This window comes from Rhizobium oryzihabitans (genome assembly GCF_010669145.1).
GTDB lineage: Bacteria > Pseudomonadota > Alphaproteobacteria > Rhizobiales > Rhizobiaceae > Agrobacterium > Agrobacterium oryzihabitans.
Genome location: NZ_CP048635.1, coordinates 1,430,172 through 1,487,842, shown reverse-complemented (window position 1 = coordinate 1,487,842; position 57,671 = coordinate 1,430,172). Strand labels below are relative to the sequence as shown.

Below are 57,671 nucleotides of genomic sequence, written 5' to 3'. Positions count from 1 at the left end.
CCTCCAGTATGTGGCGGACGACAGCGGACGGATCGTTGATCAGCTTCTTCATTCTTCTCTCCCGAAAGACGCTTCAGTTTGCGAGCGCGAGGATAGAGTGCTGATCGGCCGTGTCAAAGGCGTGAATGGGTCTCGCCCGGACATAATTCAAAACGAATTCAGTCCCTGGTGCACCCTTCTCTTTCGCCGAGGTCATAGATGCGTCCGGTGAGCCAGGCGGGCCAGTCCCGTTCAAAGAAGGATTTCCGGCTTTCATCAAAGACGCGGTTGGGGCGCGTCGATATCACCATGCCCTCATCTTTGAGCCTGACGATGATCTGCTCGTTACGATGGTCGTCTTTCTCCCTGCGAAAGCGGAATTCCTGCAGCGGGCCTGTGGTAACGTTCGGAACCAGCTCACCGTCAGCATCGCAGATCGCGCGTGCGCCCCGGCTGCCGCCGCCGTTGCGAATGAAGTGATCCAACGCCGCAAGCACTGCCTCGGAAGCAACCGCCATTTGTTGCCACTGAACGGCGCGAACGGCCTCTGCTGCCCGTCCGTAAGCGATCCCGTTCGAACGGATCGTCACATTGAGCGAACGCGCCTCGGCAAGCGCCTGCGAAACGCTTTCGGCATCGCATATCATCCCCGCTCTATCGCTCATGCGGGACTGGATTTCGGTGCGGATGTCCCTGGCGGACAGGCGACTATCCTCCTTCAGAATGGCGAGAAGGTCGTTTAGCCCCGCTAACGCCACCGCTTCAATATGTGCCGATGACGAGGATTTCGCACGACGGCTTGCGCCGATGTGTTCGGCCACGCGTGTGCCGAACACCTGCCCGGCATTCAGTGCTGCTCCGCCCGGTCGTGTCACGCCATGCGTACCTGCGGCCTCGCCGACGGAGTAGCACCCCGCCAGATTGGTCCGCCCCCAGGTATCGACCATGATGCCGCCGTTCATGTGCTGGTTGTTCACCGCAAATTCCAGCGGCTCGCTGGCGATGTCGATCTTGTAACGCCGGTAGAGTTCGATCGCGAGCGGATTCATATGCCGCAGCCGGTCGATCGGCTGTTCCTTCATCGCGCCGGCATTTTCGATGTAGCCGCTGACATCGGGGTCGAGGCGATTAAGGCTGAAAGGAAGATCGCCGGTAACTGCCAGCGGATTGCGATTGAAGTCCATGAAGACCCGTCGTCCGGCCGCCGACTCACGGAAGATCGCGAGATCAACCAGACTTGAACCGAAATCGAGCATGCGGGTCGAATGGAAGGGCCATTGATAGCCTTTTCGGAAAATGTTGGAGGCCATTTCCTGCGTATTGCGATAATAGTTCGCCAGAAAATGATGCTCGCTGCCTTCGGCATCCAGTGAATATATGTGGGGAATGGCCTGAACATAGGTTCCCGACAGGTTCCAGGGAAATCCCTCCCGCCGCGTACCAATGCCGAACTGGCTTTCCGTCAAGTTGACGAGGTCTATTCCTGCTTCCAGCGCAAGCCCCAGCGAGCCGAAACAGCCATTCGGATAGACGCTGTCGCGATAAAGCTCGCCCGGTCCTCCGGCTGCAAGCACAATCACCGGACAAACGAAGAGAGCAATCCCGAACGGATTGGTGTCGCTGCGCTCATGGGGCTGCATGGCGAGGACGCCGACGACCCGCCGTTCGTCGCTCAGACCTTCCGTCAGTATTTTAACGACGGTTGTATGATTGTGAAATGGGATGTCCAGGCGGATCGCTTCATCCGCGAGAACCTTGACCATCAGTCGCGATGTCCTCGGACCGCAGCTGGTCGCGCGGCCGACTTCGTCGTGGTCGGTCTGATATCGCAGCGTCCCGCCCAGCGGGTCCTGCGGCAGGGGCAGCCCGAGGAATTGCAGGGAGGCCATCATGCGCGTAGATCCGACCGCCTCGACATAGGCGGTGTCCTCGTCCATCGCACCGCCGCTGCGGATGGCGCGCGCCATTGCCTTGAAGTTGTCGCCCTGATCGGCCGTGTTCGCGGTGTGGAGGGTTTGTTTGTCCGATCCGGAACAGGCGGATGTCCCGCCCCACGCGCTCTGGCTGAGGATGACGACATCATCGCCGCGCCGCTTCATTTCCACTGCGGCCCGCAGCCCGGCGGCACCGGAGCCGACAACGACGCAGCCGGCCCGATGAACCGGAATATCGATGCCGCCGAGCGCGATCATCTCCATGGGGCCGGGCGCATTCGGCAAACGCGGCATATTCACATCCGTGAGCGCGTCAAGAATATGCTGCGGGACGGTCGCGTCCATGAGCGTTGTACTCCTCGTAAATTGCCTTGCAGGCTTCGTCGCGAATTCGCCTGATCCGCGAAATGACTACCGAACCTGCGCGCGCGCCCTTGGACGCGTTTCATTGCGTTCGTGCGAGAAAATCGCGGGCGCAAGGGGGCCAAGTCCTCTTATCAGGTCCGCCCCCTTCTCCCCGACCATGATCGTCGGCGCATTGGTGTTGCATGAGGGAACGCGTGGCATGACGGAGGAATCGCAGACCCGCAGCCCTTCGAGACCATGTACCTTGAGATCGAGGCCAACGACGGATTCCGGCCCGTTGCCCATCTTGCAGGTGCCGACGGGATGGTGATCGGTCTTGGCATTCGCGCAGCCGTAATCGAAAAGCTCGTCATCCGTCATGACCTTGGGACCCGGAAGACGTTCCGCCAGAATATAGGGCTTCAACGCCGCCTGCTGGAATATCTCGCGGGCGATCTTGAGGCCTTCCAGCGACATCTTCCGGTCATGGGGATCGGACCAGTAATTGGGGTCGATCAACGGCGCGGCGGCCGGATCGGAGGATGAAAGCCGCACGGTTCCACGCGATCTGGGGTGAAGATAGGCGGAGTTCAGCGTGACCCCGGCATTTTTCAGCCGCTCCACACCCGCCTCGATACCCGACCCCAATCCCAGATGGAACTGGATATCCGGCGAGCGCGCATCCGGGTCCGCATACCAGAAACCGCCTGTTTCAAACAGCGAGGAGGCGACCGGGCCGGTGCGGAACAGAACATATTCAAGCCCCGCCCATATCGTCCGGTGAAGCCTGGCGACGCCATCATAGGTATGGTCGCCGGTGCACTCGGCAATCACGAAAAGATCGAGATGATCCTGAAGATTCGAACCGACGCCGGGCAGGTCATGCAGCACCTTTACGCCTACGGATGTCAGATGATCCGCCGGGCCGATACCCGATTGCTGCAGAAGCTTGGGCGAACCGATGGCGCCGGAAGAGACGAGGACTTCCCGTTCGGCGTGGATGATCTCCACGCCGGACTTTCCGACCACCTCAACGCCCGTGGCGCGTTTTCCTTCCAGCACGATGCGGGAAACGCGGGCACCAAGTTTGACCGTAAGGTTCTTGCGATGCCGGATCGGGTTGAGATAGGCGAGTGATGCCGACGACCGGCGGCGATTGCGCTGCGTGAGCTGATAGAAGCCGACACCGGCCTGCTGCCGTCCGTTGAAATCGTGATTATAGGGAATGCCGAGTTCCTGGCCCGCCCTGATATAGGCATCGCAGATGGGTAGGGCCGAAACCGGCATGGAGACCCCAAGCGGCCCACCATAGGAATGATAGTCGTCGGCAAAACGCTGATTGTCTTCCGCCCGTTTGTAATAAGGCAGGATATCGCGATAGCTCCAGCCATCGCAGCCATCCTCGGAGACCCATGTGTCGTAATCGGCCGCATTGCCGCGCGTATAGAGCTGGGCATTGATCGATGAGCCGCCGCCCAGAACCTTGGCCTGGGTGTAACGCAACACCCTGCCCTTCATGTGCTTTTGCGGCACCGTCTCCCAGCCCCAGCTCGCCACGCCTTTTGTCATCTTGGCAAAACCGGCCGGCATGTGGAAAAGCGGGTTCCAGTCTCCCCGCCGGCTTCGAGCAGCAGGACGTTGACATCGGGGTCTTCGCTCAAACGGTTGGCGAGCACACATCCAGCGGGGCCGGCACCGGTGATGATATAGTCGAAACGCATCGAACTATCCTGTTACACTAGAGGGATCTGATGGCCGCCGCCGGCATAAAGCGACATCGCGGTCATGACATGCGAGGGTGTCGGGGGCTTCAGCCTCATGGAGCGAGATCCTCCGTCGATATATGGTGGGCAACTCTCAGCGCCTGGCTCGCAATGGTGAGCGCCGGATTGACGGCGGCGGAGGTCGGCAGAAAGCTGGCGTCGACAACGAAAAGGTTGCGGTGGTCATAGGAGCGGCAGAAGGGATCGAGCGGTGCGGCCGCCGGGTCGTTGCCCATGCGGATCGTGCCGCACTGATGCGAGGGCGTACGCTTGTCGAAAGGTTTCGACAGGACGATCGGAAAACCGACAGATTTGAGAATGCCTTTCAGCTTTGCAACCAGCGCCAGATGAGCATCCCAGTTGGTTCGCCGCCAATGGAGGACGATGCGGTTTCCGTCGATCATTATCCGGCTGTCGGGATGGGGAATATCTTCGCTCATCGCGTAGAAATCGATCGCATGTGCGGTCAGCCGCTGAAGCAGCCATTCCGGCACGCGGGGCATTGCCCCTTCAGGATCGCCGGCGAAATCTTGCCGAGCAGCTGAACATTGCCAAGAGGCGGCCCGCCCTCGCCGTCAGACAGATAGAAGTCATTGAAACCGAATGTCTTTTGATAAACGGCCGTGTTACGGAAACTCGGCGATACGGCGATCACAGCCGAGGAATTGTGGTTCATGAAGTTTCGCCCGACCTGATCGGACGAATTCGCCAGACCGTTCGGATGTCGCTCATCCGCCGAGCGCAGCAGAAGCGCGGCTGACTGTACGGCCCCCGCAGACAGGATCACCAGTTTTGCCGTCACCGAGCGGTTTTCGCCATTTTGCCGATAATGGACGCGCTCGATGTTGCCGCTCTGTCCCGCCTCAAGTCTGGTTACCCTGGCGGAGGTTTCGATTCTGACGTTCGGATATTCGAGGGCCTTGAGGAGCGCCGCAGTTTCCGCATCCATCTTGCCATCCCGGGAATTCGGATGGGCATCCCATGGGGTTCGGCCTTTCGAGAGCCATTTTTCAATATCGACGGCCAGAGGCAGCGAGAAAGGATGCAGGCCTTTCGCCTTCAGGCGTGCACGGACATCCGCCACCGGTGGCTCATCCGCAACGGCCGAGAATGAATATGCCGAGGAATGCTCGGGTTCAGTCGGGTCCCCGCCCAGCTCGCCGCGCACCTGATATATCGCCTCCGCCTTGCTGTACCAGGGCTCCAGTTCCTCATAGGGGAACGGCCAAGCGGGCGAAACACCTTCCCTGTGCCGGATTTCGCTGAAATCTTCCTTGCGATAGCGCGACAGCACCGCGCCGTAGAATTTCGAATTTCCGCCGACATTGTAATAATTGCCGGGATTGAACGCAGCGCCATTGGCCTCGTACCAGCTCTCCTTGGGGCGAAAATGGCCCTTCTGAAAGATGGCGCGCTGGTCGCGATTGACCGGGCTGTCGGCGATATAATCACCGGCTTCGAGGATCAGGATGTCCGCGCCTGTCGCCGCAAGACCTGCGGCAACCGTCGCGCCACCGATACCGGAGCCGATAATGATAATGTCTGGGCTCTTCATCATGCTGTTACCAGGTACTTCAGGCGATACGCGCCTGGCTCGTCGGGTCGAAGAACACGGCCTTGTCGAGATTGAAGGCAAGACGGGCGTTCTGGCCGGCGTGAATGCGGGCATCGGCGCGCAGGCGGGCAACGACCTCCTTGCCGCCGAGCTTGGTGACGGCGAATGTATCCGATCCGGCCGGTTCCACGACCTCGATGTGGCACTCGCCCTCGGCAAGTGTGCGGGCGTTCCTGTCCGCCCCTTCCGGGTCGGTCAGAGCTTCTGGACGAATGCCGAAAATGACCTGCCGGCCCGCATGGGACGCCAGCGCCTCCTTGCCGGCCGCAACGGGAAGACGCATCGGCGCTCCATCCGGTCTGGCAAGAGAAACGGAATGTCCGGAGGCATCCTGCTCGATGGTGCCGGTCAAAAGGTTCATGGCGGGCGAGCCCATGAAATCGGCGACGAACATGTTTGCCGGATTATTGTAAATCTCGGCGGGCGAGCCGAACTGTTGCAGAACACCGTCCTTCAGAACCGCGATCTTCGTCGCCAGCGTCATCGCCTCGATCTGGTCGTGGGTCACGTAGACGATCGTGGTCTTCATGCGCTGGTGAAGCCGCTTGATCTCGGTGCGCATATCCACACGCAGCTTGGCGTCGAGGTTGGACAGCGGCTCATCGAAAAGAAACACCTGGGGATTGCGCACCAGTGCACGCCCCATGGCGACGCGCTGCCGTTGGCCGCCCGACAATTGGCTCGGCTTGCGGTCGAGGAGATGGCCGATCTGGAGGATATCGGCAACCTGTCTGATCGCCTTCTCGCGCTCTTCCTTCGGAACCTTGCGGATTTCCATGCCAAAGGCGATGTTCCCGGCAACGGTCATGTTGGGATAGAGCGCGTAGGACTGAAACACCATGGCGATATCGCGCTGGGAGGGCGGCAGACCGGCGACGTTGCGGCCATTGATCGAGATCGTGCCTGATGTGATGGGTTCCAGTCCGGCAATCGTGTTGAGCAGGGTGGACTTGCCGCAGCCGGAAGGCCCGACGAGCACCAGAAACCCGCCCTCCTCAATTTCGATATTAATGTCCTTTAGAATTTCCAGCGCGCCGTAGGACTTGCGCAGATGCGAGATTTCGAGAAACGACATGGTTTATCCTTTCACAGCGCCGGACATGAGACCCCGTACGAAGTAGCGGCCGGAGACGATGTAAACGATGAGGGTTGGGAGGGCGGCGAGGATCGCGCCCGCGAAATGGACGTTGTATTCCTTGACCCCCGTGGATGAGGACACGAGATTGTTGAGCGCCACCGTCATCGGGGTCGAAGACGCACCCGAAAACGAGGCGCCGAACAGGAAGTCATTCCAGATATTGGTGAACTGCCAGATGACCGAGACCACGATGATCGGTCCCGATGACGGCAGAAGGATGCGGCGGAAAATCTGGAAGAAACTCGCACCGTCGATCTGGGCCGCCCGGACGAGCTCCGTCGGAAAGGCCTCATAGTAGTTGCGGAAATAGAGCGTGGTGAAGCCCAGACCATAGATCACATGCACCATGATCAGGCCCCAGATCGAACCGGCGAGACCCAGCGTTCCGAGGATGCGCGCCATCGGGATCAGCACGATCTGGAACGGGATGAAGCATGAAAGCAGCAGCAGCCCGAAAAAGACGTTCGAACCGCGAAAGCTCCACTTGGTCAAAACATAACCGTTCAGCGCACCGACGATGGTGGAGATCGCAACAGCCGGAACGACCATCAGGATCGAATTGATGAAGAACGGCTTGAGACCCGTCGGCTGAACGCCGATCTGCGCCGTGGACCAGGCGGAGAGCCACGGCTCAATCGTCCACACCTGCGGCAGGTTCAACATGCCCCCTGTCGGATCTCGTCCAGGGGTTTGAGCGAATTGACCACCATCACGTAGAGCGGCAGCATGTAGTAGAGGGCGAAGAGTATCAGCGCCAGATAGATCAGTCCGCGCGTCAGATGGCCGTGGCTGATTGCATTTTGTTGGTTTGGAGCGCCGCTCATCAGCGTTTCCCTCCGCGAATTTCCGAATAGAGATAAGGCACGATGATCGAGAAGATCATGATGAGCATGATGATCGCCGACGATGCACCGATGCCCATGGAATTGCGCGTGAACGTGTAGGAATACATGAATGTCGCCGGCAGCTCGGTCGCCTGCCCCGGCCCGCCGCCGGTCAACGCAACCACAAGGTCGTAGGCCTTGATGGCGAGGTGAGCGAGAACGACGAATGCGGACAGGAAGACCGGCCGCATCAGGGGAATGATGATGCGGCGATAGGTCATGACGGTCGAGGCGCCATCGATCTGCGCCGCCTTGATGATTTCATTGTCGACACCGCGAAGGCCGGCCAGAAACATCGCCATGACAAAGCCCGAGGACTGCCAAACGGCGGCGATCACCACGCAGTAGATGGCGTAGTTGCGGTCCTTGATCCACGCAAACTGGAAGCTTTCCCATCCCCACAGATGCATGGTGTTCTGCAGGCCGATGCCGGGGTCCAGAAACCATTTCCAGGCCGTGCCCGTGACGATGAAGGAAAGCGCCATGGGATAAAGATAGATCGGCCTCAGGAAGCCTTCGCCACGGATTTTCTGGTCGAGCAGGATCGCCAGGAACAGGCCGAGAACCGAGCAGATGATGATGTAAAGGGACGCGAAGATCGCGAGGTTGCTGATCGCCCGCCACCAGTGCGGCAGCGCCCAGAGCCGCTGGTAATTCATCAGCCCGACGAAATTATAGGAGGGCAGCATCTTACTGTCCGTCAACGACAGGAAGCCCGTATAGGCGATGAAGCCATAGACGAAAATGATAATGACGACGAAGCTTGGAGCCAGAACAAGCTTCGGTAACAGCTCCTGAAGTCGACTACGACCAGTCATCGCGCAGATATCCTTGATCCTTGAAACAGCGCCCGACGCTTGCCGTTTCCGTCAATGAGAGCATTTCCAGGAAAAGTGGACCCCGGTTTTCCGTTCGGAAATGCGACAAAACAAAGAGTTTAGGTAGCCGAAGGCGACAGGCTGCCTGCAAGGCGCCCGGACGGTTCGACTGCGATTTCATGCGAGCATTGGTGCGGCGGGGGGCATGCCCCCACCGCATTTTTGCGCGTTTACTTTGCGGCTGCGACGGCAGCAGGCAGTTCGACGATTGCTTCATCCGGTGTCAGTTCACCGTTGAACTCACGGGTAACGACGTCGTAGATCGCGTTTTTGACGGCAGCTGGGTTGGCGTGACCGTGGGCCATCGAGCCGAAGAGCTTGCCGCTCTTGTCCGCCTCGGCAAGATCGGCGATCGCCTTCTTGCCGCAGGCATCAAAGGCCTCGTTGGACACGTCGGACCGGGCCGGAGCCGAACCCTTCACGACATTGAATGCCGACTGGAAGGTCGGGCTTTCGATTGCCGCCGCCATTTCCATCTGCGCCGGCACCTTGTCGGCGGCCACCTTGAACATGGCGAACTGGTCGGAGTTGAACGTCACCGCCCCTTGCGTTTCAGGATAACGCACGCAGACGAAGTCCGTGCCCGGCACCTTCTTCGCCTTGACGAATTCACCCTTCGCCCAGTCACCCATGAACTGGACACCGGCCTTGCCTTCGATGACCATGGCGGAAGCAAGGTTCCAGTCGCGACCGGAGAAATTGTCATCCACATAGGTACGAAGTTTCGTCATGCGCTCGAAAGCGGTCTTCATCTTCTCGCCGCCAAGGGCCGCAGGGTCGAGGTCGATGAATGCCTGCTTGTAGAAATCGGTGCCGAGCGACAGCACGACCGCGTCGAAAATCGTCGCATCCTGCCATGGCTGTCCGCCGGCAGCGATCGGGGTGATGCCCTGCGCCTTGAAATTGTCGAGCATGGCGACCAGCTCGTCCCAGTTCTTCGGCTCCTTGCCGCCAGCCTTGTCGAGCGCCGCCTTGTTGATCCACATCCAGTTGGTGGAATGCACATTCACAGGCGCGGCGATCCAGTGGCCGTCATATTTCGAGAAGCGCTGCAGGGCTTTCGGAATGACCTTGTCCCAGCCGTCTTTGGCGGCCAATTCATCGAGGTTGCCGAGAGCCCCTTCTTTCGCCCAGTCCTGAATGTCGAAACCGAGCATCTGAACGGCGGTCGGCGCATTGCCGGCGGTAACGCGGGCGCGCAGCACCGTCATGGCTTCCGTGCCGCCGCCGCCAGCGACAGGCATATCGGTCCAGGTAATGTTCTTCGCCTCAAGGTCCTTCTTCAGGACGTCGAGTGCGGCAGCCTCGCCGCCGGATGTCCACCAATGCAGGACTTCGACATTTTCCGCCGCCTGTGCAGCGCCGGCCATCATTGACACTGCCAATGCAGTGGTTGTCAGAAATTTGCGCATATGTTCCTCCCATTGTCGCAAATTAAAGCGAGGAGATCCCCGCCCCGTCACCCGTCCTCCTCAGACGCAGTCAGTCTAACCGGCTAGGCCGGTTTTTCAGTCTGCGGCATCCACCAGCTGGTTCGGCCGCCGATATGCATGTTCAGGGTCTTGGTTTCCGTATAGTCCTCGACCGCATGGCGACCGAGTTCCCGGCCGAGACCGGACTGCTTGTAGCCTCCGAACGGCAGCTCGCTCGCGCCATCCATGAAGGTATTCATCCACACAGTACCGGCCCGCACGCGGCGTCCGATTGTCAGGCATGTATCGAAATCGCGGCTCCAGACGCCTGCGGAAAGGCCGTAATCGACGGAATTGGCGATCTCGATAGCTTCTGCGGTTGTCTCAAATGTCAGAACCGAAAGGACCGGTCCGAAAACTTCCTCACGCGCAACGGCCATGGCCGGCGTGACATCCGATAGAATGGTAGGCGCCATGAACTGACCCATTCCCAAGTCCAGCTTTTCTCCCCCATGAGCGATCTGTGCGCCGCTGCTTTTCGCATCTGAAACGTAACCGGAGATTTTTTCAAGATGCTGAGGCGTAATGATCGCGCCGACCTGTGTCGTCGGGTCCAGAGGATCGCCTACCTTAACATTCCTGGCAAGCTCGCCGACACGCTTGACCACATCCGCCGCGATGCTTTTGTGAAGAATGAGGCGTGACCCGGCATTGCAGCACTCGCCGGCATTAAAATAGGCCCCGAAGACCGCCGCATCGATGAATGCATCGAGATCGGCATCAGGGAAAACGATCTGCGGGTTCTTGCCGCCCAGTTCGAGCGAAACCTTTTTCAGGCTGTGCGCAGCATTGACCATGGTCAGCTTGCCGACGCCCGTTGAACCCGTGAAAGAGACCATATCGACTGAAGGATGCGAGGTCATGATCGAACCGACCTCGGCGCCGGTTCCGGTCACGATGTTGACGACACCCTTAGGCACGCCGGCTTCCTGCAGGATTTCACCGAGAACGAGCGTCGAGCCAGAGCTGAGTTCCGAGGGCTTTACAACCGTGGTACAGCCGGCCGCCAGCGCGAAAGGCAACTTCTGACCGACAATCAGGAAAGGGAAATTCCAGGGCGTGATGATCGACACGACACCGATTGCCTCACGCAGAACAACACCGAGCGTGCCGTCACCAAGCGTATTATAGCTTTCGCCATGCAGATCTCTGGCAAGTGCGGCGGCATAACGCCAGATATCGACGGAACCGGCTATTTCACCACGCACCTGCGTAATCGGCTTTCCGGCCTCGACCGCATCGAGATAGGCAAGTTCTTCGGATCGTGCGGCAATGAGGTCGGCGGCTTTCAACAGAATTGCCGAGCGTTCGGAGGCAGTCATGCGCGGCCATGGCCCGGTATCAAAAGCCGTCCGTGCCGCCGCTATCGCCCGTTCCGCATCAGCCTTGGTTCCGTATTGAAAGCGGCTGACGATGGAGCCATGGCCAGGCGCTATCCGCTCGATAGGATCGACATTGCCTTCGACCCATTGGCCGTCGATGAACATCTTGAAATCCCTGGCGGACTGGTCGCTCAGCATTTTCGGATTGATCAGAACCGTCATCACCATTCTCCGTTAAATATTGCCGGACGCTTTGCGCTAAATGCCGCCACGCCTTCCTTCAGGTCGCCGGTCTTGGCAGCCAGGATGGAACCCAATGCCTCGACCGCCGTGCCATTGTCTTCACCACTTGCCGAAGCGATCATCAGTTTGACGATCTCGGACGCAGCAGGGCCACGCGCGGCAACACGCTGCGCATAATCTTTCGCGGCGGTCAGAGCATTGCCAGTCGGGGTGACGGCATCGACAATCCCAAGCGCGAGCGCTTCCTGCGCGCTGAATGTTTCGCCGCCGAGCGCCATCCGTCGCACGGGCTGCGCGCCAAACCGCCTGACCAGCCGCTGCGTGCCCGACCAGCCCGGCACCATGCCGAGGCTGGTTTCCGGCAGACCGATCTTGATCTGCTCCTCGGCAATACGAATGTCGGCGATACCCGCCAGTTCGAGGCCGCCGCCAAGCGCATGGCCGTTCAGCGCGGCGATCAACGGCACCCGCAAGGTCGCAAGCCGTTCGAAGACCCGGTGACCATGGCGAACCCAAGCGTGGCCAAATTCCTGGGGCTGCATGCCGCCCCATGCCTTGATATCGCCACCGGCCGAGAAGCCCTGCCCCTCGCCCGTCAGGATCACCACACGGACCGCATTGTCTGCCTCGACCTCGTCGGCGGACGCCATCAGAGAGCCGAGCATGTCCAGATCGAGCGCATTGCGCTTTTCCGGCCGCGACACCGTCATGACCGCGATATGGCCGTCGATCTCGACGCGAACCGTGCCGTTAGCCATGGAAGGTTCCCTCCAGCACACGAGCGCTTTTTTTAGGCAACGCAAGCCGGATATTGGCTTCGGCAAAAAGCGAGGCGTCCATCACCTTGAGATTGTCGGCGACGATAAGCTCGAACTCGGACTGATCGAGGATCTGGGTCTGCAAATCGATCCCCGGCGCGATCTCCGTCAACACGATGCCTTGCGGCGTCAGTTTCATGACGCAGCGCTCGGTGACATAGGTGATGTCCTGACCCTGTTCGATTGCCCTGCGGCCGGAGAAGGTAACGTGCTCGACCTCATTGACGAGCTTCTTCAGCTTTCCTTCCTTTTCGACAATCAGCCTGCCGTCATTGATCGACAGCTTTGCCCCCGCATTGAACATGCCGGAAAAGACGATTTTTCTCGCCCTCGCCGTGATGTCTACAAAGCCTCCGGCCCCGGCGGTCACATGCGGACGGAAGGAAAGCTTCGAAACATTGACGGAACCGTCCCTGCCGATTTCGAGGAAGGACAGCAGCGATGCATCGAAGCCCGCCCCCTGAAAATAGGTGAACTGATAGGGTGACGGCATATAGGCGTCGGCGTTGGAGGCACAGCCGAATGCGAAATCCAGGAGGGGAACCCCGCCGACTGCTCCCTGCTCGATCACCCAGGTCACCGCGCCATGCAGCCCTTCTTCCAGCAGAATTCTCGGCACATTCGCAGAGATGCCGAAACCGAGATTGACGCAACTGCCAGCCTCTAGTTCCTGCGCCACACGGCGGGCGATCACTTTCTGGATGTTGAATTCCGGCACCTCGAATGAATCGAGCGGATGGAAAACCTCTCCCGAAATCGCCGGATCATAGACCGTCTGGGTCGTCTGCTTCTGATCGGGATCGACCACCACATAATCCACCAGCATGCCGGGAACCCGCACATCGTGCGGCTTGAGCGAGCCTTCCTTGGTGATGCGCTTCACCTGCGCAATGATGATGCCGCCATTGTTGCGGGCGGCAAGCGCCTGATCGAGACCCCCGAGATAAGCGCCCTCATGTTCGTAGGAGAGATTGCCGCGCTCATCGGCGGTCGTCGCGCGGATGATCGTCACCTGCGGAATGATCGACGGAAAATAGAGCCAGTCCTCGCCCTCGAAAGTCACCCGTTTGACGACAGGCTCGGCCGCAGCCGAAGCATTCATCGCACAGCCCTGACGGGCCGGATCGACAAAGGTATCGAGGCCAATTTTGGTAAGCACACCGGGGCGCTTTGCAGCCGCCTCGCGATGCATGTCGAACATGATGCCGGACGGAATATTATAGGCCGGAATTTCATCGGCAGTGATCATCTGCCAGATCAAGGGCGGTTCGGCACTGGATGGACCGGACGGATATGAACCGCCAATGATCCGCTTCAGCAGGCCCTTTTTTGCGATGTGATCGACACCCTTGATGCCGCTCATGTCACCGGCGGCAATCGGATGAAGTGTCGTGATATCCTTTGGATGTCCGGTCGCATCGAAGCGGTCACCAATCGCCTTCAACATCAGATCGGGGCAACCCAGACCGCTTGACGACGAAACGGACACGATTGCGCCATCTGGAATGAGATCCGCTGCCTGCGCTGGAGTAATGTGTTTTTTCATGACCGGCTCTCGATTCCCGTTTTGACCCGAACAGCGGCCCCGCTTTTTGACGCTTCGACGACGGCAAGCCCGGTCGCCAGCGACCAGATGCCGTCTTCAGCAGTCGCGGAAGGTTTGCCGCCGGTGATGGCCGCGTGGAAAGCTTTGAGCGCGACCTCATAGAGATTGTCGGAACCCGCCTGGATTTCCTCCTCGCCAGCCTCGGTTCGAAGCACCACGGTGCCGACCGACTTCTGGGTCATCACATTTCTGGCGATCAGGGAGCCTTCGGTGCCATGAACCTCGAAACCGGTTTCGGCATATCTGGTCGTGAAGCCATCGTGGAACTGCGCGATAAGACCGTTTTCGAAACGAATGACACCCATGACGGCGTCTTCAAGTCCCTCCCGGCTCATGCCGCCGGCTTGAGAAAATGCGATGACTTCGACCGGATCAGCGCCCAGCACAAAGCGGAGCGTGTCCACGTCGTGCACGGTAATGTCGAGGATGACACCGCCGCCAGCAGACGGCTTGTCCAGCCGCCAGCCCTGTAAGTGCGGCGGCAGGTAAACCGCATGAAAGACGCGCGCGCTCAGCGGCGTTCCGATCCTGCCGGCAGCGATTGCATCGCGCATCGCACGGTGAGTGGGCGCATTCCGGAGATGGTGATTTGTCGCCAGAACGACGTTTGCCTTACGGGCCGCGTTTGTCATCGCGTGGGCCTCTTCGAGCGACAGGGCCAGAGGTTTTTCGCAAAGAATGTGTTTTCCCGCCCGGGCAGCAGCAAGCGCCTGCTCGCAATGCAGATCATTCGTCGTCGAAATGTAGACCGCGCCGATGGCCGGATCGGCAAGCAGCGATGCCAGATCGGCAGCGACATTCGGGATGCCGTTTGCCGCCGCATATTCCGCCCCGCGAACAGGGTTGGAACTCAGAACGGAAACAACCTCGCCGCCTGTTTTTCTAATCGCGTCGATCACCCATTCGCGCGCGATCGTGCTTGCCCCTATCAGTCCCCAACCTACTGTCATATCGATGCCCTCCCGACTTCATTCCGCCCTGCCCCGCAACTCTCCCGCACAACCAGCCGAACCGCCGTTGTCACGGCCTCCGCATCGGCCTTCTCCGAATTGATCTGCTTGAGAAGCAGCTGCGCTGCACGCCTGCCAATCCCCTGGGGGTCGACGGCGATGGTTGTCAGGGCCGGCACCGTCGTCTTGGCTTCAATTACATCGTCAAAGCCGACAACCGCAAAATCCCGCCCCGCCTCCATCTGCCGGGCGCGCAGCCCGTCGCAAACACCAAAAGCCACGGCATCGTTAAAGCAGACGGCGGCCGTGACCGGATCGCCTGCTTCGAGCACACGTCCGATCGCCTCGACGCCGCCGGCACGCGAGGGCGCGCAGGGAACAACCGCCGCCTCCTGAAAAGGCAGACCGGCGACAGCCAGGGCATCCCGAAAGCCGCTGACCCGCTCGTGAAAAACCGCCGTATCGGGAAAACCGCCCATGAAGGCGATGCGGGTGTGACCGAGCGAGGCAAGATGGGCAACCGCCTGCGCCATGCCGGCCTGATTGTCGGATGCCACCGACGAGACTTTCGCACCGGGCAGGCTGCGAACAACGACCACGACAGGAATGCCGGCGGCAATCAGCGGCTTGAAGTCGAGCGGATCGGTCGCACGGGCGGGCGACACGATCAGCCCCGAGATGCCGTGTTCCCGCATGGAGGCAATCACCTCGCGCTGCCGGTCGATGCTTTCGCTGGTATTGGCAAGAAACTGAACATAGCCGGCCGATTGCACGACGGTATCAACGCCAACGGCAAGCTCCGCAAAGAAGCTGTTCGTCAGATCGTTGACGACGACACCGATGATTTTCGATTTCGCACTGGTCTGGCGCAGGTTCGCGGCGCCACGGTTATAGACATAACCAAGCTCGCGCATTGCCGCATTCACCTTGGCCCGCGTTCCCTCATTGACGAGCGGAGACCCCCGCAGCACCAGCGAGACGGTCGATTTCGACACGCCTGCAGCCTGCGCGATATCTATAACGGTTACCCGTCCGCCAGTCATAGAACCCCTCCAATGCCTTTCCTCGAAATTGAGGCTAATTAATTGGAACGTTCCAATTTTGTCAAGCGACATTGCCGAACCAAAAATGAAAACAGCGGGAAAGAGAATACAAAACCTCCAATAATTTATTTATTTCAATGTATTATTGGATATTTTTGATTCTTGTAATTTCCGTAAATTCTTCGAGATTTGCGGCGGTACGCGCTTGAAAAATGGAACGTTCCAAAATACGCTAATGTTTCTTCCCAACAGGAGCCATGTTTATCAGGCGTGCAATGCCGGACGAATGCGACGTTCAGCAGCGCACAACCAGGCCCGAGCGGCAACGCTTGCCCTTCAGTCACTATGGACAGTAGTTTACCGTCAAACGCTCAGGCTGATGAGCGATCGACCCTCATTCCGGAGCAATGAATGACAATAGAAACGCCTTCACTTGACGCCCTGCGAGCAGAGCTCGCAACACTTCAGCTCGACACGTTCAATTACGATTTCGCATGGAGACTGGGCAGTCTGATAAGACAGCGAGCGGCATCACAGGAGCTCCCTGTAGCAATCGAGATACGGCACGGCACAGACGTGGTCTTTGCCACTCTCCTGCCCGGCGCAACCATCGACAATTTTGGGTGGACACGGCGCAAATGTGCCGTCGTTCATCGCTTTCATCGCAGCTCGCTTCAGGTCCGGCTCGAATCCGAACTGAAGGGGTATGACTTCAACACCCGGTTTGGCCTGCCGACGAGCGATTACGTCGCGAGCGGCGGCGCGTTTCCGCTCACCATCCGTGGAGGCACGCTGATCGGGTCGTTGGGTGTCAGCGGACTGCCTGACGTGGAAGACCACAAGCTGGTTACACTCTGCCTGACGGAGATGCTCGCAGGCTGATTGCAAGACGCTTGCTCTCGGATATGCGTTTTCACTCATCGTCTATCCGAGAGTTCCGCACGCTACTGATCACATCGTGTGTCCATAACCAAGCGATTGATTGTAAAGAATTTTTCAAAACAAATGAACTATGAAGCAAACCACATATGGTTGTGCTTCCTACTGCATTTCGCCCGGTAGTTTTTCAGGTCTCGACGTTAAGGATTTGTTAACTCAATCGAAGAGAATATTAGCATATTCTTATTACCCGCTATTCGGGTGATGATTTGCTGCGGATCGCCAGGAAAATCGGCGGTGCGAAGGCATGGGGAGAGAGCATGAGGTTCGTGAAATCACGCCACATCGCATTGCTTGCAGCATTGATCTCTGCGCCCGCATCAAGCGTCGCGCAGACGTCCACCACGTCAGACTTTACAGTGCAGATCACCATTCAGGCGGCATGCCAGATCAATTCCACGACTTTGCTTAATTTCGGCAATAGTGGCTTCATCGCGGCTGAAGTGGATGCGACCAGCCAGATTGTCGTGCAATGCACCTCAAGCACACCATACTCGCTGGGGCTGAGCGCCGGAGCAGGGACTGGCGCCACGGTTGCAAACCGCTTGATGACCGGCCCCAGCGGCGCGACCGTTTCCTATTCCCTGTACCGGGATTCCGGCCACACGCAGCTGTGGGGAAATACCATCGGCACGGACAGGCAGACGGGAACGGGAACGGGCTCGGCACAGACATATACCGTTTATGGGCGCGTGCCTGCCCAGACGACACCCGTACCGGGCGTTTATACGGACACAGTAAGGGCCACGCTTACCTATTGATCGCCAGAGGGAGGATCGCACATGCGTCTTTTTACCTTAGCGGCTGCGTTTATTGCCGGTTTGTCTGTTTCACCTTCATACGCCACATCTTTGCGGGTCTCGCCCGTTATTCTTGATCTCAAGGCACCGGCAGCGGCATCCAGTCTTCGAATATGGAATGATGCAAAAACGCCCATCAACGTTCAGGTCAGAATTTTCCGCTGGACCCAGCAAAACGGAGAGGATGTCTTAACGGCAGCAGAGGACGTCGTTGCCAGCCCGCCCATGACGCAGCTGAAGCCGGGAGCGGAAAACCTTATCCGCATCGTCCGGCTCTCCAAAAGGCCCATCAGGGCCGAGGAAAGTTACCGCGTCATCGTCGACGAATTGCCATCAAGGAGCAAATCCCCGTCCGGCACGATCACGCTGGTCGTTCGTCACTCCATACCCGTTTTCTTCTCGAATGCGGCCGCCGGTGATGCGGAGGCAACGTGGTCGGTGACGCCGCAGGCCAATGGTTATCGCGTGACGGTTTCCAACAAGGGTCTGAAGCGGCTGCGGATCGCCAACCTCAAACTGCTCGGTGGTAACGGGCAGGCAGTCGCCCAGCAGCAGGGACTGGTGGGCTATGTGCTCGGCCAGTCCGGCACAAGCTGGGTGGTGCCGGCATCGGGTGGAAAACGAGCCGGCGGCACAATGAAGATTTCGGCGGACAGCGAAGGCGGCCCTGTCAATGCGACGGCGCGCGTCACCGGCGGATAGCCTTGCCGTTTTGGCGATTGCAGGTTTGACGATCATTTCATCGAGCAGTTTTTCCATGGCGCAGGATTTACCCCCTGCGGCATCACCGGCCCTTTTTGCCGCAGAAGAGCCGAGACAATTGCAGCTCGAAGTCTACATCAACGATGTTTCGACAGAACTGATCGCCACATTTCGTCAAGACGACACCGGCGCGCTTTTCATAGAGCCGGTCCAGCTGAGAAATGTCGGAATTACGCCCGTTGACAGTGCCGTTCGCGGCGACGGCTGGGTCGATATTTCCAGACTGCCGGATGTGACGGCACATTACGACGAGAGCAGCCAGTCCGTTTATTTCACGCTGCCGATGGCGGCACGGGCCAGCAAGCTCATCGACGCATCCGGTAAAAATGACCGGGATAAGGACGAAGAGGCGGAGACCAGGGCCACAAGCGATCTGGGAGGTCTGGTGAATTACACGATTTACGGATCATCCGGTGGCGAAAGATGGTCGGATATTGCCGACTTCAACGGCGTTTCCGCCTTGCTGGAAGGCCGCGTCTTTGGTCCACTCGGCGTATTGTCCTCGTCTCAGGTGCTGAGCACTTCGCAGCTCGACCAGTTCGATACAAGACGGCTCGACACCACCTGGAGCTATTCCGATGAAGACACGCTGACGACCTATCGCGCCGGTGATCTGATCACGGGCGGGCTTGCATGGACACGCCCGACGCGGCTGGGTGGACTGCAAATACGAAGAAATTTCGATCTGAGGCCAGATATCGTGACGATGCCGATGCCGGCCTTTGCCGGTTCCGCAGCCGTACCATCCACTGTCGATGTCTATGTGGATAATATTCGCCGCATCTCGCAGGATGTTCCGGAAGGTCCGTTTTCCATCACCAATCTCCCCGTCGTCAGCGGTGCGGGCAATGCGCGGCTGGTGGTGCGTGATGCGCTTGGCCGCGAGACCGTGTCGGAAACACCGTTTTTTGCCTCGGCGGATTTGCTTGCAAAAGGGCTGGTCGATTTTTCCGCCGAGCTTGGCTTTGCCCGACGCGACTACGGCACCTCGTCCTTTGATTACGATGAAAGACTGTTGGGATCGGCCACGGTCCGCTACGGCTTTTCAGACAAGCTGACACTGGAAGGCCACGCGGAAGGCGGCGTAGACTTCTACAATGTCGGGTTTGGCGGGGTCTTCACACTCGGCAATTTCGGATTGGGTACGGTCTCCGGCGCAACCAGCCATTTCAAGGATGAAAGCGGTTATCAGTTGTCGGCAAGCGTCGAGGCGGAATTGCTCGGCATTCAGTTCGTCGCCCGCTCACAACGCACCTTCGGTGACTACCACGATATCGCATCCGTCTCCGCAAACACGTCAGAAAACAGGAGGATATCGGGTCTTCTCAGCGCGCGTGCCCCGCGTTCCCTCGATCAGATTTCCGCTTCCACCCAGCTGGCTTTCGACGAGACGAGCCTGAATTTCTCCTACACGCAGCTTGAAACCTTCGATGAAAGGAAATCCCGGCTGCTCGGTCTTTCCGCAACACGACGGTTTGGCGAAAACGGCAATATCTTCATCACTGCCTACAAGGACCTTGAAGACGATGGGTCCTATGGCGTTTACGCCGGTCTTTCCTGGACCTTCGGGGGCGGTATTTCCAGCTCCGTCGGTTTGTCATCCAATGCCGATGGCTATTCCGTGACGGCGGATATCGCAAAATCCGAGCAGCAGACCGAGGGAAGTTATGGCTGGCGTTTGCGTGGCTCCATGGGCAACAGCGATATCGTCTCCGCTTCGGGCAGCTATCGCGGCAGCGTGGCCCGCGTGGCGGCGGGTGTCGATCAATTCAATGGCACCACACAGGCCTATGCGCAGGTGGATGGATCGATCGCGATTGCAGGGGGAGATGTTTTCCTTGGCAACCGGATCGATGATGCCTTTGCCGTTGTGGATGCGGGTGCCCCCGGCGTCGAAATCTTGCTGGAAAACCGCCCCATCGGACAGACCAACCGCCGTGGCAAGATATTGCTGCCAAATCTGCATTCTTACGATGTCAACACGATCACGCTCGACCCCGGCAATCTTCCCGTCGATGCGCGTATCGACCGGACGAAGCAGACCGTCATTCCTTCGGAGGGAAGCGGGGCGGTTGTCGATTTCAAGGTGGAAACCGGGGGGCGCGTGGCGCTCATAACGCTGAAGAACGAAAGCGGCGACTTCATCGAAGCGGGATCGACAGGCACGATCGATGACAGCCGCGATTTCGTGGTTGGTTATGACGGACAGGCCTATCTCGACAATGTCTCTGAAAAACACCGGCTTCTCATCACGCAGCCGACCGGTGGCGAGTGCGAGGCGCAGATCGTTCTTGGCGATGCCGCCGAAACCCGCACGACCCTCGAAGCCATTTGCAGGAGCGTTCAATGACGATGCTGACCCGTGCCGGCCTTGCCCTCTCCGCTTTTCTTTTTGCCTCTCCCGTGCTGGCGCAGAGCTGTAGTTTCGGTATGTCGGATATGAATTTCGGCTTCGTCAACCTTACAGGCGGGAGTGCGGTGGACAGTACCGCGACACTGAACATAACCTGTTCCAACCCATTGTTGACGCTGGGCCTTTCCATTCGCATCTGCCCGAACATCAATGCGGGCAGTGGAGGCCAGTCCGGCGGAATTCGCAGGATGTTACAGGGCAGCAACGTGCTCAATTATCAATTATATCAAAATTCCGGGCGAACGACGTCCTGGGGCTCCCTCGCTCAACCTGCGCTCGGATCGCCGCCGCCGATCGATCTGGCGCTACCCCTCCTGGTGAATAATACAAGCCGTACCGTTTATGGCAGGATTGCCGCCAATCAGGCATCTGCGGCGCGGGGCCCATATCTCTCCAGCTTTGCTGGCGCCGAGACCAGCTTCACCTATACATCGTATCTTCTACTTGCGCCGAGTTGCTCCACTGTAACCCAAAACCCCACGCAAGTACCGTTCAACGTCACGGCTGTGGTGGAGCCGACCTGTCTTGTCACAGCTCAACCCATCAATTTCGGCAATCACGGCGTTCTCAGTACCGCAGTCGATGCGACCGGTGCGATTTCGCTGACCTGCACGGCAAATCTCGCCTATAGCGTTGCTCTCAACGGCGGGCTGAGCAACAGCCCGCCGGCTTCGCGGCGAATGGTGCTTGGGGGAGCCTCGATCATCTATGGCCTTTACCGTGACACAGGCCGCACCAATGTCTGGGGAAGTGCGGCCGGGCAGATAGTCACCGGTACCGGAACGGGCAGCCCGCAGACGCTGACCGTCTATGGACGCGTGCCGGCGCAGAATACGCCGGCGCCGGGAACTTACTCGGATACCGTTGTCGTGACGGTGAGTTATTGAGGGCGCGCCTCGGTGCCCGACCAGATGAAGCGTCTCAGGATTTCCCCTGAATACCCTCATGCAGGTGGATGGGCGCATGGTGCAGATAATGCGCCACCTTTCGCTTGGCGGCGATATCGGTCCAGACGAACCGGACATTGTCCTCGCTGAGGCCGGCAGCTTTGGCGATCTCGGCCGGCGGCCTGTCGTTTTCCAGGCCATAGAGGCAGATATCCATCTTGTCGTAAGGCAGAGCGAAATAGAACTCTTCCTGCGTCTGCGGCATGGAATAGGTATCTGTCGTCGGCGGGCGGGAGCGAATTTCCTGCGGAATGCCGAGATGGGCCGCGAGCTGGTAGACCTGCGATTTGTAAAGATGGGCGATCGGCTTGATGTCAGCTGCGCCGTCGCCATTCTTCACGAAAAACCCTTGGTCGTATTCAAGCCGGTTCGGGGTTCCGAGCACCGCGAAGTTCAGGCGGTCGGCGTGATAATACTCGAATTGCTTGCGGGTGCGCTGCTTCATATTCGTCGCCGCGACGATGCCCAGATAGGCTTTCGCCGTGAGACGAATCTTGCGTGTTTCACCTGATGGCGAACGCACGACCAGCGAGGAAATATTATAGGCGCCGGTGCTCATGGCATTGTCGAAGACGATCTTGGAAGTCCAGCCCGGACCATATTCTGGGACGACCTCGCGGATGAAACCGTCGCGCCTTTCATAACACCCCATGGCGGCAAGCGAAGGGCCGATATCTTCCAGCACACAATCCATGCCGAGCATGGTCGCTACCGCCTGCCCCAGCCGCAGGCTTTCCGGGTCGGAATCGTTTTCCGGCATGAACAGGCCAAAAACATTTGCGGCTCCAAGCGCATGAACCGCGAGTGCTGCGCTGACGCTGGAATCGATGCCGCCGGAAAGGCCGAGCACCAGCCCGCGCTTGCGCAGGTCGAAACGAAGCGATCGGCGGATTTTTTCGGCGATGCGTTCGACCTCCGCCGCCGCATCGAGTTCAAGCGGCGAGAAAGGCATGCTGTGTGCGTTGTTCGTCATCGATTGTTCTCCGTATCTTGAGCAGCAAGGCGACGGCTGACCTTGCCGGTATCCGTCGTCGGCAGGAAATCGCGAAATTCGACTATTGTCGGCACCATATGGACTTCCAGATGCCGGGCACAGTGACGCATGACGTCTTTTTCGGTGATCGCCGCGCCGGGAGCGATGACGATTGCCTTGATCGCCTGGCCGAAAACCTCATGCGCAACGCCGATGACCAGAGCGTCGGATACGCCCGGCATGGTTTGCAGCACGGCCTCGACCGCCTGCGGCGCAACCTTTTCACCGCGGGACTTGATGATATCGTCCTTGCGGGCAACGAAGGTCAGATAGCCCTCGGCATCGCAGGTAAAGAGATCGCCGGTATGAAGGCGCATCCTGCCCGTTGCCGCGTCAGTGCGAAGCGCACGGGCCGTTGCCACCTCGTTTCTCCAATAGCCGCGCATCACATGCGGTCCGCTGACGACGAGTTCTCCGGTGGTGCCGGGCGCTACGCTGTCGCCCATCTCGTCCACCACCTCGGTCGAAGTACCGGGTATGGCGATGCCGACCGAGTCACGTTTCCTGTCGAGGTCTTCTGGTGGCAGAAAACTGATGCGCGTGCACTCGGTCTGACCATACATGCGGAACAGCCCGACATGCGGCAGGAACGTCCGCAGCCAGTCGCCATGGACGGTCGGCAGGGGTGCGGCGGCGGCGGTGACGTAGCGCAGGCTCTCAAACAGATTTTGCGACAGATCCCGCGTCTGCATCATGATGGAGAGCATGGTCGGCACCAGCGCGAAACCGGTAATCCGTTCTTCGCGGATACGCTCGAAAATCAGATGCGGATAGGCGAATGATTTTTCGATCACCAGCGTACCGCCGACAAAGACGCTGGAAAGCAACTGGTTGAGGCCATATCCGAATGAAAGAGGCAAGACGCCAAGAAGGATATCTTCCGAGGTATTGCCGAGATAGGAGGTGATCGAACGGACGGCCGCGTCGAGATTGTCATGCGCCAGCATCACACCCTTCGGCTCGCCGGTGGAACCCGATGTGTAGATGATCACCGCCAGATCGGTTTCGGGCAAATTCTGCGGCAGCGCGACATGAGCTTGTTCCAGCAACGCGTCAAAATCGATGCCATCGCCAGAGGGGTTCGAAACGCCGGACACGATGCGCAACAGTTCGGATGAACCGGCGGTATCCGAAACCATCTTCTCAAGACGTGCCTCCGCAACCACGGCAAAGGGCGTGGAGCTGTCCAGAATTTGAGAAAGACGGGCTTCCTTTGTCGACGGATTGACCGGGCAGACGACGGCGCCCGCCATCCAGCAACCGAAAATCGCCACCGCCATGCGCCAGCCATTGTCCATCAGAAGGACGACACGGTCGCCCGGAGTTGCACCGCGGACGATCAGAGCGGCGGCGAAAGCCTCGCTCATCGTCTTCAACTCAGCGTAATTCAGGCGCGTCTCACCAGCCACCAGCGCCGTCTTGCCGGCATGGCGCTCCGCACTTCGATGCAGGTAGTGGTCGATACGCAATTGGCGCTTCCCGAAATTGTCAGGCGGTCTTCATGCGGCCGATGAAGGCCGCGATGTTGTCGATCGTATCGAGATTGGCCGGCACGATATCGGCATCGGCAACGCGGACGCCGTAGCGTTCCTCGATGAAGCTTACCAATTCGAGAATTCCGGTGGAATCGACCATGTCATTGTCGATCAACGAAAGATCGTCACCAAACGGCCGGCTTTCGTCGCCGAACAGAAAGTTTTCGATAATGAAACCGCGAATTTCGGCTTTCGTTCCGGTACTTTCAGTCGTCATATGGAGCTTCCTTCAATGTTTTGCGATGGTGTTGAGGCATTCGAAGTCGTGGCGGCATGTATAAGCTGCGTCGACAATATTCCGACGAAGGCGGCGTTGTCGCGAAAGCCAGTCGCCTGCTTTTGACGCACCTTGGTTTTCAGCTTTTCGACCGCCTGGGCGTTGAACAGGCCGGCGGTCTTGAGTTTATCGGCAGAAAGCACGGTGTCGAGATAGCCGGCATCCGCAAACGCTTCCGCATCCGGTGCCCGATAGGGCTGTTTGGGCCGGCTGAGGATAACATCCGGCACCAGCTCGGTTGCTGCCTGCTTTAGGATATATTTTTCCTTGAGACCGCGCAGTTTCGCCTCGGGCGGGAGCGCGGCGGCAAAGTCCACAACGCGGGGATCAAGGAACGGAAATCGGCCTTCCACCCCGTTGGCCATCATCACCCGGTCGCCTTGGCTGGAAAGAATATAGCCGGGCAAAAGGAATGCGGTTTCGAGATATTGGGCTTGGTGCAGCGGGTGCCAGCGACGGAAATCCTCCGGCAGCTGCGCCGCGAGATCGGCCGCCGCGTCATAGTCACCCAGCTCATCCCTCAAACCGGCGGAAAAGAAGATTTTCGCCGCCGCCGTTGAGCGCAGGCGGGGCCGGTGGGAAAACAGCGGCTCGTCGGTCGCTTCCGCGCCGAAGGAGAAAAACCGGGCCAGATAATCCGGCGTCTGCTGTTTCAGCCCCGGCAGATAGGGGTAAAGCCGCTGGAACAGTTTGGGACGGCGAGAAGATTGCGGCTGGCGGCTGCAAAACCGCCTTACCCGCGCCTCGCGAAAAATGTCATAGCCGGCAAACAGCTCGTCAGCACCTTCGCCGGTCAGCACCACCTTCATGCCCCTGTCGCGTACGTGCCGGGAAAGCAGATAAAGCGGAACGGGCGCGGTGCGAAGGATGGGCGTCTGCACATGCTCCATGACCTGAGGCAGGTATTGCGCAATGTCTTCAGTCGAGCACTCGGTGGTTTCGGATGCGACGCCAAGATACTCGCTCATCGCCTTCTGCCAGATACGTTCGTCGTGCTCAGCACTTTCGAACGCCAGCGAGAAGGTGCGCAGACCCTGGCGGACGTTTTGCGCAGCAAGGGCGGAAACGAGTGAGGAGTCCAGCCCACCCGACAGATAGGAGCCGACCGGCACGTCGGCGCGAAGCCGGATGCGCGTTGCGTCGGCCAGAAGCGCCGTCAGTTCCTCCACCTGGTCATCGAAGCCTGCCGACGGTGCAGCGTCCTTGCCGTCCGGATAGGAAAGCTGCCACCAGCGCCGCACGGTGGATGCGCCGTCGCGCAGGATCATCATATGGCCGGGCGGCAACTCGTGGATGCCGCGAAAGGCGGTGCGCGGCGGCAGCGGGAACCAGAATGTGAAAATCTGATCCAGCGCAACCGGATCGATTTCGGCGGTCATTCCCGGCAAGGCCAGAAGCGCTGCCATCTCGGATGCGAAATAAAACGTGCCTTCATGCCAGGTATAATAAAGCGGCCGCACACCCATCCGGTCGCGGGCCAGCAGCAATGTGTCGTTTCGGGCATCGTGCAGGGCAAAGGCGAAATCGCCGTTGAACTCGCTTAGGCAATCCAGCCCCTTGTCGCGATAGAGATGCAGGATGACTTCGGTGTCGGAATGCGTACGGAACTTGTGACCACGCGCGGACAGTGTTTCGCGCAGTTCGACGTGATTGAAGATCTCGCCGTTAAAGGAAACGGCGAGATCGTCCTCCACCGTGCACATCGGTTGCGCGCCATCGGCAATGCCAACAATGGCCAACCGGGCATGGGCAAGCCCGACATCACCGCGCAGCAGGCTGCCATGCGCATCCGGACCACGATGCTTGAGGCACGAAGCCATCAGCGCGAGGCGCTCATTTGCACGATCGGCCGGCATGTCATGTCTGTAAAATCCGGCAATTCCGCACATTTACTCGCCCGCCTGATCGAAACTATCGCCGATGAGGCGCGTCCAGCTTTCGCCGGAGAAACCGTTGAAGAATGCTTTTCCATCCGTCGCGGACTTGATGAGTTCCGCGTCGCGGGAATGCACGATGGTGGACGCCGCATGGAGAAACGAACATTTCTTGCCGATCATCGCCTGAAGAATTGCCGGCTGGGTGCGGCCCCTTATAGCAACGAGACCGCGCTCATAGGCGTTGCGGATCAAACGGTCGATGACGATCTGCTCCTGCCCCGGCAGAGACATGACCTGCAACGTGCGGCCTATGCCCTTCGGATTGCCGTGGTAGAGAAACAGCCCCACCGCCCTGCCGCCGCGGGCTCTCACGATCCGCTGCACCGGCTCACCATGCAGACGCTTGCGTCTGGCATGCTGGAGCATGGTCAGCAGGCTTTCCTCGCTCCACACCGGGCGGAGCGAAAACTGCCCGACAAGTTCACGCGCCAGATGCGCGAATTCGGCATCGCTTGCCTCTTCGTCGGTAAAGCTGTCCACCTTGTCCGGATGCGATGCATAATAGGACAAGGCCCGCCCGTGGCCTCTTGCCGAAATGGCCCGGTCGATCATCATACTCAACGGCGTCAGCGCGCGGAAAGCGCTGGAAAAGCGCGTAGCGGCGAGCTCGGCTCCCAAGGACGCCGGGCGCAAAATCCGCAGCCAGTCCAGACTGTAGGTGGACAGCAGGTGGCCGCGCATCGTCTTCCACATTTCGGTGGAAACATCGTTGATCGTCTCACCGAATGTCAGGTCCTGGGGACCCGCAAGAACCTCGCGCAAGAGACGGGCTCCGGCAAACGGATCGGTTTCGCGGTCTTCAGCGACAAAGGAAGAGCAGACCGCGGCGTTTATGATCCTGCCATTAAGCTCCATCGCCATGGGCAATACGCCCATAAAACCGGATACGCGCCCGTCGTCGAGCACATAGACCTTGGAGCAAATATCCGGGTTTGTGTTTGAAGTATCGAGGAAAAGCGCGCGCAAATATGAAGTCAGGTCATCCGTCGCGGCGCCATCTTTCTTCCGCAGGACACGGTGAAACATGTCGGCCACGGACACAAGATCATCCGCAATAAATGAACGTATCTGAGGCATAATCGCCGCTTCTTGCCGCACAGGCGTTTAATCGAGAATAGTAATATCACTGCTATTCTGCCGCAGGCGTATTAATCAGAAGTTATGTGTCGGCGCAATTTCTCGTTGATAAGTGCGTTTCGCAACTATTTGACAGTAACCCGAACCCTTCAAGGCGATCGAGTCTGAAGGATTCAGATGACTTTACAGTGCACCGCGAAGGCGGCGTCTTCGCGATGCACAATATTCGAGGATCTGGCCCTTAGTAGTGGACAGACAGGGAATCGATCGGAGTAGTTTTCGGCGGAGCGAACTTTGTCAGGTCTATTCCGTCGACGGCGTTCAAGTACTCGTCCATGCTGGGGGTGCGGCCAAGGATCGCCGAAAGCACCACGACCGGGGTCGACGCCAGCAGCGATTCACCCTTCTTCTCGGCGGTGTCTTCAACGACGCGGCCCTGGAACAGGCGGGTCGAGGTGGCGAGAACGGTATCGCCCTTCTCCGCCTTTTCCTGGTTGCCCATGCACAGGTTGCAGCCCGGACGCTCGAGATAGAGGATATTCTCATACTCGGTGCGGTTGGTGGTCTTCGGCTTCAGATCATCGAACTCGAAGCCCGAATATTTCTGCAGGATTTCCCAATCGCCTTCGGCCTTCAGCTCATCGATGATGTTGTAGGTCGGCGCGGCGACGACCAGCGGCGCCTTGAACTCGACCTTGCCTTCGGTTTTTTCGATGTTCTTGAGCATTTGCGCGACAATCTTCATGTCGCCCTTATGCACCATGCACGAGCCCACGAAACCGAGGTCCACCTTCTTGGTGCCGCCATAATAGGAAACCGGGCGGATCGTGTCGTGAGTGTAGCGCCGGGACACATCGGCATTGTTCACATCGGGGTCCGCGATCATCGGCTCATTGATGACGTCCAGATCCACGACGACCTCGGCGAAATATTTCGCGTTGGCATCGGGGGTCAGTGCGGGCTTTTCGCCCGAGCGGATTTCGGCGATGCGTGCATCCGCCTTGGCAATCAGGCCCTTCAGCGTGCCGACGGCATTGTCCATGCCCTTGTCGATCATGATCTGGATGCGCGACTTGGCGATTTCCAGCGATTCGATCAGCGTATCGTCCTGCGAAATACAGATCGAGGCCTTGGCCTTCATCTCGGCTGTCCAGTCGGTGAAGGTGAAGGCCTGGTCGGCGAGCAGCGTGCCGATATGGACTTCGATGATGCGTCCCTGGAAGACGTTGTCGCCACATTGCTGGAGCATCTGCGCCTGGGTCGCATGGACCACGTCGCGGAAATCCATGTGAGGACGCATCGTGCCCTTGAAGGTCACCTTGACCGATTGCGGGATCGGCATCGTTGCCTCGCCGGTGGCGAGCGCCAGGGCCACGGTGCCGGAGTCTGCACCGAAGGCCACACCCTTGGACATGCGGGTATGGCTGTCGCCGCCGATGATGATTGCCCAGTCATCCACGGTGATGTCGTTCAGCACCTTATGGATCACGTCGGTCATCGAATGATAGACGCCCTTCGGGTCGCGGGCGGTGATGACGCCGAAATTGTTCATGAAGGACATGAGTTTCGGAATGTTCACCTGGGCCTTCTTGTCCCAGACGGATGCCGTGTGGCAACCCGACTGGTAGGCGCCGTCCACGAGCGGCGAGATGACGGTGGCCGCCATCGCCTCAAGTTCCTGCGCGGTCATCAGGCCGGTCGTGTCCTGCGAACCGACGATGTTGACCGTCACGCGCACGTCGGAGCCCGCATGCAGTACCTTGCCCGGGGTCACGCCGACGGCGTTGCGGTTGAAGATCTTCTCGACAGCGGTCAGGCCCTGACCTTCGATCGAAATTTCCTTGTTCGGAGCAAAGACCGGGGTCGGCTCGACGCCGAGGGTCTGGGCGGCAAATGTCTGGAGCTTCTTGCCGAAGACGATGGCGTAGGAGCTGCCGGCCTTCATGAACTCCATTTTCTGGGGCGTGAAGGCGGCGGCAATATCAACCAGTTCCTTGCCGTTCTCGTCACAGAGCTTCTTGTTCTTGGCATCAATCTTCAGGACAGTGCCGGTCTCGACCGAATATTTCTGCTCGAGGATCGGGTTGCCGTCATTGTTGAGGATCGGCTTGCCGTCTTCACCGGTCTTCTTCACCCAGTTCTTCAGATTGATGCCGATGCCGCCGGTAACGTCGACGGTGGTCGCGAAGATCGGCGAGATGCCGTTGGTGCCAGCAACAACAGGGGCGAAGTTGACGAAAGGCACGTAAGGGCTGGCCTGCTTGCCGGTCCACAGCGCCACGTTGTTCACGCCCGACATGCGCGACGAGCCCACGCCCATCGTGCCCTTTTCGGCGATCATCATCACCCGCTTGTCCGGGTACTGCTTTTGCAGCGCGACGATTTCCGCCTGCGCTTCCGGCGTGATCATACACTGGCCGTGCAATTCGCGGTCCGAACGCGAATGCGCCTGGTTGCCGGGGGACAGAAGGTCGGTCGAGATATCGCCTTCGGCGGCGATGAAGGTCACGACCTTGATTTCATCTTCGACATCCGGAAGCTTGGTGAAGAACTCGGCCTTGGCATAGCTCTCCAGAACGCCCCTGGCGACGGCATTACCGGCCTTGAAGGCATCGCGCAGCCGGAACATGTCGGCGTCATAAAGGAAGACCTGCGTCTTCAGCACGTCACCCGCCTGCGCGGCCAGTGTCGCGTCATTGCCAAGCGCTACATCGAGCAGCACTTCGACGGACGGGCCGCCCTTCATATGCGACAGCAGTTCGAGTGCAAAAGTCGGCGTGATCTCCGGGACCACCGTTTCGCCCAGAATAATCTGCTTCAGGAAGGCAGCCTTCACACCCGCAGCGCTCGTGGTGCCAGGCAAGGTGTTATAAATGAAGAACTTGAGGGCATCTGCCCGGTGTTCGCTGCCGGCATCCTTGATCAGTGTAATGATTTCGCCGGTCAGTCCGCCATCGTCAATCGGTTTGGGAGCGAGCCCTTGATTTTCTCTGCTTTTGATCTCAGCCAGGTAATCCAAGTAAAGGTTCATCGCAATCCCAATGTCATGAGGTGTATGGCGCCGAAACGCAGCGCCACCAAACCGTATTGTTGATAGGCCCAGGGTCTTTTATGGGTTTTCGAGTACGCCAACCGAGGCCGGATGACAAGATACCGCATTTCAGTAAAAAAGTGGTAGACCGGATTGAGCATCGATGGGTTAAAAATGACCGGGCGCGTGCCTTTCGAATTGGAACGATGGAAACTCCCGCTTTGGGCCGCTGCCAATCGGTCTTGGTGCCTCTTTGTCAGTAGAAAACTAATACGGCCTCCCCTTCAGAAAAAGTCGTCCCCATACGCCGGGCGTCTTTTCAGGCTTACCTACGAGTACCACCCGACCGGCAATGTCAACGAGATCGACAAGCAGATGCTGTATCGGAGCATGGTTGAGCCTTTGGAGGTCAAGAAGCTGCCCACTCAGATTTGCCAATCTCGACGTATCCTGCAACAGCCGCGTCTTTTCAGGAGCGGGACTACCAAAAGCTCAAATCGTCATCCAGCACCATCTCGAAGATTCAAAACAGACGATTCTGGCCAAAATCGAAGCCAACGGCGGACAGATATGATCTGCCGCCCACAGCTCACGTCCCCACACGGGTTAACGGAAGTAAAAGTCACACGGATGTGACCGGAGACAAGGTCCTGCTTTCCCCCAATGCCATGTCGGCTATCTGCGCCAGTGTCGTCTCTGCATATCGCGTCACAAGCTGTTGTTCGGCAGCGGCATGAGCCGCCTGGATAATCGCGTTGGAGGCTTTCTCCACAGGACAGGATGGATGGTCGTGTGATACGGGCGCAGGCAGGATAAGACCGGCATTCAGGGCTCGCTGAACGTCCAGAACCGTCACCTCTTCCAGTGGCTTGATCAGTTTCCAGCCACCGCCTCGACCGCCTTCGGATGCCACGATACCGTGGTCACGTAAATCTCCAAGCGTGCGCCGAACGACCACCGGATTGGTGTTGAGCATCTGCGCGATCCGTTCGGATGTCTCCCTGCCGCCAAGCAGCCCCATATGGACAAGAACATGCAGCATTCGAGCAAGCCTGCCGTCGGTTTTCATCGTGATCCTTTCCGCAACAAAATTTGTTACGCTATCTTGACGTCAGCATCTTTCCGCAACATTTATAGTTACACGAAAGAAGGAGCGCAATGCATCGCTCAGCCAGTTTTTCTTCGCCGCATCGGCCCCTCGGACATTCCGACCCAAGGCCTTCGGTGAAATGATGGGAAAATTCCAGGGTTAGGAAAATGATCGAGACAATCATCAAGACACGAACGATCGACATGAGCATCCTTGATCAGGGCACTGGTCCCCTGGTGCTGCTCTGCCATGGATTTCCAGAAACCAAGCATGCGTGGCGGCATCAGGTGGCAGCGCTGGCTGACGCCGGTTTTCGCGCCGTTGCGCCTGACATGCGCGGCTATGGCAAAACGGAGGCTCCTGAACAAGCGGATCAATACACGGTCTTTCATTGCATTGGTGACCTCATCGCTCTCATGGATGCCCTTGGTGAAAACGAAGCAGTGATCATCGGCCATGACTGGGGTGCAACCATTGCCTGGCAAGCTGCTCTTCTACGTCCCGACAGATTCAGGGCCGTCGCCGCACTATGCGTGCCGATGATGGGCCAACCTCCGGTTCCGCCCTCAAGGATATTTCCGCAAAATGACCAAGCGCTGTTCTACACGCTCTTTTTCCAGCAGCCCGGCCTGGCGGAAAAAGAGTTCAGCCGGGATGTTGGCCAAACACTCAGCAAGATTATTTACGCAGCAAGCGGGGAAGCGGGACCGCGGCAGCCGGGCGACGGCACTCCTAACCCTTTCGGTATGGTCAGCCGCGACAAGGGCCTTCTCGAAGATTTGCCCCTCCCTGTGGAAATGCCCGACTGGTTACCTCCACAGGACTTCGCCAGGCTCGTCAATGATTTCGAAACCTCGGGTTTCACGGGCGGCCTGAACTATTATCGAAACCTCGATCGAAACTGGGAATTGCAGCAAGCGACAAACGGTCAGACGATCAATGTCCCGGCGCTGTTCATCATCGGCGAACGTGACCCCGGCCTCACTATGCCCGGCATGGAGCAGATCATCGCTTCGATGCAAGATCTCGTCCCGCATCTGATTGGGTCACACATCATTTCCGACGCGGGACACTGGCTCCAGCAGGAGCGAACAAGCGAGGTAACAACCCTCATCCTGTCATTCCTCAATAAAGTCGCCGCAGTTGGCAGTCAAAAGTTGGAATCTGATGAGCAGATCAATTTTTCCACGTGAAGCGAAGGAAATCCCATGACTGACTTCAAAGGACGGCACGTTGGTTATATCGAAGGTGCAATCCGCCAAGTCCCCGGCCTTGAAAGTCTACACCGAATGACGTCGATGTTGCTTGGCGAGAAAGCTCCCCATAACGGCAGGATCCTGGTAATCGGTGCTGGCGGCGGGCTTGAGCTCAAAGCTCTTGCCAACGCTAACAATGGCTGGACTTTCGACGGCGTCGACCCCTCACCCGACATGCTGGCCCTCGCTCGGGATACGACCAGAGACTACGCAACGCGCATAAATCTCCATGAGGGCGATATCTCAGCGGCACCGGACGGGCCGTTTGACGGCGCAGTCTGCCTTCTCGTGTTTCATCACCTCCCATTGGAAGAACGCATCAAAACCCTGAACGGCGTGCGGCAACGCCTCTTGCCCGGCGCACCGTTCGTGCTTGCCCATGTCAGCTTTCCGCAGACCGAGCCGGAACGTTCGCTCTGGATCGATAGGCACATAAGCTATGGCGCGGTGGACGGAGCGGATCCTGCGAAACTCCGGGCGGCAAGGGCCGCAATGCACGAACGACTAACCATTCTGGAGCCGGAGAAGGAACAGGAATTGCTCCGCGAGAGCGGTTTTGATGGCGTCACGAATTTCTATGCGGCATTCGGTTTCAGAGGCTGGGCCTCCTATGCTCAATAGTTACCTGCCTCATGCGGCACAGCGCGCTAGGGTGGAAGCGAAGAAAATTTCCTTATGAATTCAAGGCGAAGCTCTATCCGGTTTTGAGCTCGCTCCGGCGGATTTTTTAACGTGCTCCCCGAATTCGGACGAACGGGAACTGGTCTTTCCGGGTAAAGGCACAACAACTATCTCAAGAAGTAGACGCTTGATCTCCCAGCGCGTCAGACCAGCGTATTGTTGCGCCATTTGTAGCAGGGAGCGGCCAAAGTCCCTCCCTTCTGGCAGGTTCCGTGCTCTCCTCGCTCAAATAGAGATGCGATCTGCGTTTCCGAAGATTACCGCATCTCCATCGAATTTTTCCCTTCTCCCAAGGGAATCGCAAGTGGAAAATTCCAGTTTCAAGCCGAGCAATTTAACGGAAGACCACGTTATTTCGCAATGCCGCCCAAAATAATACTACAAGTATTATTGACGTATCCACAGAATTGAATAAAGAAGTCGCCAATGAATATCGGCCAGTATCGGTGCAATTCTTAGTTTAATGTTTTAGAATTAGTTCATGTAATATTGCCTGACCCAGAATATTGGACTAATATACTGAAGAGAGAAATTCTATGCGCGTATTTGCAGGCAGCCTGTTGATCTCATCGATATTGCTCTTACCCATGCCCGCATTTTCCGGCGTTGCCGAAGGAATCGGCAAGCTCGAGAGCGGTGATGTCGCAGGGTCCGTGAAGGAGTTTCAAACCGCTTTCGAGGCGGGCGATGCTGATGGCGCTTTCTATATCGGCCGGCTCTTCGAGCTCGGCCTCGGCACGGATCGCGATCCGATGCGTGCGACCGAACTTTATGCCGCAGCGGCAGCGCAAGGCAGCGCCAAGGCACAAAACCGGCTCGGCATGCTGTATCTATCTGGCGAGGGCGTGCTTCAGGACTACAGCAAGGCATCGGACTTGATCTGCAAGGCCGCCGATGCCGGTGACGCCAACGGGCAATTCAATTGCGGGCTTCTTTACTCGGACGGCAAGGGCGTCAGTCAGGATTGGGCAAAAGCCCTCGCCTATTGGAACAGGGCCGCAGGGCAACACCATGTGGCCGCCATCAACTATCTCGGACAGGCGGCCCAGAAAGCTCAGGGCGGCCCGGCCGATCCGGGTAAGGCATTCGGATATTTCCAGAAGACAGCCTCGGCCGGCAATCCGCTCGGCCTCTTCGAAATCGCAAAATCCTACGAACAGGGTAGCGGCATCGCCGCCGATCCCGTCAAAGCCTATGCCTATGCCAATCTCGCGGCGGCACGCGGTCTGACGGAGGCTGCCACGTTGCGTGACCGGATTGCGGCAACGCTTGTCGCCGCCGATATTGCGGAGGCCCAGGCGATGGCGCGGGATTGGAAACCGGTTCCCATCGAAAACGCGAACAAATAAGCATGGGCCGGGGTCTCGTCTTTTCCCTGCGGGTCGCAGCCTGCTGCCTCGCCGCCTCTGTTAGTTGGCACACATACGCCGCCGCGCAACCTGCAGCAGACGATTGGCAAGTTACGTGCCCGACGGCGGAGCGCTGTCAGCTTACGCAGGCTCCGGTTGCCCCCGATGGGGGCGTTCCACATTTTCTGATGGCGGTTTCAAAAGCCGATACCGGTCAGCTTTACGGCGTGGTCACCGCACCGCTGTCGGTTTACCTCGTTCCGGGGATCGAGTTCCAGGTCGATCAACGCCGGCCGTTCAAGGCGCTGTACGAAATCTGCGACAATCTGGGTTGCCATGCCGGCTTCAAGTTTTCCGGAACCGTGCTCGAGGCATTCCGAAAAGGCAATTCCGCGCGGTTGCGTATCGCCATCAGCAAGACAAAGGCCATCGACGTGTCCTTATCGCTCAACGGGTTTTCCGAAGGGCTGAAAAAGCTTGAGGAACAGCGGCCATGACCTTGCGCCTCCGATTTCCCGTCCCGCCTTGTTTCGGCCTGCTTGCCCTTATGATTACCACGCCCGTTGCCGGTGCGGAGCTTGAACGCGCCCGCCTCGCCTTTCAGAACAGCCAATATGCCGAAGCCTACGAACTCTTCTCAAAAGGAGAAGCTGAAGGCGACACGGAAAGCGCTTATTTGAAGGCACGCATGATCGAGCTTGGACTTTCAGGCAACAGTGCGTCCCCTCAGTCCGCTGGCGCGATTTATCTGCGCGGCGCAGCCCAAGGGCACGCCCCTTCGATGAATCGGGTCGGCCTGATGTATTTCCGGGGCGATCTGGGGATCGCCCGCAACGACAGACAGGCGCTCGGATATTTCGAGCGAGCAGCCCGCGCCGGCAACGCCAACGCCCTTTTCAACCTCTCCCGTTTTCATCTTTTGGGAACGGGGGTTACCAAAAACGAGGCCGAGGCGCTGAGGCTTATGCGGCAGGCGGCTGACAAGGATCACGTGCTGGCGCTCAACACGCTCGGCGCCATTCTGGCCGGTAGGCCGGATACACGCGACCGCAAACACGCGCGCGCGTATTTCTTGCGATCGGCAGCGCTTGGTAACGCTGTCGGTTTGTTCCAGACGGGCCTTTATGCGCTGCACGACGGTGGCACACGGGAAAATCTACGTCTGGCCCATCGCTATTTCAACCTCGCATCAGCGCGGGGTCATCCCGAGGCGCGACGCGTGCTCACCGAAATCACCGCACAGCTTTCCGAAGAGGATCGCCTGATCGCCCAGTCGCAGGCGCGTGACTTTCGCGCGCAAGATCCCAAGACAGGGGAATAACGATGACCCGTCTCTCGCTTATGTCTTTTTCACCGGTTGCCAGCCTGCTGCTCGGCTTGGCCGGGCCCGCATGGTCGCAAGATACCGAGCGGCTCGGACAAAACCTCGGCGACAGGCTGCAAAACCAGAGCAATGCGGAAACCGAAGCGGAACGCCGGCGGCTGGATCGCGCCCGCGCTGCACGGGACCGGGAGTCCGATCTTGCTGCCGAAACCGCACTGCCAGGGCCAAAACCGGGCGGACCGTGCTTTTCTATCCGGTCGTTGCGCATCAGCGGCCATGAGCCATTCGGCAAGAAGCCGGGAGGCTATTCAGGCCTGATCGGAAAATGCGCCACCGCTACGGATATCGCGGCGGCAGTCGGCCAGATCAACGAATATTATCGGGCGCGAGGCTTCATAACGACGCGGGCTTATCTACCGGTTCAGGACATCTCGAAAGGCGTGCTCGAAATCACAATCGTTCCCGGCCGCGTCGAGGGTTTCGTTTATGGCGACGGACGTCAGGCCGACAGCCGCATCGATGCGGCGTTTCCGAACGCGCGGGGAGATTTGCTGAACCTGCGCGATCTGGAACAGGGGCTGGACAACTATAACGCGCCCCAGTCGGCACACGCCAAGTTTCGGCTCATTCCTGGCGAACAGCCCGGCGGCTCCTTCGTCCAGGTTCTGGCCGAAGACGGCAGACAGTTTTATGGGCGGCTCGCAACGGTCAATGACGGCTTCCGCAGCACGGGCATTGTCAAGACCACCGGCACCCTCGGCGTGGACAATCTGTTCGGCCTCAACGATCAGATCAGTCTCGCGCTCACGAGCACACCGTTCGATGATCGCGACATACGATTTGCGGATGCGGTCGCGGTCAGCGCCAATGTTCCCTACGGCAACTGGCTCTTCGGCCTCGATGTGGGGGCCAGCCGATATCACTTCATGCTGGACGGCATCAATCAGTCTTATCCTGTGAGCGGGCGCACATCGCACGTGTCGCTGACCGCCGAACGGTTGTTGATGCGGGATGAGAACAGCAAGCTTTTTGCCTATGGCGCTCTCAAATTAAGCCACTCTCGCAGCTTCGTCGAGGGATACGAAATCGAGAGCCAGAGACGCGATCTGACGACCGCCACGCTCGGCTTTCGTGCCGAAAGCACCTTCGATTTCGGGCGCATCGATTTCGACATCGGTTCCCGTTTCGGCATCGATGCTTTTGGCGCCAATGTTCCGCCGAAGAGCGCGATTGACCCGCAATTCGATCTATTTTTTGCCCGTCTGGGAGTGAAGGCTCCGCTTGGCGACAGTCCCTTCACCTACAAGGGCACGCTTTCAGGTCAATGGAGCGACGACAGCCCTCCTGGCAGCGAATTTTTCTCTGTTGGAGGATGGGGTAATGTTCGCGGCTTCCACGACGACAATATGTACGGCCCGAGCGGCATCTATCTACGCAACACGTTGGAATGGCAGGCATGGCAGACCCCGGACGTCAGCCTCACCTTCCGTTCCGGCGTGGATGTCGGCTACGTCGAGCCGCTGGCGCTCCGCATCTGGGACCAGAAGCACATCGTTGGCGCGAGCCTTGGGGCTGAGCTGGAATTCGCCGGCGGCCTCAAGCTGACTGTCGATGTCGCCCACGCGCTCGACCGCCCGTCCGATTTCAAAGCCGGCAGGACGATCGGATACGTCGGGCTGGTGGCAAAGTTCTGATAACACTCGGTAAAAGGGGCCGGACAGCCGCCCTTCGATAAGCCGGGACACACCGGACAGCATGCCGGGTCCTCGGATCTGAGACTGTTCGCAAGCACAACCAGAATAAAACAGCCTGCTCGGATGATCCGAACGGGACGGAGAGACTTTGGCCATGAACAGCCTGATCAAACGTTTCATTTCCAGCTTCATGGCTGGGCTTATCGCTTTTCAGCCCGTTCTCGTGCGCGCCAGCGACATCAGCAACGTTCGGCCGGACACCGGCCCCCGCCCCCACCTCGACCAGTCCTACAATGGTTCGGACGTTCTCAACATTGCCCGTCCGAATGACAGCGGCGTCTCCCACGACGTCTATAACCGGTTCTCCGCCGGCGACCTGATCCTCAACAACTCGCCCGTCAATTCCAAGACGCAGCTTGGCGGCTGGATTGAGGGCAATCCCAACTTCCAGCGCGGTGACGCGGCGAAATTGTGGATCGGCGAAGTTATCGGCGGATCCGCCTCTCAATTGAACGGCGTTCTCGAGGCCGCCGGCAGCAAGCTCGATATAGTCCTCGCCAACGAATACGGCATAACGTGCAACGGCTGTGGCTTCGTCAACACAGATCGTGTGACGCTCTCAACCGGCGTCCCCCGGTTTTCTGCGTCCGGCGCCTTCGAAGGACTTGACGTCAGACAAGGCACGGTAACGATCGGTGAGGCGGGCCTGAACCCGGAGACGCGCGTCTCTCTCTCCGACGTCTCCCGCGTCGATGTCATTGCGCGCGCCGCCGCCGTCTACGGCAAGCTGCGGGCGCAGAATCTCAATATCGTCGCGGGCTCCAACGCCGTCGATTACAACTGGAGCTATGATGCCGCCACCGGCCAGGTGAACGGTGTCAGGCCGCTCCTAGGCAAAGGCGACGCACCGGCCCTTGCCGTCGACGTTTCAGCGCTCGGCGGCATGTATGCCAATGCGATCCAGATGATCGCAACCGAACGTGGCGTCGGCGTGCGGCTCGACGGCACCAGGGCGTCCGGCTCGGACATCGTGCTCGATGCCTCCGGACGTCTCAACGTCGTCGGCCAGGGGATCCAAGTAAAGCAGCGAGTCATAGCCCGGGCCAAGGGTCCAATACTGCTCGAAGGCTCCATCATCTCCGAAAACAACGATCTTGTCAGGGTCGAAAGCAGGGACACGCTTACAGTCAGAAAACAGGTCAGTGGCGGCGCAGTCATTCTAGAAGGCGCCGGCGACACCTTTATCGGGGCGGTCGTCAAAGGCCGCGAATCCCTTGACGTTCGATCGGTAGCCGGCAACACGACAATCGCCGCCGATGCGTCACTCACCGCAGCGAAGATCGAAATCGCCGCCGGAAATTCTGCTACGGTTTACGGTTCCGTCAAGGCGGATGAAACATTGCGCATAGCCGCCACCGATCAGGCCGTGACGGCGGACGGCGCGCAGATAGGCGGAAAGAACGTCAACATCGAAGGCGGTACCGTCCACACCGGCGGCCGTATCGACCCGGAAGGCGATCTCACCATCCGTTCGGTGAAAGAGGCGACCAATACCGGCGAGCTTTCCGCCTCCGGCGTGTCGGTCATTTCCGGAACCAATTTCACCAATCGCGGTACCATCGTTGCACGCGATATCGCCAAGCTCGATGTTGGAACACTGCGCAATTCCGGCAAGATTACCGGTACAACCCTGACCGGCGACGCACGTGGCGATATCGAAAATTCCGGCGTGCTGGCGGCAGATGGCGCCATCAATCTCAAATCGGCCGGAGCACTCAGCACCCTCATCGGATCGGATATTTCGGGACAGGACGTTGACCTGTCGGGTGACCGTATCGACCATACCGGCACCCTTGTGGCACGCGAAAGCGCATCCCTCATTGCCGGCCCGGCAGGGCTCGACAATCGCGGCACCATCAAGGCGCAATCGGCGCTTATCGAAAGTGCCGCCGCGATTACCAATGGCGCTACGATAGCGACGGACGGCAAAACAACGATCAAGGCCGCCACCCGCTTTGACGCCCTCGCAGGCTCGGTGCTGCGTGGCGGATCGCTCGTCATCTCCGCCGATACGGTCTCGACAGCCGCTACCATCGCCGGAGTGGATCGGATCGATATCGTCGCCGGCTCTGGCGGCCTCGATCAGAGGGGCACGCTGAGCGGCGGGGTCGTGGCGATCACCTCCACCCAAGGAACGATTGCCAATAGCGGGATCATCTCCGCCGGCACCCTGCTGACTGCCGAGACGCAGTCTGCAATCACCAACGCCGCCGTCCTGATCTCCGGCAAGGACATGCGTCTTTTCGCACGGCAGATATTCAACAATGGCGGCGTCATCTGGGCAAACAATTCCGTCACGCTCGCAGCCAATGCGGGTCTCGCCAAGGCCCAGCTCGTCAGAAACGAAACCGGGCGGATCGAAGCCTTCCAGGGCGATCTCGTGATCAGGGCCGACGAGGTGCTGAACCTCGGCAAGGCGCCTTCGCTTTCGACAGGCCAGATCATCAAATGGACCGAGAAGGGCGAGTCCGAAAAAATCAACCCCCTGGAACAGATCGTCAAGTTGATCGAGCCGACTTTTCTCGGTGCCGATGGCAAGGTGCTTCCACAATATGCCGGCGCCTATGCCGCCTTGTGGGCCGATGTCGTCAGGGGTGGCAAGACGCTGTCCGGTCAAAGCCGGTTGATCCTCAAACAAAGCGTCACGACTGAAAGCGGCGCAAGCCTGGCTGACAATTTCCAAACGCTCTGGTCCGGCATGTTCGCCAGGGCCAACGCCGCGGGCACGCCAGACCCGGCACAAGCCATGCGCGCGCTCGTCAATCCGGCGATATTCGATGCAAATGGGGTGGTCCTGCCCACCCATGCAAGCGCCTATGCGGCGCTTTGGGAAACGCTTGCCAGCGGCGGCAGCACCGTTTCCAATGCGGTGAAAGCGATCTTGAAACCATCCTCGCTGGTGGTTCTGGAACAGAGGACGGACCCCGTGACACGCGTGGTCACGACGATCTATTCCAACACGCTGGTCAACGGCCCTGCCGGCATGTGGGCCGCCATGATGGCCGAAGCGGGCGCATCCTACGATATCGTCAAAATCCTCTATCAGGACCGCTTCGCCAAGGACGGGCGCACCGCCGAATTCGTTGCCGGGCGCAATATCGATATCGAAGCCGGCAAAATCGACAATATCCACGGCACCGTTTCGGCCGGCAAGGATATCCGCATCGTGGCGAACGAGATCCGGAACGAGGCGCTGGGCGCATCGCAGTTCCTTGTCGAGGTTCACAAGAAGCCGAGCTGCTTCACCTGCCATTCAGGCAAAACGGAATTCTACGACACATTCGGCGGACGTATCGAGGCCAACGGAAAGCTCTCGATCCAGGGAAACCTGCAGAACATCACGAGCAAATCCTCCGAGCTTTCGACAGCAGACGTGCTGCAGAAGCTCAACGACTATATCGCGCAGAAGAAGGCCGAAGGCGATGCCGATCTTGCCGGGGTTCCTCCGGCCACGCGCAAGAACTTCGAGTTTCATGAAAACCGGAAGGACGATTTCTCGGGCCCGGTTCAGGGCGACGGAAACGATATCCGCACTGTCAAAAGCGCTGATACCGGCTCCAGCACCACCGTCGATACCGGCACGGATCCGGCCATCACCGCGGTCGATATCGCTGAAATCGCCAACTCGCTGAAACCGCTCGGCCCCATCGATCCGAGGCTCGATCCCACCGCCACCGTCGACATGCTGCTTTCCGCCGGTCTTAACACGCTTGCGGAAACCAACCCCGAATATACCGAATACGCCAACTTCATCACCTCCAACTACATGATGAAACAGGGCCGGCTGGCCTATCGCGACGACATCGTCAACAACACGCAGGAGACGATCCGCACTGCGCGCTCCAAAGCGGAACAGCGCACCCCCGCTGTTCCCGATACTGCCTGGCGGGATAAGGCCGTTCAGGTGCCCGCGCCCGACGGTTCTGGCATGCGTACGGTCTATCCCGCCTCCGAACCGCTGACGCTCAACCCCGGCGGCGCGCTGATCCGCGCAAGCGAGGTCACCGCCGCCGGCGACCGGATCGAGACCAGCGGCCGGATCGAGGGCCACCGCGGCGTCTCCCTCTCCGCCAACACCATCGAGGCCAAGGGGGCGCGATTACAGCCGCCGACGGCAAGGTGTCGCTCACCTCCGGTGGCTCCACCCTGCTCGATCAAACCGTCATTGACGCCCGCGCCGTCGATATCGTCGCCGGCCGCGATTTCACCGGCAAAGCCACCTCGATCTCGGCCCGCGAAAACGCCTCAATCCTTGCAGCCGCTGGCGTCACCATCACCGCGCTCGAGCAGCGGCTCTCCGGCAAGCGCGGCAACGCCACTTACACCACCGTCAGCCATTCCACCTCCTCGCTCAAAGCCGGCGGCGATCTGTCCATCGTCAGCCTCGGCGATCTCACCCTTGCCGGCGTCGAGGCGAAAGCCGGCGGCAGCCTCAGCCTCACCGCGATGGGCGACGTCACCCTCGCCCCGGTCGAAAACAGCCTCGAACTGAAAGACCACGCGAAGAAATCGCGCCTCGATATTTACGAGCTCGACAGCATCGTCACTTCGCTTGCCGGCGGCTCCGATGTCTCCATCACCGCCGGCGGCGGCGCGACGCTCATCGGCACCGATATCGACAGCGGCGGCAAGGTGCGCATCGCCGCCGAAAACGATGTCGTGCTCGCCGCCGCCCAGGATATCTACTCTTACGAGCGCGAGACGAAATCCGGCAACTGGTTCCGCAAGAAGCAGACCCGCGAGAGCGAGACCCGCGTCACCAATGCTGGCACCGATATCTCCGCCAGCGGCGATATCGAGGTGGTGTCCGCCGCCGGCAACCTCGTGACCGCCGGCTCACGCTTCGCCTCCACCGAGGGCAACGTTGCGCTCAAAGCCGTCAGGGGCGACATCTATGCCGGCACCTATACCGATATCTTCCGCAAGACCCATGAAAGCCGCAAAAGCTACTTCGGCGGCCTGTTCAGCTCAAACAGCCGCTCGCTCACCGACAACCGCTTCGCGACAGGCACGGCGGCCCTTGCCGGTCTCGACCTGACACTGGTCTCCGGCGGCGACACGACGCTGGTCGGCACGCAGCTGAAGGCCGGCGGCCGGCTGTCCGTCGAAACCGGCGGCGATTTCTCCATCACCGCCGCCATCAGCAGCATGAGGAAGGAATACTTCTCCCACAGGGTCGGCGCCATCACCATGACGACGATCACCGAGAACAGCTTCAAGGAGATCGCCACCCCCGCCACCCTGATCGCCGGCGGCGGCATCGGCTTCGACATCAGGGGCAAGGCCAGCCTCACCCTTTACGATTACGCCGGCGTCGACAGCAAGGAACTGCGCACGCTCTATCCCGACGAACTGCTGAAGATCGCCGGGCTGGAGCTGATCAGGAAGCCGCTCGCCGACGAGTATTTCTACGACAAGAAGGTGGCGCTCTCACCGGCCTTCAAGGCGGTGCTGGCCATCGTGCTCAGCAACTACATCATCGGCCCGGCGCTGGCCATGTCCGCCGCCACCTGGCAGGTCGCCGCCGCTACCACATTCGTCGTCGGCAGCATCGACGGCGCCGTCTCCGGCAAGTTCGATATCGGCGCCATCCTCAAGGACACAGCCTTCGCCGGTCTGACGGCCGGGCTGACCAGCGCCATCAGCCTCAAAATCCCCGAAGGCAGCCTGCTGAACCAGAGCCTGCTTGGCGGCTTCGGCAACGGCCAGCTGACGATGGGCAACATCCTCAACGGCGCGCTCGACGGCGTCATCAGATCCGGCCTGTCCTCCGCCTTCTACGGCACCGACTTCGGAACCGGCTTCACCAAGGAACTGCTCAACACCGTCGTCAGCCTCGCCATGGCCGATGTGCAGGGGGCGATCGGCGATCTCGGGCTCAGGCTCGGCTTCGAGGACGGCTCGCTGCCCTCGATGCTGCTGCATGGCGCTGTGGGCTGCGCCGCAGCATCCGCCACCGGCGATGCCTGCGCGGCCGGAGCGGCCGGGGCCATGGCGCAATCGCTTTTTGCCGGCTACGTCAAATCAAAGGCCAATGCGCCGAAGCTTGCCGATTACGCCACGCCGCAGGCCTATCAAAAAGCCCAGGCCGAATGGAGCCAACGGCAGGCCAAGCACGCCTCGGTCGTGGGTGCTGCCGCAGGCTACTTCTTCTCGGAGGGCAAGGGCAGCAACGTCTCCGCCGCCGCAGCCATAGCCAGATCGGGGTTCGAGAACAATTATCTTGGGCTGCATGATATCGAGGCCTACAAAAAAGCTTTGGCCACCTGCGAAAGCGCCGCCGACTACAAGGCTTGCGCGAATAGCGTCTGGCAGAATGGCGGCTTCGCCGAAATCTATGTGGCGAACCAGCAGAGCTTCATCGCCTGCATGGCGGCCAACGACTATGCCTGCGTCGACAGACACGTCAACAGCGTTACCGAGGCCCGGACCAAAGCGTTGGAACTGCGCCAACATATGGTCAACCGGATGCCGGCCGGCACGGTCAGCGATCCGAACGCCTATGCGCTGCTGCAGATCGAGGCCTATTACGGCGTTCCCGTCAATGACGCGCTGCTGTTCCGCGACCGCATCTGCGGCGGCGTAACGACGGCGGAATGCAAGGCCAGCCTCAACGATATTGGTGATCTGAGGAACGAGGAGAGTCTCCGAAATCTCGGTCTGCTGCTGCTGGCGGGCACGGCCGGGGCGGCGCTCGCTCCCGAAATCGCAGCCGCCTGCTTTGCAAGCCCGCTGTGCATGCGCGCCATTACCGTGCTCGACACCGCCGGCACGATCACCGCACTGCAAGGCTGCGCCGAGGGCGATGCGATCAGCTGCGCCTTTGTTCCAAAGCTGGGTAAGGCTGGCGGAGTTGCCGATATTGTTGCCGGGGGTGGTAAGGCGGCCAATAGGACGGGATTTGATGACCTTGCCAGATTTCGTGAGGAGCTTGGCTTGCCGCCGGCAGGTTCTGCTGCTGATAAAAGTACATTGGCAGTTGTTGAGGTAAACGGTCAGAAAATCTACGGCATAAACGCTCATGGCCAGCCCATAACAGGTGTAAATGCCATTTCAAGAACTCATGCTGAAATCGATGCACTCAATCAGCTCAAACAGAGCGGCATTAATGTAACCGGTAAAAATCTCACCTTATATGTAGATAGAGCGCCGTGCGCCGCTTGCGGACCAAATGGTGGAATTCGATCAATAGTTGAACAGCTAGGGCTTAATCAGTTGACAATTATCGGTCCGGGAGGGCCGATGATAATAACTCCAAGGTGAAAAATGAAGTTGATCGTGGACTACCGTACTGGCGTACATAACAGCGACGTTGAAATCGCCAATGCAGATCCTCAAGTCACGCTTTCTTGGCTCAAAAAGCTTGATGGGATGCAGCATACCCTTTTAAACGTTAGCAGATTAGATGGCAGCTGTTTGATGGTAGGTGGGGGGCCTCTATGGTATGTTGTTACTCTGGATAACAACAAACAAAATCTAACACTTCAAAACCCAGATGGTCTTGAAACGGAAATGATCGAATTGTGTGCTGGAGGGCAGTACGGTGAATACCCCAAAGCGCTTTGTGTTAATTATGAGCAAGCCTCACAAGCAGTTTCGCTATTTTTTGAAGGAAAAGAGTTTTTGATGCAGTGGCTTTAGTATTGCCGCGCGTTGTAAAATGGCTGGCCTCTTTTTTTCCGCTAGAGCGTTTATGTATTTTTCTGAATCGTGTGCGATTCCCAAATCGGTTTTGTTCTGATTCATTGATGTTGGCTGGATGGAGGCCAGCATCTGATGACCGCACCGATTCAGCCTCGCCATAGCCGATGTGCAAGGGGGTGGCCGAGTTAGAACGTCCGCGCCGCCAGACTACACCAGCGTTCCAATCCATCATATCTGTACTAATAAGTGTAATGTTGGCTCAAACGGCAATCCTGCTTGGACGCCACAGTTTCAGCGATTCTTTGATGATGCAGGACTAAATATCGATAACGAAATTAACAAAATTGCAGTATTGGGGCATCGGGGACCCCATCCTCACGCGTATCAGCAGTATGTGTTCGGTCAGTTGCAAAGCTCGACACAGGGCATCGCCCCGATTACACCTGCCTAAGATCGACAATGTTGAAATTGATAATGCATACTTTGTTATGATTATCGAAACGCAGGTCGATGCCGTTGATGAGGAAAGATCAGAATTTCAAAAATACGAGGTCAATGATCCCGTCCGGCCGGACCGGGCAGGCGAATACCGGTCGTTTTTCAATTTGGTCGTTGACCCTTCGAAGATCGGGGATCACCATATCTTTCGTTTAAAAAAGCACCTTGGCTCAATCATCGTGAGCGAAGAGGTTAAGCGACGCTTTGAGGCGGTCGGAGTAACGGGCGCTGTTTTTGAATCGGTGAACGGCGATATGCGAACCGTGGCGTGATCGATCGCGTCGGCAGCGGCTATTTGGTTTTGCTGATTAGGAACCGCTGACGCTCAATCCTCGCGGCCGCCGGCGTCACCATCACCGCGCTCGAACAGCGGCTTTCCGGTAAGCGCGGCAACGCCACTTACACCACCATCAGCCATTCCACCTCCTCGCTCAAGGCCGGCGGCGATCTTTCCATCGTCAGCCTCGGCGATCTCACCCTTGCCGGCGTCGAGGCCAAAGCCGGCAGCAGCCTCAGCCTCACCGCGATGGGCGACGTCACCCTCGCCCCGGTCGAAAACAGCCTCGAACTGAAAGACCACGCGAAGAAATCGCGCCTCGATATTTACGAGCTCGACAGCATCGTCACTTCGCTTGCCGGCGGCTCCGATGTCTCCATCACCGCCGGCGGCGGCGCGACGCTCATCGGCACCGATATCGACAGCGGCGGCAAGGTGCGCATCGCCGCCGAAAACGATGTCGTGCTCGCCGCCGCCCAGGATATCTACTCTTACGAGCGCGAGACGAAATCCGGCAACTGGTTCCGCAAGAAGCAGACCCGCGAGAGCGAGACCCGCGTCACCAATACAGGCACCGATATCTCCGCCAGCGGCGATATCGAGGTAGTATCCGCCGCCGGCAACCTCGTGACCGCCGGCTCACGTTTCGCCTCCACCGAGGGCAACGTGGCGCTCAAAGCCGTCAAGGGCGACATCTTTGCCGGCACCTATATCGATATCTTCCGCAAGACCCATGAAAGCCGCAAAAGCTACCTCGGCGGCCTGTTCAGCTCAAACAGCCGCTCGCTCACCGACAACCGCTTCGCGACAGGCACGGCGGCCCTTGCCGGTCTCGACCTGACGCTGGTCTCCGGCGGCGACACGACGCTGGTCGGCACGCAGCTGAAGGCCGGTGGCCGGCTGTCCGTCGAAACCGGCGGCGATTTCTCCATCACCGCCGCCATCAGCAGCATGAGGAAGGAATACTTCTCCCACAGGGTCGGCGCCATCACCATGACGACGATCACCGAGAACAGCTTCAAGGAGATCGCCACCCCCGCCACCCTGATCGCCGGCGGCGGCATCGGCTTCGACATCAGGGGCAAGGCCAGCCTCACCCTTTATGATTATGCCGGCGTCGACAGCAAGGAACTGCGCACGCTCTATCCCGACGAACTGCTGAAGATCGCCGGGCTGGAGCTGATCAAAAAGCCGCTGGCCGACGAATATTTCTACGACAAGAAGGTGGCGCTCTCACCGGCCTTCAAGGCGGTGCTGGCGCTCGTCGTCAGCACCTTCATCGCACCCGGCATCGTCGGCGCGATCGCTCCGAACCTCAGCGGCGCGATGCTGACGGCAGCGGAAGGCTTCACCTCCTCGCTGCTCGTCGGAACCCTCGACGGCGCCGTCTCCGGCAGATTCGACATCGGCGCCATCCTCAAGGATGCAGCCTTCGCCGGCGCGACCGCCGGGCTGACCAGCGCCGTCAACATTTCCGATTTCGTCAGGCTCCCCAAGAGCATGACCAACAATCTCATCCCCGGCTTCGGCAACAAACAGTTGACGATGGCCGGCATTCTGGATGCGGGTCTCGACGGCGTCATCTCGTCGGGCTTGTCCTCGGCCGTCTACGGCACGGATTTCGGCTCCGGCGTGCTCAACTCCGTCGTCACCTATATCGCCAACGGCGTGGCAGGCGCGGCCATCAGCGAGATATCCGACAAGCTCGGCCACGGCCGACCCTCACTCGAAAAGCTCGTCGCCAAGGCCACCGTCAACTGCATCGCCGCTGAGGTCACCGGCGCGGATTGCGCCGCCGGCGCGATCGGCTCGCTCGTCACCGAACTCATGGTGTCGGGCATCGATCCTTCGAAGGTCGATGTCAAGGACCTGCGCAACCGCATCAAGCTGGTGAGCGCCATCGCCGGCTACTTCACCTCAGGCGGCAAGGCACAGAACGTCAATGCTGCCGTAAATGCGGCAGTGCTGGACTACGATAACAATGCCGCGCCGCTGCTGCTGATTATCCCTGTTCTGATCGGGCTTCTGACGGCTGCAGATATCGCGCTCACCGTCAACGACGCCTATGACCTGACCAAGGAGGGGCTGGCCTGCGATGCGGGCGACCAGGCCGCGTGCGATCGCGTGGGTGAGATGGCGCAGCAATTCGCCATCGAAACCACTGTGGAGGCAACGGCGGGCGCGATCGTCCCCGGCTCCAAGGTCGGCATGAAAATCATTGCCGCCCTGCGCAAGAGCGGCAATGAAAAGATCGTCAAGGCGGTCGACGAAGCCGTTGACGCTGCGCGCGGGCCAGCGAAAGGCAACGACACCGAATTTAAAGGCGGCACTCATAAAGATACTTCGCAACCTGCTGGTGACAAATTAGATAGCCACCACTGCCCGGCGAAAAAATGCTATGCAGGGGCTCCGCTTAGCTCAGCCGATGGCCCTGCAATCAAAATGAAACCAGAAGATCATGCCCTGACAAAGAGCTATGGCAGCAGTTTAAAGGCGCAGGAATATCGCCAAAAACAAAAAGTCCTCCTTGAACAAGGAAAGCTTATGGAAGCAATACAGATGGATATTGATGACATACGGAGCATCTCAGGCAATAAGTATGACAGTGCTATCGCGGAAATGATCGAATATGCTAAAACGCTCAATCCGCAAGATTTTATCCCGAGGTAAAGCAGCATGAATCTTCATCCGTTTGAGAAAATTTCACACATCTACACTGGAAATATCTACAAAGGCACACAAGGATACGTTGACATTTGTGCCGGCGAAAAATTCCTCGAAGTCGCTAGAGATTTTCACAACCACAACGTTTTTGCAAAATCGGATGATTTTCCGACGAGTATAATATCAAATAATTCCGTTCATGTTTACTATAACGCTGAAGGAAAAGTAATTGGAGCAGAAATATTTACAAATCTTAATGGAAATAATGAATTCAACTTTATTTGGAATAGTTTTGATTTATTTCAATCCACAATGAAAGATGTCGCAAATGGCTTGAAGTCAATAGGAATAAAAACGTCCATTGAAGATTACGGAATTTTCGTTCCAGAACTTGGACTAAACTATTATTGCAACGATATCCAAGACGACTTGGATTGTAAAATCGACTGCGTCTACGTTACGTTAAACAAAAACAATTAAACAAATCAACCTTTTGCCCAACGACGCTCCCAATGTCATTTTCGGTGACCCCATGAAGCTAATCCCGTTTGAGAGTGTAATAAGTATCCCGACGGGTGGTCGGCGGAACGAAAAATACCACACTTATGACTGTTCCTTTGTCGAATGGCGTAAAGGTGACCACAATCCCCGACCTGTGGGGAAGAAACGTCGGCGGCCTTATTGAAGTCAAAAATGTTGAAGCGCTCTCAAACTCAAACCAGTTGCGCGCCCAAATCCGAGAGGCATTGAAGACTCGACAGCCACTAAACCTTGTCTTAAGCCCGAGAACGCGGACCGTTTCCCAAAAGCTTGTTGATGACATCAAAAAACAGGCGGCGAGGTTTATGTCTACAACCCCGCAACCAATGATATGATACCGTGGATAAATCCATGACATATGATTTAAAGATAGAAATTCACACACGGAAAGATATTTCGTCGTGGGAGACCGGACATGCAATATTGTCGGTTCCCTTCTCGAAAGCCGAATTGGCACCGCAAAGAGTGGCGACGCTCGGCGAAGTAACGTCAAGACACGGCCATAATGTTGAGAGCATTGAGGAATGCGAACCCCATTGGGGCCTTAAGGGTACATTTCGCTTCGAAGATGCGCCGCGTGACTTTATGGTGCCCTTCAACTGGAAAAGAAAAAATGCCGCAAAATCCTATGGCGACATTGATTTCTCAAATTCAAATGATAATTTACTAAGAAATTATTCCGCAATTTCCTTTTATGCCAAGTACAAAAAAGGGTTAGATTGGCTTGGATTATTTCGCAACTGGTGTGAGATAGCTTCGCCATTTGCGGCAATTTTGCACCCTTTCATTCTCGAGGATGGGCTGAAAGGCAACGTGAAGAGCGTTATGGAATACAGCAATGAGGAAGACTTCCTGCGACAGGCATGGTCGCATTTTTTGAGCGGTTGGCTTTATACCCAGTTTCGATTTGGGGAGTTGAACAGTTTGAGGTCCGGCCTGACCAATCTGGGATGGGCATCTTGGTTCGGAGAAGAATTCGCCAATGAAGTCGATGAGCGGGCAATATCTGCCGCAGGCTTTCCGGTTTCAAAAATCGGCAATGGCTATCTGGTGCAAGTCACGAACCAGATGGAAGACGTGAAGGGCAACTTTCCCTTGTTCTCAAAACGCCGGGCCGAACTGAAATCTCTCTTTAGACCGGGCCTGTTCATGATCGCGGACGAGCCAGCGAATCATCTAAACACCAGTCACGCGGAGGTTGGATAGCACAAGCGTATACGCCTTATTCAACAGATAAAGCTTAGCTCTCCGGCAAGCCTGGCAACGCCGCCTATACCACCGCCAGCCATTCCAATCCGCCACCCCCACTCCTTGCAGCCGACCAAAAAGCACCGGCTGCAACCGCAAACCTAGAATGAGCCTGCGAAGATTTCCGCCAGTCGTTCCATGCCGGCCTGATCGTCAGCATCAAACCGTGAAGGCAGCGGGCTATCGAGATCGATGACGCCTATCGTCTCACTACCTCGAAAAATCGGGACGACCAGTTCCGAGCGCGAGGCTGCGTCACAAGCGATGTGGCCAGGGAAGGCGTGGACATCGTCAACCAGGATTGATGACTTCCGCTCAACGGCGGCGCCGCAAACGCCACGGCCGACGGGGATGCGAACACAAGCAGGTTTGCCCTGGAACGGTCCAAGAACCAGTTGCTCGCCCTTCAACAGGTAGACGCCCGTCCAATTGAGGTCAGGCATCGTCTGATAGATCAGCGCCGACATGTTGGCGGCATTGGCGATCATGTCCGTCTCTCCCGCGAACAAACCTTGCAGCTGCTGGGCGAGCTCGCGGTAAAACCGGGTCTTGTCGGCAATGACGATCGGCGCCGCTTCAAACATGTCTGCCACCTTCCTCAAATCGTCCCGGCTGACGGCTGATATCAAATACCGTTCTTGGCGACCAGCACGGGTTTCTCGCGAAAGTCCTTTGCAAACAGCTTGCGCAGGTTTTCGAGCTTTGGCAGGTCGTTATAGACGATGTAAGGATAGGTCGGATTGTTCGTCAGGAAATCCTGGTGGTAGGCCTCGGCGGGATAAAATGCATGGCCGGGCTCGATGGTCGTCACGATCGCCGCGTCGTAAAGACGTGCTTTGTTGAGCTGGGCGATGTAAGCTTTCGCGACACGGCCCTGATCCTCGTTTTCGGGAAAGATGGCGGAGCGATATTGCGTGCCGATATCGGGCCCCTGCCGGTTCAGTTCGGTTGGATCGTGTGCGACGGAAAAATAGATCTGCAGCAGATGGCCATAGGTCACCTGCTTCGGATCGTAGGTTACCTTCACCGCCTCCGCATGGCCGGTCTTGCCGCTACCGACCGACTCGTAGTTTGCCGTCTGCTTTGCGCCACCCGCATAACCGGAGACAGCGTTTTTAACGCCGCTCACATGCTGGAAGACGCCCTGCACGCCCCAGAAACAGCCGCCTGCAAAGACCGCCGTTTCGGTGGCTGCAGTACCTGGGGAAACATCTGCCGCAGGCGCCGGAAGGGCTATGCCTTCCTGTGCCGATGCGACATTCAGACCTGCCAGTATTATCGCGGATCCGATGGCCAGCCTGGCCGTTACCGCTTTCCAGGCAAACATGCGTCTCATGACCTTTTCCTTTCAACCGAAGGTGAATGCATAGGCTTCCGGACCAGCGTCCAGAAAGCGGATTTCGAATGTGTGATCCTCGACCGGACCGTTCTGGCGGACGAGTTGATAAAGGCGCTGTTCGGTAATGGTGCCGTTTCCTTCAGCGTCGATATCCATGCCATGATCGCCACGCGGCGGTTTACCATCAATCGTGACCTGGAAGCGAACCGGCTTGCCGTCTGCACCCGGACCAAGAACCAGATGCAGGTCCCGCGCCCGAAACCGATAATAGATGCCGCCACCGCTGGTATTCAGCGCCGCATGTTCGGCGCCGACGGTCCAGTTGCCTGTCAGGCCCCATTCATTGCGCCGGGGCTTTTCCTCGATATAGGCATGGGCCTCGTCGTTGACGATACCGCCTGCACCGATGAAGTTCTGCGCCCGTTCGTAACCGACATAGGTTTCCGGCGATTGCACGTCGGCCGTGTCGGAGGCCGCCTGCGCACCGCCCGCATTGACCGCAACGATATCCGAGCCGACATCCGTCTTTCCCGCTTCTGCGAGAAGCTGCTGGATGACGCGCTCCGACCGGTCATAGTCTCCCTCACCGAAATGATGGTAACGGACCTGCCCCTTTGCGTCGATGAAGTAATGCGCCGGCCAATATTGATTATTGAATGCCCGCCAGATCGCATAATCATTATCGACGGCCACGGGGTAACCGATGTCGAGATCGGCAATTGCCTTTTTGACATTGTCGATGCGCTTTTCAAAAGCGAATTCCGGCGCATGCACGCCGATCACGACAAGTCCCTGATCCCTGTATTTCTCGGCCCAGGCGCGGACATAGGGGATGGCCCGCAGGCAGTTGATGCAGGAATAGGTCCAGAAGTCGACAAGCACGACCTTGCCCTTCAACTGCTCCATGCTGAGAGGTTGCGAGTTCAGCCATTCAACTGCGCCCGCAAGCGACGGAACGGTTTCTTCTACCGGAAGCTGTTCTGCGGTGGATGTCGACGGCTTGCCCAGCATCATCGCGTTCGAGCCGCTCATCGCGGCAGGATTGCCGGACATCATTGCCGGGCTGTTTGCCTGCATGGCAGGATTGCCCTGCATCGCGCCGCCTTGCATCGTGCCACTCTGCGCGGCATCCTTCGGCATCACGGTCGACGGCTTCATCGCGCCGCCTTCGGCCATATTCTGGCCGGGCCTGCCGCCCAATCCGTCAATCAGCTTCTGTTCGAGCACCGATGTGCTGGCAAGCGACGCCTGCGTCAGGAAGCCGGTATCAAGGCCGAGCCCGATTGCGGCGACCGCGACAAGCACGGCAATGCCAAGACCACGCCGGATCCATTCCCCCGCCCCGATCGAACGTTTCATTGCCTGGAAAACCCGTCCGCCGATCAAAAGCGCAAGCATCAAAGATGTCGCCGCGCCAAGCGCGTAGGCAAGCAGCAGAACCGAGGTTCCGACATTGGCGCCCTGCAGTGCCGCTCCGGTGAGAATGAGGCCAAGGACCGGTCCTGCGCAGGGGCCCACAGGAGGCCGGTGGCAACACCGAGGATCAACGATCCGACAATCGCCGAGCCGCGACTTGTTTCCCGGTCTGCTGATTGCGAAAGCCTCGCGCCCAGCGCCACCAGCGGCCGCGTCAGACGCTCCGACAATGACGGGAACAGCAGGAATAGGCCAAAGACCGCCAGCAGCGTGATGGCGGCCATCCGTCCATACTCATTGGCTTCGACCGCCCAGCCACCCCCAACTGCGGCGAGCGTCGCCACACCGGCAAAGGTCGCTGCCATGCCAACCAGCATGGGAAGAATGCTGGTCATGAACGGTCGGCCGGCGCGCGCGAAAACAAACGGCAAAACCGGCAGGATGCAGGGGCTGACGATCGTCAGCACACCGCCGACATAGGCGAGAAGAAAGAGTAACATCGCAATATTCCCTGTCGGTCAGGCCGACGCCGGATGGAAATTCAGCGCCACGCCGTTCAGGCAATAGCGAAGGCCCGTGGGCTTGGGACCATCATCGAAAACGTGACCGAGATGGCCGCCGCAACGCGCGCAATGGACCTCCGTTCGCACCATTCCAAGAGAGGCGTCCTGCGTGGTGCCGACCGCGTTTTCCAGTGGGGCCCAGAAGCTTGGCCACCCGGTTCCGCTTTCGAATTTGGTGGTCGAGGAAAACGCCTCCTGATCGCAACCCGCACAGGCGAAGTTGCCGCGGCGCTTTTCATGCAGCAATGGGCTGGATCCCGGATATTCCGTGCCCTCTTTCCGCAAAACCTCATATTGATCCGGGGTGAGGCGTTTACGCCATTCCTCATCGGTCAACGTCATGGGAAAAGAACCCGTCGCGGCAAACGCCCGCCCACCACCGAGCTGAAGTCCAATCGCTACGAATGCTGCGCCTTTGAGAAGCTCTCGTCTATTCACCATTGCTCGATCCTCCCGTTGAACCAGTTCTCAGAGTATTTACGAGGGCGAAGCCGAGGAAGTTACAGCCCTCAGAGCACATGTTCGTGATCGTAAGGCCCGCATATTTCCGCCCCTCTGGACTAGCCGTTGCTCACGCTGTTTGTCGTCCGCCATCACGACCCTGTGTTGATGCAGCATATAGCCGCCGATGCACTCTCTGGCATCGATATATTTTGCGCGATATATCGATGCGTAATCCCCTGCCAAATGCGCGGACAGCGAGAGTAACCAATCATGACAAGTCTAAACCCTGTCAGCATTGAGCCGATCGTAACCTGCCCTCGGATCGATTTAAGCCTACTCGCTTCCAGGACAAGGGCAAGTCGCACAATAATCGAGTGTCTCCAAGAGATAGCGGATACAGCATACGCGGCGCAGACGTTTGGGCCCATCATCTTTTATGGGATAGACAATAGGCCGATGAAGTGGGTTGCGAGTCCCGTCAGAAAGACGGCTTGTCTCAAGAAGCCCGAACGCATGGTCCAGACCGCTTGTTCTGGATTGCAGAAGCGCTTCGCAACTGCGCGCAGTTCCCTCGAACATGTTGCCGGCATTGCTCCACAGGACGTTGCGTGAAAGGCCACTCGCATCCGCAATCGCGCTCACGACCACGGCCAGATTGTCCCTGACCAGAAAGTCGAAGCGCTCTTCCGGCGAAGCTGCAGCAACAGGACCACCAAAGGACGAGAGGCGCACCGAAACGATGTCACCATCATCATTCACCTCAAGGCTTATCTTCTCGGGCGTGAGCGGGACACGCCAATCGGCAAGGATCGCTGCAGCAACCGCTGGCTTCACAATGGAGGCAAAATACCGTTTGGACCATTCACTCGCGACTGCTTCGTAAACGGGGTCGCGCCCATGTCGGCGACCATAGTTCCTGAGTAGCCTCTCGAAGCGACGCGGCTCCAGAAGCTCGGCAAGGAGAAGATCGCCACGCCGTTTTCGCTGAAACAGCGAACGGGAACCGACAGGGGTCGATTGTTCAAAAAGGCAGCGTAATATTTCTGTCCGCAGCATCAGCCGTCCAGCAACTTCAATCGAACTGACTGGTAATCTCGCCGACCAGCTTCTGCAATGACGCCGTCGAGCCGAATGGCCAGGTCGTGGCGCCTGCCACCATGACATTGCCTTGCGCGACGATCGGGAGTACCGGCCAAAGTGCGGCGTTGCGGAGGTCGTCCGGTATCGACTCCGACAGGATGAACAGGGTGCACTGACCATCCAGCGCGGCGAGCCCTTCGAGGTCGATTGTCGTAAAGCCGAATGGTTGCGGCGGCAGGTCCATGGCGGCCGTAAACCCTATCCTCTGCAACAATCCGGCGATGGCCGAGTTGGGAGCGAATATCCGCAGACGCGGCACACCCGGCAGGGGCTGGGCCACGATCAGCTCCCGCCCCGAAACCGTGCTGCCGAGCCGGCTCTTCAAAATCTCCATGCTCTCATCAAACCGGGCCAGCAGTGCGGCGGCTTCATCCGCCCGGGCAAGTGCCGCCCCGGCCTGAGTGACGCTGCGATAGACGGCCGCCAGCATGTCGCCGTCGGCAGCCTGATCGTCAATCAGATGGGTCGGGGCGATATCGCCGAGTGCTGAAGCGAGTGATGCGTGGCGGAAACGGGAAGACAGGATGAGATCTGGCTGCAGCCTGCGAATGGCTTCAAGGCTCGGTTGCTGCCGCCGCCCGACATCGACAACATCACCAAGCCGGTCGTTCTCGACATTCACCCAGGCGCGGTAACCGGAAGGCTCCGCACATCCAACCGGCGGAATTCCAAGGGAGAGCGCAATTTCAGTGGCGGTCCATTCGAGGGTAACGATACGCCTCGGCACAGGCGCCGCAAACGATTTCGGCGTGGTGGCCAGAGCCACCACGCCGGTTATGAACGATCGTCTGCGAATTGCTGTTACCATTTGACGCTCACCGTGCCGACCACGGTCAATCCCTGACCGTAATAGCACTGTGTGGTCGTGTTGCAGCCGGCGACATAGGTCTTGTCGCCAAGATTATAACCATTGAGCTGGAAAGAGTAGCGATCATGTTCATAACGGGCGAAGGCATCCACCAATGTGTAACCCGGCACGAAGAATGAATTCGCCGTATCCCCTGCCGTCTTGCCGACGTGACGCGCACCGACGCCCAGGGTCAACTTCCCATCCCAGGCATCCGGCATCGGAACGTCATAGCTGACGAACAGCGACTGCTGCTGCTTTGGAACCGTATAGGGCATCTTGCCGACCTGCGTTGCCGTTTCGCTCCGCGTGACTTCCGGGTCCTGCCAGCTGGCCGCAGCCGTCAGATTGACGCGATCCCAGAGCGTCGCGTTTGCCTCGAGTTCAATACCGCGGACACGCACTTCGTCGGTCTGATAATAGATGCCCGCGATGCGGTTTACCACGTTTTGCTGGGTCGCCTCGAAACCGGAAAGCGTGAGGCTGAAGTCCTCTCCCTCAGGCGCGTATTTGACGCCCACTTCCTTCAATTCGCCCGTCGTGGGCTTCAGCGGATCTGCCGCAAGCGTCAGGACCGGGGCAAACGAGGTGGAATAGACGGCGTAAGGAATGATGCCGTTGTCGAAGACATAGGCGGCCCCTACCCTGCCGGTGAAGGCACTGTGATTTCGCCTGTATTGTGTGGTGATACCGCTGGACAGGGCCGTGCTGTCGGAATCGTTGTCCACATAATCCTGACGTCCGCCGGCCGTCAGTCTGAAGCCGCCGATCTCGATCTGATCCTGAAGATAGATGCCCACCTGACGCTGCGTCTGGTCGAGACGTGTCGTCAATGTCGCCGGGGTCACGCCGATGT

At 58.5% G+C, this 57,671-nt stretch carries 42 protein-coding genes and 6 pseudogenes (2 of these 48 cut by a window edge); 21 read left to right on the top strand and 27 right to left on the bottom strand.

What is annotated here, in order from left to right; translation table 11 throughout:
• The 13 genes and pseudogenes from dhaL to G3A56_RS23470 form a co-directional block, all read right to left on the bottom strand.
• Positions 1–52: the 5' portion of a dihydroxyacetone kinase subunit DhaL gene (gene dhaL, locus G3A56_RS23530; protein ID WP_082184979.1), read on the bottom strand. 1,637 nt of this gene lie to the left of the window's left edge; 52 of the gene's 1,689 nt are visible here — the first part of the coding sequence; the start codon lies at positions 50–52; the stop codon falls past the left edge of the window.
• A 106-nt stretch (positions 53–158) separates the two neighbouring features.
• A complete protein-coding gene (locus G3A56_RS23525; protein ID WP_082184980.1) occupies positions 159–2,258 on the bottom strand; it encodes an FAD-dependent oxidoreductase in 2,100 nt (699 codons plus the stop codon).
• Positions 2,259–2,324: 66 nt separating this feature from the next.
• Positions 2,325–3,979 (bottom strand): annotated as a pseudogene (locus G3A56_RS23520) (GMC family oxidoreductase).
• Positions 3,980–4,074: 95 nt separating this feature from the next.
• A pseudogene (locus G3A56_RS23515) lies at positions 4,075–5,579 on the bottom strand (FAD-dependent oxidoreductase).
• A gap of 16 nt (positions 5,580–5,595) precedes the next feature.
• Entirely contained in the window at positions 5,596–6,711 is a 1,116-nt protein-coding gene (locus tag G3A56_RS23510; protein WP_164056845.1) for an ABC transporter ATP-binding protein, read from the bottom strand.
• Between the two features lie 3 nt (positions 6,712–6,714).
• Positions 6,715–7,598: pseudogene (locus G3A56_RS23505) on the bottom strand (carbohydrate ABC transporter permease).
• Positions 7,598–8,476 carry a carbohydrate ABC transporter permease gene (locus G3A56_RS23500; protein ID WP_035225859.1) on the bottom strand — a complete coding sequence of 293 codons (879 nt, stop codon included), beginning with the start codon at positions 8,474–8,476 and terminating at the stop codon, positions 7,598–7,600. Before G3A56_RS23500 ends, G3A56_RS23505 begins: the two are co-directional and overlap by 1 nt.
• 230 nt (positions 8,477–8,706) lie before the next feature.
• Complete coding sequence (locus G3A56_RS23495) at positions 8,707–9,948, bottom strand: ABC transporter substrate-binding protein (RefSeq protein WP_035225860.1); 1,242 nt, start codon at positions 9,946–9,948, stop codon at positions 8,707–8,709.
• Between the two features lie 83 nt (positions 9,949–10,031).
• The gene (locus tag G3A56_RS23490; RefSeq protein WP_175414396.1) at positions 10,032–11,552 is read right to left on the bottom strand and encodes an aldehyde dehydrogenase family protein; all 1,521 of its coding nucleotides are present in this window, start codon (positions 11,550–11,552) and stop codon (positions 10,032–10,034) included.
• Entirely contained in the window at positions 11,552–12,331 is a 780-nt protein-coding gene (locus G3A56_RS23485) for an enoyl-CoA hydratase/isomerase family protein (protein WP_082184984.1), read from the bottom strand. Before G3A56_RS23485 ends, G3A56_RS23490 begins: the two co-directional genes overlap by 1 nt.
• The gene (locus G3A56_RS23480) at positions 12,324–13,937 is read right to left on the bottom strand and encodes an acyl CoA:acetate/3-ketoacid CoA transferase (RefSeq protein ID WP_082184985.1); all 1,614 of its coding nucleotides are present in this window, start codon (positions 13,935–13,937) and stop codon (positions 12,324–12,326) included. Before G3A56_RS23480 ends, G3A56_RS23485 begins: the two co-directional genes overlap by 8 nt.
• Entirely contained in the window at positions 13,934–14,947 is a 1,014-nt protein-coding gene (locus G3A56_RS23475) for a Gfo/Idh/MocA family protein (protein WP_082184986.1), read from the bottom strand. The genes G3A56_RS23480 and G3A56_RS23475 overlap by 4 nt, the downstream gene beginning before the upstream one ends.
• Positions 14,944–15,990, bottom strand: coding sequence for a LacI family DNA-binding transcriptional regulator (locus G3A56_RS23470; protein ID WP_082184987.1), 1,047 nt, complete (start codon positions 15,988–15,990; stop codon positions 14,944–14,946). Before G3A56_RS23470 ends, G3A56_RS23475 begins: the two co-directional genes overlap by 4 nt.
• A gap of 411 nt (positions 15,991–16,401) precedes the next feature.
• Between G3A56_RS23470 and G3A56_RS23465 the strand changes: the two genes are divergently transcribed.
• The 5 genes from G3A56_RS23465 (at position 16,402) to G3A56_RS23445 (ending at position 21,791) form a co-directional block, all read left to right on the top strand.
• On the top strand, positions 16,402–16,872 hold the full coding sequence (locus G3A56_RS23465) for a heme-degrading domain-containing protein (protein WP_082184988.1): 471 nt from the start codon (positions 16,402–16,404) through the stop codon (positions 16,870–16,872).
• Between the two features lie 317 nt (positions 16,873–17,189).
• Complete coding sequence (locus G3A56_RS23460) at positions 17,190–17,690, top strand: Csu type fimbrial protein (RefSeq protein ID WP_164056844.1); 501 nt, start codon at positions 17,190–17,192, stop codon at positions 17,688–17,690.
• A 21-nt stretch (positions 17,691–17,711) separates the two neighbouring features.
• A complete protein-coding gene (locus G3A56_RS23455; RefSeq protein WP_082184990.1) occupies positions 17,712–18,431 on the top strand; it encodes a fimbrial biogenesis chaperone in 720 nt (239 codons plus the stop codon).
• Positions 18,403–20,841, top strand: a complete 2,439-nt coding sequence (locus G3A56_RS23450) for a fimbria/pilus outer membrane usher protein (RefSeq protein ID WP_082184991.1) — start codon at positions 18,403–18,405, stop codon at positions 20,839–20,841. The genes G3A56_RS23455 and G3A56_RS23450 overlap by 29 nt, the downstream gene beginning before the upstream one ends.
• The gene (locus tag G3A56_RS23445; protein WP_082184992.1) at positions 20,838–21,791 is read left to right on the top strand and encodes a Csu type fimbrial protein; all 954 of its coding nucleotides are present in this window, start codon (positions 20,838–20,840) and stop codon (positions 21,789–21,791) included. The genes G3A56_RS23450 and G3A56_RS23445 overlap by 4 nt, the downstream gene beginning before the upstream one ends.
• Before the next feature lie 34 nt (positions 21,792–21,825).
• On the opposite strand, the gene nadE is transcribed toward G3A56_RS23445, so the two are convergent.
• The 7 genes from nadE to G3A56_RS23410 all read right to left on the bottom strand — a co-directional run bounded on the left by nadE (position 21,826) and on the right by G3A56_RS23410 (position 31,810).
• Complete coding sequence (gene nadE / locus G3A56_RS23440; protein WP_035243099.1) at positions 21,826–22,824, bottom strand: NAD(+) synthase; 999 nt, start codon at positions 22,822–22,824, stop codon at positions 21,826–21,828.
• Complete coding sequence (locus G3A56_RS23435; RefSeq protein WP_082184993.1) at positions 22,821–24,353, bottom strand: class I adenylate-forming enzyme family protein; 1,533 nt, start codon at positions 24,351–24,353, stop codon at positions 22,821–22,823. Before G3A56_RS23435 ends, nadE begins: the two co-directional genes overlap by 4 nt.
• A 19-nt stretch (positions 24,354–24,372) precedes the next feature.
• A complete protein-coding gene (locus tag G3A56_RS23430) occupies positions 24,373–24,636 on the bottom strand; it encodes an acyl carrier protein (protein WP_003498798.1) in 264 nt (87 codons plus the stop codon).
• A complete protein-coding gene (gene asnB / locus G3A56_RS23425) occupies positions 24,633–26,585 on the bottom strand; it encodes an asparagine synthase (glutamine-hydrolyzing) (RefSeq protein WP_082184994.1) in 1,953 nt (650 codons plus the stop codon). The genes G3A56_RS23430 and asnB overlap by 4 nt, the downstream gene beginning before the upstream one ends.
• Entirely contained in the window at positions 26,586–27,674 is a 1,089-nt protein-coding gene (locus G3A56_RS23420; RefSeq protein ID WP_003498794.1) for a hypothetical protein, read from the bottom strand.
• A gap of 277 nt (positions 27,675–27,951) precedes the next feature.
• Positions 27,952–30,741 carry a bifunctional aconitate hydratase 2/2-methylisocitrate dehydratase gene (locus G3A56_RS23415; RefSeq protein ID WP_082184995.1) on the bottom strand — a complete coding sequence of 930 codons (2,790 nt, stop codon included), beginning with the start codon at positions 30,739–30,741 and terminating at the stop codon, positions 27,952–27,954.
• 622 nt (positions 30,742–31,363) lie between these two features.
• Positions 31,364–31,810 (bottom strand): RrF2 family transcriptional regulator, encoded by a 447-nt coding sequence (locus G3A56_RS23410; protein WP_082184996.1) that lies wholly within the window; start codon positions 31,808–31,810, stop codon positions 31,364–31,366.
• Positions 31,811–31,998: 188 nt separating this feature from the next.
• Between G3A56_RS23410 and G3A56_RS23405 the strand changes: the two genes are divergently transcribed.
• The 16 genes and pseudogenes from G3A56_RS23405 to G3A56_RS23330 all read left to right on the top strand — a co-directional run bounded on the left by G3A56_RS23405 (position 31,999) and on the right by G3A56_RS23330 (position 51,024).
• Positions 31,999–33,024, top strand: a complete 1,026-nt coding sequence (locus G3A56_RS23405) for an alpha/beta fold hydrolase (protein WP_082184997.1) — start codon at positions 31,999–32,001, stop codon at positions 33,022–33,024.
• Positions 33,025–33,120: 96 nt separating this feature from the next.
• On the top strand, positions 33,121–33,708 hold the full coding sequence (locus tag G3A56_RS23400; protein WP_082185994.1) for a class I SAM-dependent methyltransferase: 588 nt from the start codon (positions 33,121–33,123) through the stop codon (positions 33,706–33,708).
• Positions 33,709–34,304: 596 nt separating this feature from the next.
• Positions 34,305–35,117 carry a tetratricopeptide repeat protein gene (locus G3A56_RS23395; RefSeq protein WP_246231421.1) on the top strand — a complete coding sequence of 271 codons (813 nt, stop codon included), beginning with the start codon at positions 34,305–34,307 and terminating at the stop codon, positions 35,115–35,117.
• Positions 35,081–35,614 (top strand): invasion associated locus B family protein, encoded by a 534-nt coding sequence (locus G3A56_RS23390; RefSeq protein WP_210255082.1) that lies wholly within the window; start codon positions 35,081–35,083, stop codon positions 35,612–35,614. The genes G3A56_RS23395 and G3A56_RS23390 overlap by 37 nt, the downstream gene beginning before the upstream one ends.
• Entirely contained in the window at positions 35,611–36,438 is an 828-nt protein-coding gene (locus tag G3A56_RS23385; protein WP_082184999.1) for a tetratricopeptide repeat protein, read from the top strand. The genes G3A56_RS23390 and G3A56_RS23385 overlap by 4 nt, the downstream gene beginning before the upstream one ends.
• 2 nt (positions 36,439–36,440) lie before the next feature.
• Positions 36,441–38,135, top strand: a complete 1,695-nt coding sequence (locus tag G3A56_RS23380; protein WP_082185000.1) for a ShlB/FhaC/HecB family hemolysin secretion/activation protein — start codon at positions 36,441–36,443, stop codon at positions 38,133–38,135.
• Between the two features lie 154 nt (positions 38,136–38,289).
• Positions 38,290–41,370, top strand: a pseudogene (locus tag G3A56_RS29360) (filamentous hemagglutinin N-terminal domain-containing protein); the annotation flags it as partial.
• Between the two features lie 944 nt (positions 41,371–42,314).
• Positions 42,315–45,458, top strand: a complete 3,144-nt coding sequence (locus tag G3A56_RS23370; protein WP_164056842.1) for a hemagglutinin repeat-containing protein — start codon at positions 42,315–42,317, stop codon at positions 45,456–45,458.
• Between the two features lie 3 nt (positions 45,459–45,461).
• Positions 45,462–45,836, top strand: a complete 375-nt coding sequence (locus tag G3A56_RS23365; RefSeq protein ID WP_003500990.1) for a hypothetical protein — start codon at positions 45,462–45,464, stop codon at positions 45,834–45,836.
• Between the two features lie 169 nt (positions 45,837–46,005).
• Complete coding sequence (locus G3A56_RS29680; RefSeq protein WP_164056841.1) at positions 46,006–46,290, top strand: AHH domain-containing protein; 285 nt, start codon at positions 46,006–46,008, stop codon at positions 46,288–46,290.
• Positions 46,232–46,609: an imm11 family protein gene (locus G3A56_RS23355; RefSeq protein WP_003500991.1), complete on the top strand. Its 378-nt coding sequence runs from the start codon at positions 46,232–46,234 to the stop codon at positions 46,607–46,609. Before G3A56_RS29680 ends, G3A56_RS23355 begins: the two co-directional genes overlap by 59 nt.
• Positions 46,610–46,665: 56 nt before the next feature.
• Positions 46,666–46,839 (top strand): annotated as a pseudogene (locus G3A56_RS29675) (hypothetical protein); the annotation flags it as partial.
• Between the two features lie 24 nt (positions 46,840–46,863).
• Positions 46,864–49,284: a hemagglutinin repeat-containing protein gene (locus G3A56_RS23345; RefSeq protein ID WP_082185003.1), complete on the top strand. Its 2,421-nt coding sequence runs from the start codon at positions 46,864–46,866 to the stop codon at positions 49,282–49,284.
• 6 nt (positions 49,285–49,290) lie between these two features.
• On the top strand, positions 49,291–49,758 hold the full coding sequence (locus G3A56_RS23340) for a hypothetical protein (protein WP_082185004.1): 468 nt from the start codon (positions 49,291–49,293) through the stop codon (positions 49,756–49,758).
• Between the two features lie 125 nt (positions 49,759–49,883).
• Positions 49,884–50,153 carry a putative toxin gene (locus G3A56_RS29670; protein ID WP_082185005.1) on the top strand — a complete coding sequence of 90 codons (270 nt, stop codon included), beginning with the start codon at positions 49,884–49,886 and terminating at the stop codon, positions 50,151–50,153.
• 16 nt (positions 50,154–50,169) lie between these two features.
• Positions 50,170–51,024, top strand: a complete 855-nt coding sequence (locus tag G3A56_RS23330; RefSeq protein WP_082185006.1) for a hypothetical protein — start codon at positions 50,170–50,172, stop codon at positions 51,022–51,024.
• 143 nt (positions 51,025–51,167) lie between these two features.
• On the opposite strand, the gene G3A56_RS23325 is transcribed toward G3A56_RS23330, so the two are convergent.
• The 7 genes and pseudogenes from G3A56_RS23325 to G3A56_RS23295 all read right to left on the bottom strand — a co-directional run.
• Positions 51,168–51,650: a GAF domain-containing protein gene (locus G3A56_RS23325; protein ID WP_082185007.1), complete on the bottom strand. Its 483-nt coding sequence runs from the start codon at positions 51,648–51,650 to the stop codon at positions 51,168–51,170.
• Between the two features lie 41 nt (positions 51,651–51,691).
• Positions 51,692–52,393 (bottom strand): peptide-methionine (S)-S-oxide reductase MsrA, encoded by a 702-nt coding sequence (msrA, locus tag G3A56_RS23320; protein ID WP_082185996.1) that lies wholly within the window; start codon positions 52,391–52,393, stop codon positions 51,692–51,694.
• A 21-nt stretch (positions 52,394–52,414) separates the two neighbouring features.
• Positions 52,415–54,321: pseudogene (locus G3A56_RS23315) on the bottom strand (cytochrome c biogenesis protein DipZ).
• Positions 54,322–54,339: 18 nt separating this feature from the next.
• On the bottom strand, positions 54,340–54,825 hold the full coding sequence (gene msrB, locus G3A56_RS23310; RefSeq protein WP_082185009.1) for a peptide-methionine (R)-S-oxide reductase MsrB: 486 nt from the start codon (positions 54,823–54,825) through the stop codon (positions 54,340–54,342).
• A 336-nt stretch (positions 54,826–55,161) separates the two neighbouring features.
• The gene (gene fhuF / locus G3A56_RS23305; protein WP_082185010.1) at positions 55,162–55,884 is read right to left on the bottom strand and encodes a siderophore-iron reductase FhuF; all 723 of its coding nucleotides are present in this window, start codon (positions 55,882–55,884) and stop codon (positions 55,162–55,164) included.
• Between the two features lie 16 nt (positions 55,885–55,900).
• Positions 55,901–56,776, bottom strand: coding sequence for an ABC transporter substrate-binding protein (locus G3A56_RS23300; RefSeq protein ID WP_246231420.1), 876 nt, complete (start codon positions 56,774–56,776; stop codon positions 55,901–55,903).
• Positions 56,770–57,671, bottom strand: the 3' end of a protein-coding gene (locus tag G3A56_RS23295) for a TonB-dependent siderophore receptor (protein WP_082185012.1). It continues 1,294 nt past the right edge of the window; 902 of the gene's 2,196 nt are visible here — the last part of the coding sequence; the start codon falls outside the window, past its right edge; the stop codon is at positions 56,770–56,772. Before G3A56_RS23295 ends, G3A56_RS23300 begins: the two co-directional genes overlap by 7 nt.

Bases quoted from the DNA above. Each gene is read 5' to 3' on its own strand.
- G3A56_RS23525 (WP_082184980.1), bottom strand. From the start codon at position 2,258: ATGGACGCGACCGTCCCGCAGCATATTCTTGACGCGCTCACGGATGTG.
- G3A56_RS23510 (WP_164056845.1), bottom strand. From the start codon at position 6,711: ATGTCGTTTCTCGAAATCTCGCATCTGCGCAAGTCCTACGGCGCGCTG.
- G3A56_RS23500 (WP_035225859.1), bottom strand. From the start codon at position 8,476: ATGACTGGTCGTAGTCGACTTCAGGAGCTGTTACCGAAGCTTGTTCTG.
- G3A56_RS23495 (WP_035225860.1), bottom strand. From the start codon at position 9,948: ATGCGCAAATTTCTGACAACCACTGCATTGGCAGTGTCAATGATGGCC.
- G3A56_RS23490 (WP_175414396.1), bottom strand. From the start codon at position 11,552: ATGACGGTTCTGATCAATCCGAAAATGCTGAGCGACCAGTCCGCCAGG.
- G3A56_RS23485 (WP_082184984.1), bottom strand. From the start codon at position 12,331: ATGGCTAACGGCACGGTTCGCGTCGAGATCGACGGCCATATCGCGGTC.
- G3A56_RS23480 (WP_082184985.1), bottom strand. From the start codon at position 13,937: ATGAAAAAACACATTACTCCAGCGCAGGCAGCGGATCTCATTCCAGAT.
- G3A56_RS23475 (WP_082184986.1), bottom strand. From the start codon at position 14,947: ATGACAGTAGGTTGGGGACTGATAGGGGCAAGCACGATCGCGCGCGAA.
- G3A56_RS23470 (WP_082184987.1), bottom strand. From the start codon at position 15,990: ATGACTGGCGGACGGGTAACCGTTATAGATATCGCGCAGGCTGCAGGC.
- G3A56_RS23465 (WP_082184988.1), top strand. From the start codon at position 16,402: ATGACAATAGAAACGCCTTCACTTGACGCCCTGCGAGCAGAGCTCGCA.
- G3A56_RS23460 (WP_164056844.1), top strand. From the start codon at position 17,190: ATGAGGTTCGTGAAATCACGCCACATCGCATTGCTTGCAGCATTGATC.
- G3A56_RS23455 (WP_082184990.1), top strand. From the start codon at position 17,712: ATGCGTCTTTTTACCTTAGCGGCTGCGTTTATTGCCGGTTTGTCTGTT.
- G3A56_RS23450 (WP_082184991.1), top strand. From the start codon at position 18,403: ATGCGACGGCGCGCGTCACCGGCGGATAGCCTTGCCGTTTTGGCGATT.
- G3A56_RS23445 (WP_082184992.1), top strand. From the start codon at position 20,838: ATGACGATGCTGACCCGTGCCGGCCTTGCCCTCTCCGCTTTTCTTTTT.
- nadE (WP_035243099.1), bottom strand. From the start codon at position 22,824: ATGACGAACAACGCACACAGCATGCCTTTCTCGCCGCTTGAACTCGAT.
- G3A56_RS23430 (WP_003498798.1), bottom strand. From the start codon at position 24,636: ATGACGACTGAAAGTACCGGAACGAAAGCCGAAATTCGCGGTTTCATT.
- asnB (WP_082184994.1), bottom strand. From the start codon at position 26,585: ATGTGCGGAATTGCCGGATTTTACAGACATGACATGCCGGCCGATCGT.
- G3A56_RS23415 (WP_082184995.1), bottom strand. From the start codon at position 30,741: ATGAACCTTTACTTGGATTACCTGGCTGAGATCAAAAGCAGAGAAAAT.
- G3A56_RS23410 (WP_082184996.1), bottom strand. From the start codon at position 31,810: ATGAAAACCGACGGCAGGCTTGCTCGAATGCTGCATGTTCTTGTCCAT.
- G3A56_RS23405 (WP_082184997.1), top strand. From the start codon at position 31,999: ATGATCGAGACAATCATCAAGACACGAACGATCGACATGAGCATCCTT.
- G3A56_RS23400 (WP_082185994.1), top strand. From the start codon at position 33,121: ATGACGTCGATGTTGCTTGGCGAGAAAGCTCCCCATAACGGCAGGATC.
- G3A56_RS23395 (WP_246231421.1), top strand. From the start codon at position 34,305: ATGCGCGTATTTGCAGGCAGCCTGTTGATCTCATCGATATTGCTCTTA.
- G3A56_RS23385 (WP_082184999.1), top strand. From the start codon at position 35,611: ATGACCTTGCGCCTCCGATTTCCCGTCCCGCCTTGTTTCGGCCTGCTT.
- G3A56_RS23380 (WP_082185000.1), top strand. From the start codon at position 36,441: ATGACCCGTCTCTCGCTTATGTCTTTTTCACCGGTTGCCAGCCTGCTG.
- G3A56_RS23365 (WP_003500990.1), top strand. From the start codon at position 45,462: ATGAAGTTGATCGTGGACTACCGTACTGGCGTACATAACAGCGACGTT.
- G3A56_RS23355 (WP_003500991.1), top strand. From the start codon at position 46,232: ATGTGTTCGGTCAGTTGCAAAGCTCGACACAGGGCATCGCCCCGATTA.
- G3A56_RS23345 (WP_082185003.1), top strand. From the start codon at position 46,864: ATGGGCGACGTCACCCTCGCCCCGGTCGAAAACAGCCTCGAACTGAAA.
- G3A56_RS23340 (WP_082185004.1), top strand. From the start codon at position 49,291: ATGAATCTTCATCCGTTTGAGAAAATTTCACACATCTACACTGGAAAT.
- G3A56_RS29670 (WP_082185005.1), top strand. From the start codon at position 49,884: ATGACTGTTCCTTTGTCGAATGGCGTAAAGGTGACCACAATCCCCGAC.
- G3A56_RS23330 (WP_082185006.1), top strand. From the start codon at position 50,170: ATGACATATGATTTAAAGATAGAAATTCACACACGGAAAGATATTTCG.
- G3A56_RS23325 (WP_082185007.1), bottom strand. From the start codon at position 51,650: ATGTTTGAAGCGGCGCCGATCGTCATTGCCGACAAGACCCGGTTTTAC.
- msrA (WP_082185996.1), bottom strand. From the start codon at position 52,393: ATGTTTGCCTGGAAAGCGGTAACGGCCAGGCTGGCCATCGGATCCGCG.
- msrB (WP_082185009.1), bottom strand. From the start codon at position 54,825: ATGGTGAATAGACGAGAGCTTCTCAAAGGCGCAGCATTCGTAGCGATT.
- fhuF (WP_082185010.1), bottom strand. From the start codon at position 55,884: ATGCTGCGGACAGAAATATTACGCTGCCTTTTTGAACAATCGACCCCT.
- G3A56_RS23300 (WP_246231420.1), bottom strand. From the start codon at position 56,776: ATGGTAACAGCAATTCGCAGACGATCGTTCATAACCGGCGTGGTGGCT.